Source organism: Micromonospora sp. IBHARD003, from assembly GCF_056106285.1.
Genome location: NZ_JBWBBX010000001.1, coordinates 4,644,927 through 4,702,597 on the forward strand (window position 1 = coordinate 4,644,927; position 57,671 = coordinate 4,702,597).

The following is a 57,671-nucleotide window of genomic DNA, read 5'->3' on the forward strand; positions in this document are numbered from 1 at the left end:
GGGTGAGAGCGGTGCGGGTCAGTCTCGGCATTCGTGGGATTCCTCCCGAATTGTCCTGATCCACTGTCCTCTTGACCCTAGTGGTCAACTGGCTTGACCCACAAGCGAGTTGCGGTCGGATTGCGGAGGCCTGCGGCAAACGGAAGAGGGGGGTGGGAGATCACTCCCACCCCCCTCTCACCGGGGCTGTCCAGGACTGGGCCTAGTTGCGGCCGCCGGGGCCGTTGGCCGGCCCGCCGGTGCTGCGTCCACCGGTACGGCCGCCGTCGAAGCCCCCTACGACGCCGGGCGGGAGGGAGATGCCCGGCAGGGGCTGGCCCTGGTCACCGCCGCCGTCGTCCCGGCGGTCGCGCTTGCGCCGCTTGCGGTCGTCGTCCGAATCGCCCTCGCGCTCACCGCGCGGAATCGAGACGGCGGAGAAGGAGGGCGTTTCCGAGGCCTCGAGCGCGCCGGTCATCGCGATCTTCCATATCGGGCCGGGCAGACAGCCACCGCACACCTTGTCGTAGTACTCGCCACCGATGCGGATGTTGTACATGGGCGTCTTCTCGCCGACGTCGTCTCCGACCCACACGGCCGTGGACAGGTTCGGGGTGTAGCCGACGAACCACGCGTCCTTGCGATCGTTGGTCGTACCGGTCTTGCCCGCGTTGTCCCGGTCGCTGAGCCCGGCCCGGCTGCCGGTGCCGTCCTCGACCACGCCCTTGAGCATCTGGTTGATCGAGTCCGCGGTGTGCTGGCTCATCGCCTGCGAGCACTTGGACTTCGGCACCTTGAGGCGCTTGCCCTCCGCCGTGGTCACGGACTCTATGGCGATCGGCGAGCAGTACGTGCCGCGGTTGGCGAACGTGGCGTAGACGGCCGCCATGCCCAGCGGAGTGCTCTCCTCGGCGCCCAGGGTGATCGACGGGTCCTCGCCGATCTTCTTGCCGTCACCGGTCTGGTAGCCGACCTTCTTCGCCATCTCGACCGTCTCGCACAGCCCGGTCATCTGCTCCAGCATGGCGAAGTACGTGTTGATGGACTTGCCGAGCGCGCCCGTCATGTCCCAGGAGCCGGTCTCCTCCTTGGTCTCGTTCTGCAGGTCCCAGTTGCCGTCGCCGGCCGGGCTGCCCGAGCAGTTGGTGAAGGACCTCATGGGGAGCGAGAGCTTCCAGTCGCTGGAGAACGACTGGGCGGGACTGAGTCCCTTCTCCAGGGCCGCCGCGGCGGTGATCGGCTTGAAGGTCGAGCCGACCTGGAAGCCGTACGTGGTGCCGCCCATCTTGCTGTCGACGGACAGGTTGAGCACCGTCTCGTGGCGCTTCTGGTCGAGGCCGTACGGGCGCGACTGCCCCATCGAAAGGATCTTGCCGCTGCCCGGCTGGAGCTGCACCACGGCCGCCGCGACCTTGTCGTCCTTGTTGACCTTCGCGGTGGCGGCTTCGTTGGCGGCTTCCTGGGCCCGCGGGTCGAGCGTGGTCCGGATCGTCAGACCGCCGAGGTTCCACAGCTTCTGCCGTTCCTCGGTCGTCTTGCCGAACGCCGGGTCGGACAGAACCGTCTTGCGTACGTAGTCGCAGAAGAAGCCCGCGCCGTCGACGGCCGTGATGCAGCCGTTCTTCGGCCGGCTGACGTTGAGCTTGATCGGCTTGGCCTTGGCCGCGTCGGCCTCTTGCTGCGAGATGTTGTGGACGTCGGCCATCCGCTGCAGCACCGTGTTGCGCCGCTTGGTGGCCTCCTCCCGGTCGTTGACCGGGTCGTAGCGGCTCGGCGACTGCACGAGGCCGGCCAGCAGGGCCGCTTCCTCCAGGTTCAGGTTCTTGGCGGACTTGGAGAAGTAGCGCTTGGCAGCCGCCTCGACGCCGTACGCCTGCTGCCCGAAGAAGGTGATGTTGAGGTAGTTCTCGAGGATCTTCTTCTTCCCGAGCTCCTCTTCGACCTGGATCGCGTACTTGAGCTCGCGGACCTTGCGGCCGATGGTCTGCTTGGTGGCCTGGGCGACCTTGTTGGGGTCGTCGCCGGCCTCCTCGACGAAGACGTTCTTGACGTACTGCTGGGTGAGGGTCGAGGCGCCCTGGGTGACACCGCCCTCCCGGGCGTTGCGGTTGGCCGCGCGCAGGACGCCCTTGAGGTCGACCGCCCCGTGCTCGTAGAAGCGCGCGTCCTCGATCGCGACGATCGCCCGCTGTATATGGGGGGAAATGTCCTTGAGCGGGACGACCGTGCGGTCACGGGAGTAGACGGTGGCGATCTGGCCGCCCTTGGCGTCCAGGATCGTGGTGCGCTGGCTCAGCGGGGGCGTTCTGAGGTTCGCGGGAATCTCGTCGAATCCCTCGACCGTGCCCTTGGCCGCAAGTCCCAGTGCGCCGGCCGCCGGCAGGGCGAGGCCTGCCAGCACTGCTCCGGCCAGCACACTCACACCGATGAACTTGGCGGCCTGCTGGGTCCCTGTCAGACCTCCGCCCGCGCGCTTGTTTGCCATGGGGGCAGCCTAATCCGTAGCGAAGGGCCTTCGGAGGGAGCGGGTGGTCCGCGGGATGTTCGATTGCCGATCGTGACATCCGGGGACGGCCGGCCGGGCGATGCCTCGACCGGGACCGGACGGCGTCCCGGAGGGGAGCCGTGCAGCTATCGACACCTCGGTTGCCGCAATCGCCTCGGTTGCCTCGACGAGGAGGGCAAGGAGGGGTGGCGGGCGGCGGGGCAGCCGGGGTGTCGAGTTCTCATTTGCCGGACACACGGACAGGCCTTGGCCTAAGCTGCTCCCAGCTGTCACAACAGTGCAGTTGTGTACCACTACCCACGCTGCACCTCGCGACATCCTCGAGACATTCCCATGCGGCGTGCTCCCTCATGCCGCCGAATGCGGCTGCTCTGCGATATGCGGAGTGAATTCCGGGCTGAAATGTCGGGATGGTTCCGTATGCCCTCACCTCACTCCCCTGGGTGATCTGCCGCGTACCCATAGTCCGTTCGGGCCATTCAAGATTGGGCCCGAAGGGGGTGTTGCGCTGTGCCCGCCTTCCGTAACGTCCTCAACTGGCAGCGGTGAATATGCCGCTGCCGCCGTGGGGGAGCCTCGATTCGGGAGAGGACGGCGCCGGCATGGGCTGGGTAACCGACTGGAGTGCGCAGGCAGCCTGCCGCACTACCGATCCGGATGAACTGTTCGTTCAAGGAGCGGCGCAGAACAGGGCCAAGGCGGTGTGCACCGGTTGTCCGGTGCGGACCGAGTGCCTGGCCGATGCGCTCGACAATCGCGTCGAATTCGGCGTATGGGGCGGGATGACCGAGCGGGAACGGCGGGCGTTGCTGCGCAGGCGCCCCACAGTCACCTCCTGGCGCAGGCTCCTGGAGACCGCGCGTACCGAATACGAGCGGAGCGCGGGCATCCTGCCCGTGGGCCTGGAGGACGACGAGACGTACGAGACGTACGCCGCGGTGGGTTAGGCCAGGGTTGGGCCCTTCGAGGCCGGACGGCAGGAAGTCGGCCGGATGCCGACCGGAAGTTGGCTGGAATCCGGTGGGCGAAGGCCGGTCGGGCCAGGTCGGGAGCCCCGGCAGTCGAAGACGCCCTTGGTCCCGCCGCCGCGGGACGCGACTGCCCTGCATCACACCCACATGGGAGCCGGGCCCGGCAGCCTGCCCGCCATCGAGCGCTGCGATGCGCCCCTGCCCCGCGAGATGCCGGGCGTTCCGTAGTGGTGCCGCGCCCTGCCACAAGGGTGCGTGAGCCCATGAGTACGGCCGCAGCCCCGGTATGAGCCACCGTGCCCAGGTGCTCGCGTTCATGCGGACCTGCGCGCCCGGAGTGTCGCCGTACGGCGGACACCTCCAGGGCATCCGTCACACGGGTCAGGCGGCTCCGGCCGGAGAACCCCCGGCCGCGAGCCGTTCACCGATGGCGCGGAGGCCCGCCAGATCGTGGACATCGCCCGGCAGGGCCGCCACTTGGGCCACGGCGACCTCCGGATGGAGTGCTGTGAAACGGTCGCGCGTCCGCTGCTCACGTGCGAGCACCTGCATGCGTTCGGCATGCAGGCGCAGCAGACCGGCGGTCAGTTGTGCAGTGGGAGGGGGCGCTGAGTCGTCGGGCTCGGACTCCACGGCGGGAGAGGTGGGAGAGGTGCCCGCGGAGTCACGAACACCAGCCTTCCCGGCCTCCTGATCCACAATGCCGCTCTCGTCAAGATTTTCTGCGGCGGCGAGCGCCCGCTCGGCCGACAGCCTTGCGGCGTCGCTCCCATGGACCCGGTTGAGGACCAGACCCGCCAGTGGCATCTCCTCCGCCGCCAGCCGCTCCACGAAGTACGCCGCCTCCCGCAGAGCGTCCCGTTCCGGGGCCGCCACGACCAGGAACGCGGTGCCGGGCGCCTGCAGCAGGCGGTATGTGGCGTCCGCCCGGGTGCGGAAGCCGCCGAACATCGTGTCCATGGCGGCGACGAACGTCTGGACGTCCCGCAGCAGTTGACCGCCCAGCAGCTTCCCGAGCGTGCCGGTCATCAACGACATGCCGACGTTGAGGAACTTCATCCCGGCCCGGCCGCCCATCTTCGCCGGAGCCATCAGCACCCTGATGAACTTGCCGTCCAGGAACGACCCGAGACGTTTCGGTGCCTCCAGGAAATCCAGTGCCGAGCGCGACGGTGGAGTGTCGACGACGATCAGGTCCCACTCATCGCGGGCCCGCAGCTGCCCCAGCTTCTCCATCGCCATGTACTCCTGCGTGCCCGCGAAGCCGGCCGACAGCGACTGGTAGAAGGGGTTCTCCAGGATGGCGCGCGCCCGCGCCGGATCCGCGTGCGCCTCGACGATCTCGTCGAAGGTCCGCTTCATGTCCAGCATCATGGCGTACAGCTCACCGTCGCCCTTGATGCCGTCCACCCGGCGCGGGGTGTTGTCGAGCAGGTCGATGCCCATCGACTGGGCCAGCCGGCGGGCGGGGTCGATCGTCAGGACGACCGCCTTGCGGCCGCGCTCCGCCGCCCGCACCCCGAGCGCCGCCGCCGTCGTCGTCTTGCCGACGCCGCCGGACCCGCAGCACACGATGATGCGGGTGCCCGGGTCGTCGAGCAGCGGATCGATGTCGAGCAGCGGTGTGTCCTGCTGGGCGATGCCGTGCGTCATGGGCGGCGTCATCCGTTCTCCCCGTTCACGCCGAGCTTTCGCAGTTCCGTCGCCAGCTGGTACAGCCCGGCGATGTCGACTCCTTCACTCAGCAGCGGAAGCTCGTACGTGGGCAGGCCCAGCGAACGGAGCACGGCGCGCTGCTCGCGCTCCAACTCGACGCGCTGCGCATGCTCTGCGGCCTGCCCGAGCAGCGGACCGACCAGCTTGGCCGCGCCGCTCACCCCTGCCGCGGTGAGCGACTTGGCGATGTCCTTGCGACGGCCCGCGGTCGCGGCGGTCCGCACCGCTTCCTCGTCGAGGATGTGCGGCCGCACCATGTTGACGATCACCTTCCCGGTGGGAAGGTCGGCGTCACGCAGCTCGGCGACTCCGTCCGCGGTCTCCTGGACGGGCATCTCCTCGAGGAGGGTCACCAAATGGACGGCGGTCTCCGGGGACTTGAGGACCCGCATGACGGCCTGGGCCTGATTGTGTATCGGGCCCATCCGCGCCAGCCCTGCCACCTCGTCGTTGACGTTCAGGAAGCGGGTGATCCGCCCGGTGGGCGGGGCGTCCATGACGACGTGGTCGTAGGCGTACCGGCCCGGGCCGTTCTTGGTGTCGGAAATGCGGCGCCGCACGGCCTCGCAGGCCTTGCCGGTCAGCAACACGTCCCGGACGCCGGGCGCGACGGTGGTCGCGAAGTCGATCGCGCCGAGCTTCTTCAGCGCCCGTCCCGCGGTACCCAGTTTGTAGAACATCTGGAGGTAGTCGAGAAGCGCCAGCTCGGCGTCGATGGCCAGCGCGAAGACCTCGCCGCCGCCCGGGGCGACGGCGATCTTGCGTTCCTCGTACGGCAGCGCCTCCGTCTCGAAGAGCTGCGCGATGCCCTGTCTGCCCTCGACCTCGATGAGGAGCGTGCGCTTTCCCTCGGTCGCGAGGGCGAGCGCAAGGGCCGCGGCGACCGTCGTCTTACCGGTACCGCCTTTGCCGCTGACGACCTGAAGCCTGCTCACGTCTTCGAGCCTAACCAGTCGGCCCGGGCAGTACGCACGAGGCTGCCTGCGGGCTGCGTCACGCCGCGGGACCGGCATGGCGGTCCCGCGTCACGAGACCCCATGCCCGGGCGGCTACAGTCGGCTCCATGACCAAGTGGGAATACGCGACCGTGCCCCTTCTCGTGCACGCGACCAAGCAGATCCTGGACACCTGGGGCGAGGACGGCTGGGAGCTCGTCCAGGTCGTCCCCGGGCCGAACAACCCCGAGCAGCTCGTGGCCTACCTGAAGCGGGAGAAGGTCTGATGGCCGGGGGCGGCGCCGTAGAGGCGAAGCTCGCCGACCTCGGCCTCACGCTCCCGGAGGTCGTCCCGCCGCTGGCCGCCTACCAGCCGGCGGTGCAATCGGGTCCGTACGTCTACACCTCGGGGCAGCTCCCCATGGTGGAAGGCAAGCTTCCGGTCATCGGCAAGGTCGGCGCCGAAGTGACCGCGGAGGAGGCCAAGGAACTCGCCGCCACCTGTGCGCTCAACGCGCTCGCGGCCGTGAAGTCCGTCGCCGGCAGCCTCGACCGCATCGCGCGGGTCGTGAAGGTCGTCGGTTTTGTCGCTTCCGCGTCCGACTTCACCGGCCAGCCGGGTGTCATCAACGGTGCCAGCGAGCTGCTGGGCGCTGTGCTCGGGGACAAGGGCGTGCACGCGCGCAGCGCGGTGGGCGTGGCGGTACTTCCGCTGGACGCTCCGGTCGAGGTCGAGATCCAGGTCGAACTCGTCCAGGACTGACGGCGCGCTCGTCCGGGAGACCGGCGGCGTGTTCGCCGGACCGGCGCCGTGTTCGTCCGGGACCTACGGTGCGACGGGAGCCGTGCCTCACGGCTCCCGCCGGCGCCTCGCGCGGATCGGCCACCCCTCGAACATCCAGGCGTGAACGCATAACATCCGCCCATGTCCAATGGTCAGTGGTACCCACCGGAATGGCCGGAGCGGATCAGGGCGCTCGCCGCAGGCGAACTCACCGCCGTGCTCCCCAAGCGCGCGGCGACCGTCATGCTGCTCAAGGACACCCCCGACGGCGTGCACGTCCACATGCTGCGCCGCCGCGCCTCCATGGCCTTCGCCGGAGGCGCCTATGTCTACCCCGGCGGAGGAGTGGACGAGCGCGACGCCCGGCCGGTCCGCTGGGCCGGGCCGTCCCTGGGCGCATGGGCAGCCCGGCTCGGTGTCGAGGACGAGGCGACGGCGCAGTCCATCGTCTGTGCGGCGGTACGGGAGACCTACGAGGAGGCCGGCGTCCTGCTCGCCGGCGAGACCGCGGACTCGGTCGTCGGAGACACGACCGGCGACGACTGGGAGGCGGACCGCGCGGCGCTGGTCGACCGCGAGCTGGGCTTCGCCGAGTTCCTGGCCCGCAGGGGCCTCGTGCTGCGCTCCGATCTGCTGGGCGCGTGGGCTCGCTGGATCACACCGGAGTTCGAACCGCGCCGCTTCGACACCTGGTTCTTCGCCGCCGCCCTGCCGCAGGGCCAGCGCACCCGGAACGCCTCGACGGAGGCCGACCGCTCGGTGTGGATCAGGCCGGCGGAGGCCGCTGCCGGGTACGACAAGGGCGAGCTGCTCATGATGCCGCCGACGATCTCCACGCTGCGGGCGCTCTCGCGGTACGCCGCCGCCGCGGACGCCGTCACGGCGGCGGGGGACCAGGACCTCGCACCCGTTCTCGCCAAGGCGCGCCTGGAGCAGGGCGAACTGGTGCTGAGCTGGCCCGGCCATGATGAGTTCACCAAGCACATTCCGACCGGACCGACGGGACCGACCGGATCCGCCGGAGGCTCCCGATGAGCGACGCCGCAGCCCTCCCGGGCCAGCCGCGCGGCGCAGTCGTGTCCGGCCCGGCGACCGCACGGGCGGTCAACGTGCTGGCTCCCAATCCGTCGGCGATGACGCTCGACGGCACCAACACCTGGATCGTCGCGGAGCCGGACTCCGAACTCGCGGTCGTCATCGACCCCGGTCCGCTCGACGACGCACACCTCCGCAACGTCATCGCGACCGCCGAGAAGGCCGGCAAGCGCGTCGCGCTGACGCTGCTCACGCACGGGCATCCGGATCACGCGGAGGGAGCGGGCCGGTTCGCCGAGCTGACCGGCACGAAGGTGCGCGCCCTCGATCCGGCCCTGCGCCTTGGTGACGAGGGACTTTCCGCAGGTCAGGCGATCCGTACCGGGGGCCTGGAACTGAGAGTCGTCTCCACGCCCGGCCATACCGCCGACTCACTCTGCTTCCATCTGCCCGCCGATCGTGCGGTCCTGACCGGCGACACGATCCTGGGCCGCGGTACGACGGTCGTCGCACACCCGGACGGCCGCCTCGGCGACTATCTCGACTCGCTGCGCCGTCTGCGCTCGTTGACCGTCGACGACGGGGTGCACACGGTGCTCCCGGGGCACGGTCCGGTCCTGGAGGACGCGCAGGGCGCCGTGGAGTTCTATCTCGCCCATCGCGCGCATCGCCTGGCCCAGGTCGAGACGGCCGTCGAGGACGGCTACCGCACGGCGACCGAGGTGGTGGCGCATGTGTACGCGGACGTGGACAGGTCGCTGTGGCCCGCCGCGGAACTCTCGGTCCGTGCCCAGCTGGAGTATCTGCAGGAGCACGGCCTGATCCAGGGCTGACCCCTGGTCCAGGGCCGGGAGCGGTCCTGTCCAGGGTCCCCTGACCGGACCGAGGCAGCCAATGCCCCCTGCCATGGGCAGCGTCGGCCCCGTGCCCTACGCTCCGCTTGCCCCGTACTCGCTACGTCCGGGGCTTGCTTCGGCATTTCATCCTTGGGGGGATCCCGGTGTTCGTCCTGTCCATCCTTCTCGTCGTCGCCGCAGCGGTGATGTACGCCGTCTCCCGCCGCGGGGACCGTCGTGGTCTCAAGATCGGCGCTGCCGGTGCGCTGATCGCCGGTCTGTTCGCGGGAATCACCAGCTGCGTGTACGTCGTCAGCGCCTACGAGGTCGGTGTGCCCGTGACCTTCGGCAAGGTCGGCACACCCCTGATGTCGGGCATGCATCTGAGGTCGCCCTTCACCAACGTCACCACCTTCTCCACCCGCCCGGTCGACCTGAACCTCTCCGACAAGGAGGTGGTCGAGGTGCGTTCGAGCCAGGGCGGCGTGATGTACGTGGAGGTAACCGTGAAGTGGGCGGTGACCCCGGGCAAGGCCGTGGAGCTCTACCGGCTGGCCGGCAGCGAGGACGCCATCCAGCAGCGACTGGTGTATCCGGACAGCCGGGAGATCATCCGCAATGTGTTCGCCCGCTACACCAGCGAGCAGGGCTACGCCTCGGCCCGGGAGAAGATCAACACCGAGATCGGTGACCTGGTCAAGGAGCGGCTGGCGCCGCGCGGTATCGACGTGACCACCGTGAACCTTCGCAATGTGAAGCCGTCGGACCGTCTCCAGGACCAGATCGACCGCAAGATCCAGCAGCAGCAGGCCACGGAGCGGGCGACCGAGGCGACGCTTACGGCCAAGGCAGAGGCCGAGCGGCGCCGTATCGAGGCGGAGGGCATCGCCAGGGCGAACAAGATCCTCAACGAGTCGCTGTCGGACAAGGTGCTCATGAACCAGTGCATCGACGCCTACCGTGAGGCGTCGGCGAAGAACCCCGTCTATGCGGTCCCGTGCGGCGGTGGAAGCGGAAACCCGCTGATCGTCGACGGTACGAAGCGCTGAGCCGCAGATCCTGTCCGGGCGGCGGCCGGGGCGTCCATGCGGGCGCCCCCGGCCGCCGCTGCGGCCCGGGTTCGGACTAGCGCGAGCGCTTCGCCAGGCGCTCCACGTCCAGCAGGATCACCGCACGCGCCTCGAGGCGCAGCCAGCCACGCTGGGCGAAGTCGGCGAGGGCCTTGTTGACGGTCTCGCGGGAGGCGCCCACGAGCTGCGCCAGCTCTTCCTGCGTCAGGTCGTGGACGACATGGATGCCTTCCTCCGACTGCACGCCGAAGCGGCGCGACAGGTCGAGGAGGGCACGGGCGACGCGGCCCGGGACATCGGAGAAGACCAGGTCGGACATCTGGTCGTTGGTCTTGCGGAGGCGGCGGGCGACGGCACGCAGCAGGGCCGTGGCGACCTCGGGGCGGGCGTTGAGCCAGGGCTGGAGGTCGCCGTGGCCCAGCCCGAGCAGCTTGACCTCGGTCAGCGCGGTCGCCGTGGCCGTACGCGGGCCCGGGTCGAACAGCGAGAGCTCGCCGATCAGCTCGCCGGGACCGAGCACCGCCAGCATGTTCTCCCGGCCGTCGGGCGAGGTGCGGTGCAGTTTGACCTTGCCCTCGGTGACCACGTAGAGGCGGTCTCCGGGGTCGCCCTCGTGGAAGAGCGCGTCGCCGCGGGCGAGTGTCACTTCACTCATCGAGGCGCGGAGCTCCGCGGCCTGCTCGTCATCGAGCGCCGCGAAGAGCGGGGCGCGCCGCAGAACGTCGTCCACGAGTTCTCTCCTTGTCGACCTGCTCAGGGGACGGTGGTCCCCATGATGCCGCACGGTAAAACGGTGCGATCGATCACAAGGGCCCAAGACAAGTCTGACGCACCGGCGTGTCCCGTTGTGCTTCAGGGGCCGATTCGGGTGGCGTTCGGCCGGGCCCGGGGCGGATGTCAGTGAGGGCCCTTAGGCTGGCCGGGTGTCCAATTCGCCGGTGAGAGTGCAGGCCAAGGGGGCCGTAAGGGTGCCAGGGGAGCAGAATTCCGCTGTGGGCGAACACGGTTCACCCGTGTCGGCAAAAGCGACAAAAGGGGCAAAGGGGAAGTCTTCCCGCTCTTCGTCGGGATCCGCGGCGAGGCCATCGTCCAGATCCGGAACGTCTGGATCCGCGACGCCGGGGGCCTCCGCGACGCCCGCGACCTCCGCAGCCTCCGCGTCCGCCGGGACCTCCGGCGCCTCCGGCTCCGGGGCGTCGAAGAAGCCGGGCTCCCCGCCGAAGGTCGCGGCCAAGCCGGAGTCACGGCTCGCGATGGTGCGGCGCGCCCGCCGGATCAACCGCGAGCTGGCCGATGTGTTTCCGTACGCCCACCCCGAGCTGGACTTCCGGAACCCCTTCGAGCTGCTCGTGGCGACGGTGCTGTCCGCCCAGACGACCGACCTGCGCGTCAACCAGACGACCCCGGCGCTCTTCGACCGGTATCCCACGCCTGAGGACATGGCCGCGGCCGTTCCCGAGGAGCTGGAGGAGATCATCCGGCCCACCGGCTTCTTCCGTGCCAAGGCGAAGTCCCTGATCGGCCTCTCCACGGCACTGCGCGACGATTTCGGCGGGGAGGTGCCTGGCCGGCTGAAGGACCTGGTCACGCTGCCGGGAGTGGGCCGCAAGACGGCGTTCGTGGTGCTGGGCAATGCCTTCGGTGTCCCGGGGATCACCGTCGACACCCATTTCATGCGGCTTGCCCGTCGCTGGAAGTGGACCGAGCAGGAGGATCCGGTCAAGATCGAGGCCGAGATCGCCGCGATCTTCCCCAAGAGCGAGTGGACGATGCTGTCCCACCGGGTGATCTTCCACGGCCGCCGTATCTGCCACGCCCGCAAGCCCGCCTGCGGTGCCTGTCCGATCACTCATCTGTGTCCGTCGTACGGCGAGGGCGAGACAGACCCGGACAAGGCGAGGAAGCTGCTCAAGTACGAGATGGGCGGCTACCCCGGCCAGCGGCTGAATCCGCCGCCGGACTACCCGGGCAGGCCGGCGCCTGCGCTGGGGGCTTCATGACAGGGCCGCGATCGTCTCCGTCCCGTCTCTCCGGGTCAGGAACGTTCCCGGGCGCCGTAGGCGTTGCACACCACGGGGGTGCTCATGACACGCGCGGATGAGATGCACGACGGAGGGCAGGCCGTGACGAGCGAGGGCCTGCCCGACTGGCTCCTTCCGGTGGCCGAGACCGCCAGGACGGTCGCGCCCGAGCAGCTCAGCCGGTTTCTGCCGCCCGACGGCGGCGGTCGGCAGTCCGCGGTGCTGATCCTCTTCGGCGAGGGTCCCGGGGGCCCCGAGCTGCTGCTGATGGAGCGCGCGGGCAGCCTGCGCTCGCATGCCGGTCAGCCCTCCTTCCCCGGCGGCGCCCTCGACCCCGTGGACGGTGATCCCGCCGGTTCCGGCCCGCTGCGCGCCGCACTGCGCGAGGCCGAGGAGGAAACCGGTCTCGACCCCTCCGGCGTCCAGGTCTTCGGGGTGCTGCCCCGCCTCTACATCCCCGTGAGCGGCTTCGTCGTCACCCCGGTCCTCGGCTGGTGGCGCGACCGCAGCCCGGTCGCCGCCGTCGATCCCGCGGAGACCGCCCGGGTCTTCACGGTTCCCGTGGCAGATCTCACGAATCCGGCAAATCGCGTGACAGTCGTCCATCCCAGCGGCCACCGCGGTCCGGCGTTTCTCGTCGCATCTGCTCTGGTCTGGGGTTTTACCGCGGGAGTGATCGACCGGATCCTGCACTTCGCCGGCTGGGAGCTCCCATGGGACCGCGGGAAGCAGGTCCCACTCGATTGGCGGTCATGAGACCGTTGCTGACGTGTCATTCCGGGGACGACGACACGCGCGGCCATGCCGCGAGCGCCCCGGGACCCAGGCTCCGGGGGACCGACCCCGGCCGGACGGAGTGCCGGACGACGAATCTGCGAGGCAAACGACGGTGAACGTGCTGGACATCCTGCTGCTGGTAGCCGCCGCGTGGTTTGCGATCGTCGGGTACCGCCAGGGCTTCGTCGTCGGCATCCTGTCGGTGATCGGCTTCCTCGGCGGCGGACTGATCGCCGTCTATCTGCTTCCGGTCGTCTGGGGCCAGCTCACCGACGAGGCCGACGTCTCCACGACAGCCGCTATCGTCGCCATCGTGATCGTGATCGTCTTCGCCTCGGTCGGCCAGGCCTTCACCACCCACCTCGGCAACAAGCTCCGCCGCTACATCACGTGGTCTCCCGCGCGAGCGCTGGACGCCACGGGCGGCGCACTGGTGAACGTCGTCGCGATGCTCCTCGTCGCCTGGCTCATCGGCTCGGCACTCGCGGGCACCTCACTGCCGACGCTCGGCAAGGAAGTGCGCAGCTCGAAGGTCCTGCTGGGCGTCTCGCGGGTGATGCCCACCGAGGCGGCCACCTGGACCACCGACTTCTCCTCGGCACTCGCACAGAACGGCTTCCCGCAGGTCTTCAGCCCGTTCGCCAACGAACCCATCACCGAGGTCCGCGCGCCCGACCCGGCGCTCGTCAAGAGCCCGGTGGCCGCGCGCGCCCAGCGTTCCATCGTCAAGGTCGTCGGTACGGCCCAGAGCTGCAACAAGGTCCTGGAGGGCACCGGCTTCGTGTTCGCCGAGCGTCGTGTCATGACCAATGCGCATGTCGTCGGCGGCGTCGACGAGCCGACCGTCCAGATAGGGGGCAAGGGCCGGCTCTACGACGCGAAGGTCGTCCTCTACGACTGGCAGCGCGACATCGCCGTACTCGACGTCCCGGACCTCAAGGCGCCGGTGCTGCCGTTCACCGGAACGGACGCCCGTACGGGCGACAGCGCGATCGTCGCCGGCTTCCCCGAGAACGGCGCGTACGACGTGCGCTCGGCCCGTGTCCGCGGCCGTATCGACGCGAACGGTCCCGACATCTACCGCCGTGGCGAGGTGCGCCGTGACGTCTACTCGCTGTTCGCGACCGTACGCCAGGGCAACTCGGGCGGACCGCTGCTCACCCCGGACGGCGAGGTGTACGGAGTGATCTTCGCCCGGTCGCTCGACGACGCCGACACCGGCTATGCGCTGACAGCCGATGAGATTCGCGACGACATCACCCGCGGAGCCAGGGCCAATCAGCAGGTCGACAGCGAGGGCTGCGCACTGTGACGGTGACTCCACCGGGGCGTCGTGGCACCGACGCCCCGTCAGCCGCGGGGATGGCGCAACCGCGCTGAGACCCAGCGCGCCCTGCGCCGGAGGATACGGGGGATCCCCAGCCGGGGATCGTGGCCCTGCGCCTGCGGACCGCCCCTTTCGTGGTCGATCGGCACGGAGGCCGATCGGGAGTTGCGTGCTGTGTCACCGTAGTCGTGCGTCCAGCCCATACCCCGACGTGTGCCCGTGCCCCAAGGTCGGTAACCGCATTCGGGACCGCCAATTGGCCTATGCGCGAGGCAATGCCGGTTCGTCGCACGCCCGTTCGGGCATGGTCGATCGGCGGCCCGGTCAGCGGTCGGGCTCGGGGTCCCTGAGCCAGCCGATGAGCTCCTTGGAGAAGGCCACGGGATCCTCCTCATGGGGGAAGTGCCCGAGACCGTCGAAGAGGCGCCAGCGGTACGGCGCTTCGACGTACTGGCCCGAGCCCGCAGCGCTGCGGGTACGCATCGCCGGGTCGAGGGAGCCGTGCAGATGGAGCGTCGGCACCCTGACCGGACGCTTCATCCGGCGGTTGAACTGAATGCCGTCAGGGCGCGCCAGTGACCGCACCATCCAGCGGTAGGGCTCGATCGAACAGTGCGCCGTCGAGGGAATGCACATCGCCCGCCGGTACACCTCGATCGCCTCGTCCTCCGGCGTCCGCGGTCCGGACCACTCCCGGATCAGACGGCCCACCAGGGCCGCGTCGTCCGCCACGAGTTGACGCTCCGGCAGCCACGGCCGCTGGAAGCCCCAGATGTACGAACCGGCGCGGCTCTGCGCGAAGTCGCCGAGCATCGACGTACGCCAGCGGCGCGGGTGGGGCATCGACGAGACCGCGAGCCTGCGTACCAGCTTGGGCCGCATCACCGCCGCGGTCCAGGCCAGATAGCCGCCCAGGTCGTGGCCGACGAGGGCGGCGTCCGGCTCGCCCAGCGAACGCACGACGCCGGTGATGTCGAGCGCCAGGTTCGCGGGGTCGTAGCCCCTCGGCGTACGGTCGCTGCCGCCCACGCCGCGCAGATCCATGGCCACGGCCCGGAAACCGGCGTCGGCGAGCGCCGTCAGCTGATGCCGCCACGTCCACCAGAACTGCGGGAAGCCGTGCAGGAGCAGCACCAGCGGTCCATCGCCCATCTCGGCGATGTGGAAGCGCGCACCATTGGCCGCCACGTCTCGATGGGTCCAGGGACCATCGATGCGGACGGGGCCGCCCTGGCTCGCGCCATGGCCGTTTCCGTTGCCGCCGGGGCTCGTATCGGGGAGCGTCATGCAGACGAGCGTGCCACAGCGGCGGACGAGTCCTGGCCCTGACGGGGGTGCGGCTTGACGTTGCCCAGGACGGCAGCCGTCTGCTTCGCCGAGGCGATCGACCTCTCCGGCGGCTTGACCTTCTTGAACTTGGCCACGGCGAGCAGCGCAAGCAGGCCCGCGAGCACCAGGAACGCCGCGCCCACGATCAGGAACGACCACGCGAGACCGAGGCCAAGATTGTGGATTCCGTAGGCCGCGGCGAAGCTGAGCACCGGCAGCGAGAACAGCGCGAGCACGCCGGCGACGGAGAGCGCCGCACCGCCGGTCACACCGCGCTTGACGTCCTGCCGGATCTCGGCCTTGGCCAGGGCGATCTCGTCGTGCACCAGAGCCGACATCTCGGCGGTCGCCGTGGCGATCAGCTGACCGATGGTCCGGTCGGGGCCGATCAGCCGGACCGGTCCGACCGTGTCGCCTGTGGGTTCGACGGCGCCGGCGGTCTTCGGCGCGCCGCTGCCCGGGTCGCTCATCGCTGACTCCCTCATCGTCATCGTCTCTGCTTCGGTTTCGGACTGCTCTGCTGCGGATTCGTTGCTGTCGGATTCGTTGTCAGATCATGCCGGACTGTCGCCGTCACTGCGCGACGCCCCCGCGACTTGTGCCCTGCGGCGGTGCTCCGCGGCCTTCTCCTCGTAGATCGCGGCCATCCGCAGGTGGTACTCCGGGTTGTCCTGTTCGTAGATGTCCGGGATGCCGTCGAGGTCCTCGTCGCGCTCTTCCTCCTCGCACAGCGCTTGGTATTTCCGTACCCGCAGCTTCAGCAGTACACAGGCGGAGACCGCGGCGATCAGCGAGCCGACCAGGACCGCCGCCTTGATCTCGTCCATCAGCGTGGGGTCGGTGGCGAAGGCAAGCTCGCCGATGAGGAGGGAGACGGTGAAGCCGATGCCGGCCAGCGAGGCCACGGCGAAGACATCGGGCCAGGCCAGGTCGTCGTTGAGCTCGGCCCTGGTGAAGCGAGCGGCGAGCCAGGTGCCGCCGAAGATGCCGACGGCTTTGCCGACCACGAGCCCGAGGAGCACACCAAGGGTCTCCGGCCGGGTGAAGACATCGCGGAGTGCGCCGCCCGAGATACTCACGCCGGCGGAGAACAGGGCGAAGAGGGGTACGGCGAGTCCCGCCGAGATCGGACGCACGAGATGCTCGATGTGCTCACCGGGGGAGTGGACCTCGCCGTCGCGCCTGGTGCAGCGCAGCATGAGGCCCATGGCCACACCGGCGATCGTGGCGTGGACGCCGCTGCTGTACATCAGGCCCCAGATCACCAGGGCCAGGGGTACGTACACGTACCAGCCGCGAATGCCCTGGCGCAGCAGCACCCAGAACACACCGAGCCCGACGACCGCCCCGCCCAGCGCCGCGAAGTTCAGGTCCTCGGTGAAGAAGATCGCGATGATCAGGATCGCGAAGAGGTCGTCGACGACGGCGAGGGTGAGCAGGAAGGCACGGACGGCGGACGGCAGTGAGGTGCCGATGACCGCCAGGACGGCGAGGGCGAAGGCGATGTCGGTGGCGGTGGGCACCGCCCAGCCGGCCATGGAGCCGCCGCCCGCCACGTTCACCAGGGCGTAGATGAGCGCGGGTACGGCCATGCCGCTGACCGCGGCGACGACGGGGAGCGCGGCCGCCTTGGGGTCGCGCAGTTCGCCCGCGACCAGCTCTCGCTTGAGCTCGATGCCGGCGACGAAGAAGAAGATGGCGAGCAGCCCGTCGGCCGCCCAGTGCTCCACGGAGAGGTCGAGACCGAGGGAGGCGGGGCCGATGTGGAAGTCGCTCACCGTCTCGTAGCTGGCGCCCAGTGTGTTCGCCCAGATGAGGGCGGCGACCGCGGCGACCAGGAGAAGGATGCCGCCGACGGTCTCGGCGCGCAGCGCTTCCGCCACGAAATTCCGCTCGGGGAGGGAGAGCTGGGCGAGGAACTTACGCGGCGCCGACGGTGGGGTGGGCGTGGGGGTGGGCACGGCCACGAGTGGAAACCTCCGGTCGGGTAGGCAGCACAGAGCACATGCCGACCAGACTTCCCGGCACACCTGAGTTTTCCTGTCGCGTTCTTGATGCGGTCATTACTTTACCTAAGAATTTGTCAGGGTGCACATGGGTGAATCCGGCGATCTTCCACCTTAGGTGCACATGGGGCACCCGGCCTGTTGCTCCGGGTGCCCCACGGGGTGTGCCAGGCGGACCGGGTGGTCCCGCCACTGTGGCCTCGGCAGCCCCTGCCTGCGTCAGCCCTTTATGTGTGCCGGTCCGCGTCAGTCCTCGGACGCCGCCGTCGGGAGTTTGCTCTGGATGAGGTCCATGACGGTGGAGTCGGTGAGGGTGGTGACATCACCGAGCTGGCGGTTCTCGGCGACGTCGCGCAGGAGACGGCGCATGATCTTGCCGCTGCGGGTCTTCGGCAGTTCGGCGACGGGCAGGATGCGCTTGGGCTTGGCGATGGGGCCCAGGGTCGCGGCGACGTGGTTGCGCAGGTCCGCGGTGAGTGTGTCGTCCTCCTGGGCGGTGCCGCGGAGGATGACGAAGGCGACGATGGACTGGCCGGTGGTCTCGTCGGTGGCGCCGACGACGGCGGCTTCGGCGACCTTGGGGTGGGAGACGAGGGCGGACTCGACTTCGGTGGTGGAGATGTTGTGGCCGGAGACGAGCATGACGTCGTCGACACGGCCGAGGAGCCAGATGTCGCCGTCGTCGTCCTTCTTGGCGCCGTCGCCGGCGAAGTACATGCCTTCGAAGCGGGACCAGTAGGTGTCGATGAAGCGCTGGTCGTCGCCCCAGATGGTGCGGAGCATGGAGGGCCAGGGCTCGGTGAGGACGAGGTAGCCGCCATGGCCGTCGGGGACTTCGCGGCCGTTGTCGTCCACGACGGTCGCGCCGATGCCGGGCAGGGGGCGCTGGGCGCTGCCGGGCTTGGCGTGGGTGACGCCGGGGAGCGGGGAGACCATCATCGCGCCGGTCTCGGTCTGCCACCAGGTGTCGACCACGGGGGTGGTACCGGCGCCGATGTGCTCGCGGTACCAGATCCAGGCTTCGGGGTTGATGGGTTCGCCGACCGAGCCGAGGATGCGCAGGCTGGACAGGTCGAACTTGGCCGGGATGTCGTCGCCCCACTTCATGAAGGTCCGGATGGCGGTGGGGGCGGTGTAGAGGAGGGTGACCTTGTACTTCTGGATGATCTCCCAGAAGCGGCCCTGGTGGGGGGTGTCGGGGGTGCCCTCGTAGATGACCTGGGTGGCGCCGTTGGCGAGCGGACCGTAGACGATGTACGAGTGTCCGGTCACCCAGCCGATGTCGGCGGTGCACCAGTACACGTCGCTGTCCGGCTTGAGGTCGAAGACGGCGTGGTGGGTGTAGGCCGTCTGAGTGAGGTAGCCGCCGCTGGTGTGCAGGATGCCCTTGGGCTTTCCGGTGGTGCCGGACGTGTAGAGGATGAACAGCGGGTGCTCGGCGTCGAACGGCTGAGGGGTGTGGCCGGTGGGCTGGCGGTCGACGACGTCGTGCCACCACAGATCCCGGTCCTGGGTCATGGCGGTGTCCTGCCCGGTGCGGCGTACCACCAGCACATGTTCGACCTGCGGGCAGGAGGCCAGGGCCTGGTCGATGGCGGGCTTGAGCGCGCTGGGCTTGCCGCGACGGAAGCCGCCGTCGGCGGTGATGACGATCTTGGCGTCCGCGTCCTGGATCCGTGAGGCGACCGCGTCGGCCGAGAAGCCGCCGAAGACCACCGAGTGCGCGGCCCCGATCCGGGCGCAGGCCAGCATCGCCACCACGGCTTCGGGGATCATCGGCATATAGACCGCGACCCGGTCCCCCGCTCCCACCCCAAGCTCCGTCAGCGCGTTCGCCGCCTGCGAGACCAGGTCCTTCAGCTGCGCGTAGGTGATCGCACGGCTGTCGCCGGGCTCGCCCTCGAAATGGATCGCCACGCGGTCGCCCAGACCCGCTTCGACATGCCGGTCCACGCAGTTGTACGCCACATTCAGCGTGCCGTCCGCGAACCACTTCGCAAACGGCGGCTTCGACCAGTCCAGCACTTGCGACGGCTCACGCATCCAACTCAGCCGTCGTGCCTGCTCAGCCCAGAAGCCAAGCCGATCCGCCGCGGCTTGCTCATACGCCTCGGCCGTCACATTCGCATCTGCTGCCAACCGAGCCGGCGGTGCGAACCGCCGCTCCTCCTTGAGCAGATTGGCCAGGCTCTCGTTGCTCACGACATCTCCCTTTCCCAGGGCGTCCTATGTCCTATGTGTCCCAGGCCATAGCTCATCAGCCGGATGCCCGGGTGACAAGGGTCATCCGCAGGTTGGTGTAGACCTATGAGTCTGACCTGGTCCCGTCTGTGCTTGTGGACGGGAGGCCCTCTCCGCTCCGGGCGGAGGAACGGAGAGGCCACACCTTGACACGGACGGCAGGCCGCAGGGGTTCAGCGCCCCCGGCCACCCAGCGCGTGTCGCCTGATGTCGTGTATCCGACTTACCGGGAGCGACCGTGCAGGTGAGCACGGCACCGGCCCGGTTGGGGGCGTGTGCTGCTCATGCGTGCGCGCGCTCCACGAGGGACGGTTCGGAGGTGACTCGGTCGAACACCTCCTCCACGATGTCGTCTCCGCGCTCCTGGGTGCCCCCCAGCAGATAGGCCTGCGCCTCGCCCACGTGGAAGTACATCCCGTGCAGTTGGATGGTGCCGTCGGCCAGCCTGCGGGCCACGGACTCGTGCGCCCGCAGATGCTTCAACTGCTGGACCACATTGGTGAGACACAGTTGCTCCACCGCGTCGACCGGGAGCCTCCCGGAGATCCTGGCCCAGGAGTGGTGCGGCGAGTTCATCCGGTCCAGGCTGGGCTGCCCGTGCCGCAGCCAGCGCCGCAGTGGCGTCTCGGGTCCCTCGTCGTCCGGCGGGCCGTTCAGCAGGGCCTGCATCGCCCCGCAGCCGGAGTGCCCGCAGACCGTGATCGAGTCCACCTCCAGTACATCCACCGCGTACTCGATCGCCGCCGCGACCGAGTCGTCCCCGCCCTCATCCCCGGCCCTGGGCACGAGGTTGCCCACATTGCGCACGGTGAACAGGTCGCCCGGGCCACTGGCCGTGATCATGCTGGTGACCAGCCTGGAGTCGGCACAGGTCAGAAAGAGCTGCGAAGGGCGCTGGCCCTCACGGGCAAGCCGGGCAAGCTCGTCGCGCACCAGGGGCGCCGTGTTGCGCTGGAAAGAGCTCAGACCGCTGGCCAGTTGCCGCTGTCCTGCCATCCGCTGCTCGGGCGGATCGGATTCCGGATGCTCCCCGCAGTGGTGGTTCCGCCAGGGTGTCCAGGGTCGGCAGCAGGCGTGCTGCTCGGACGCGGGCTCGGCGATCCTGCCCCCGCTGCGGCCCGTGAACTCGACGGTGCCGCCATGTGCCTCATGGGCCGTCTGCCAGTCGTGCAGGGCCTCGTAGGCCGCGTGGTCCATAAACGAACCGTCCAGCTCCACGACGGTCTCGGCTTCGTGCGGCACCGAGGCCAGCATGCGGCTCAGCCTCGGTACGGCCAGGAACGTCAGCTGGCCGCGCACCCGCACCCGGTGGATCCCGTCCCCTTCTTCCACGGTGATCCCGGTCCGCGTCAGCCGGTACAGCGCCATGGCCACCGCCACGGCGATACCGAGGGCCACGCCCTCCAGTACGCCGGTGAACACGACACCGGCCATCGTGGCCACGTACACCAGCAATTCGCGGTTGCGCTTCACGTTGCGCATATGGGTGCTGTTGACCATCTGGATGCCGACGACCATGACGAGCGCCGCGAGAGCCGCCAGCGGGATCAGATCGAGGGCGGGCACCAGCAGCAGTGTCGCGATCGCGATCCACAGCCCGTGCAGCATGGCCGAGTGGCGACTGACGGCGCCCGCCGAGACATTGGCGGTGCTGCGCACGGCGACACCGGTGATGGGGAGGCCGCCGAGCGCTCCGGACACCACGTTCGCCGCGCCCTGTCCGCGCAGTTCCCGGTCGAGGTCGGCGCGTGGGATGCGGATGTCGGGGTGTTTGCGGGCCGCGGTCAGTCTGTCGATGGCGACCGCGGAGAGGAGCGACTCGACGCTGCCGACGAGAGTGATCGTCAGGACGGCGGCCATGAGCCCGAGCACCGGGCCTTCGGGGAGCCCGGGCAGGGCGTGGCTGCTCCAGGAGGGCAGGTCGACCCGTGGCAGATCGAGCCCGGCGAAGAAGGCCACTGCCGTTGCGGCGAGGACCGCGGCGAGCGCTGCGGGCACCTTGCGTACGGCTCGGCCCGTGGCTCCCGGGACGCGTGGCCAGGTGAGCAGCACCGTAATGGTCAGGATGCTGACCGAGAGCGCGGCGGGCTGGAGGACAGCCAACTGGCCGGGCAGACCGAGGACGTTGTCGACAGCGGAGCTCTGCGGGGTGCCGCCGAGCACGATGTGGAGCTGGGCCAGGGCGATGGTGACGCCGATGCCGGCCAGCATGCCGTGCACGATCGCCGGACTGACGGCCAGTGCGGATCTGGCCACGCGCAGGGCGGACAGTGCGAGTTGGGTGAGCCCGGCGAGGACGGTGATGGCGCATGTGGTGCGCCATCCATAGCGCTGGATGAGGTCGGCCGTGATCACGGTGAGCCCGGCTGCCGGGCCGCTGACCTGGAGCGGTGCCCCGCCGAACAGCCCCGCTACGAGACCGCCGACCGCAGCCGCCACGAGGCCCGCCTGGAGAGGCGCTCCCGTGGCCAGCGCGATACCGAGGGAGAGCGGCAGGGCGATCAGGAAGACGCTGATCGAGGCGGAGACGTCCGCGCCCGCGATACGGAAGCCGTCGCCGGGTCCGCGATCACGGCCGCGGGACCGTCGGTCTCCTTTGCCCCGGCCTGGTGGGCTGTGCGGGCGCTGGAGGCCTGTGGGGTCGCACGAACGGTGTCCGGTCCCCGAGGGGCTCGTGCCGTGGTCGACGGTCTCGTCGTGATCTTTGTCGTGAGTGCGTGAGGGAAAAGGTGCAGACATGGGTCCCGTCTCCTCCGGGGCGGCGCGGTCGCGGTGTGTGGGGGCTCGCGGCCGTGGGGCACGGCGTGCAGTGGCGGGATGCTCGGACCCGGAGCATCGACCCCGCCCGAGATCAGGCGCAATCTCAACTCTGAGTAAATTGATCGTAATGCAGAGTAAAGAGTGTGGCAGGATGTTCGGGGCAAATGGGGCATTGGTTCGCCTGATGGAGTGAATCGCCGGATGGATTCACTGGCGGCGTGCTCATGCCGAAGGGGCCTGTGCGCATGTCGCAGTGACTCGTGCTCATGCTGGAGTGCCATGTGTGCGTGCCAGGGAGGGGTGAGGTGCGGTGTGCCCGGGCCCCGGCCGCAGCCGGTGTCGCCCGCTCCTCCGCTCGCTCGCCCCTGTGCCCACTCGCCGGACGGTCGGCGCCGTCAGAGCCGGCGGTGCCGGGAACGCGGAGGCCGATCGTCCGCGGCCCTTCGACAGACGGCCGGGCGGTCGTTCGGCCGGCTCGCGGCGGGTCTGTGCTCGGCCCGTTTGGTGAAAGGAGCCGGCACGTGCCCGCCGCGGACGCGCCGGCTACGCCGGTTGCGGAGAGCCGAGCTGTGCCGCCCGATCTCCGAGAACGAACGAAGGGTCCACCTGTGCCGCGAGATCGGCCCCGGTCTTCGCGTTGCCCCAGCTCTCGGCGTTCCGCAGATGGAAGTGGACCATCTGGCGGGTGTAGCGCCCCCAGTCCCGGCGCCCGTACGACGCGTCGGCCGCGTCCTGGAGCATGCGCAACGCCTCGCGGCTCTGGTCCTCCAGCCGGTTGAAGAGGGGTGGGCGGCCCTTCTCCATGGCTCGCACCCATTCCGAATGTCCGACCGTGACCAGCAGGTCCTCACCCACCTGTTCCCTCAGGAAGTCGACGTCGTCGGGGGCCTGCACCTTGTTGCCGATCACTTTGAGCGCGACCCCGAAGTCCCGCGCGTACTCCTTGTACTGCCGGTAGACCGAGACGCCCTTGCGGGTCGGCTCGGCCACGAGGAACGTCATGTCGAAGCGGGTGAACAGTCCGGAGGCGAAGGAGTCCGAGCCGGCGGTCATGTCGACGACCACGTACTCGTCCGGCCCGTCGACGAGATGGTTGAGGCACAGCTCCACCGCCCCGACCTTGGAGTGGTAGCAGGCCACCCCGAGATCGGATTCGGTGAACGGACCCGTCGCCATCAGCCGGACGTCACCGCCGTCGAGCCGGACCGTCCGTGCACAGGCCGCGTAGACCGGATTGTCCTCGCGCACGCGGAGCAGACGCGATCCCTCCCCGGGCGGCGTCGTCTTGATCATCGTCTCGGCCGATGAGATCCGCGGGTTCGTGCCCCGCAGGTAATCCTTGATCATCGGAAGGTGTGCGCCCATGGCGGGCAGCGCCGCGGACTCGTCCTCGTCGAGACCGAGCGCAGCGCCCAGGTGCTGATTGATATCGGCATCCACGGCGATGACGTGGGCCTGCTGGTCGGCGAGGTGGCGGATGAAAAGCGAGGACAGCGTGGTCTTGCCACTGCCGCCCTTCCCGACGAAAGCGATCTTCATGTTCACCTAAGGTAGCGGCCCGACTGCGTTCGGTGGTCGGACTCCGTGAAGAAGACCACTCCAACGTGGGGGGAGCGGCTGGTGCGCGTAGCCTCCCTACTTATGAGTACGAACGCCTCTGACCCCTTGGCCGCACTCGGCTCCCTGCCCGGGGTCTCGGACGCTGTCGATTCCGTGCGCAAGGCCGTCGACCGCGTCTACGGTCATCGGGTCATGCGACGGCGCAGCAACGAGGTCGCATCCGAGGCGGCCCTGCGCGGGGCCCGTGCCTCTGCGGCGCTCTCGGATGCCGACTGGGCGCTGGAAGAGGTGCGCAGGCGGACCGACTTCGGTATCGAGGGCGACGCGCGCACCGTAGGGGCCGCTCTCAGGCTGACCGCCGAGGCCGGTCAGCTGCTGTCGATCTGGCGGCAGTCGCCGCTGCGGGTGCTGGCGCGGCTGCATCTGGTCGCCGCGGGCGGCGCCGCGCCGGACGACTCGGTGGGTCGCCCGAGGCTTGCGGGCGAGAAGGTCGACGAGCCGCTGATCACCGCGCCGCTCCCGGACGCCGACGAAGTGGCGGGGCGGCTCGAGGGCCTCTCCGGTCTGATCATCGCGGGGAGTTCGGCCCCGGCGCTGGTGATGGCCTCGGTCGTGCACGGCGAACTCCTCGCCCTGCGGCCCTTCTCGTCGTTCAACGGGCTGGTCGCGCGGACCGCCGAACGGATCGCCCTCGTCGGCAGCGGCCTCGACCCCAAGTCGATCTGCCCTGCGGAGGTCGGCCACGCGGAACTCGGCCGCGAGGCCTATCTGGCAGCCTTTGACGGCTACCTGTCAGGGACTTCGGAAGGAATGGCGACCTGGATCGCGCACTGCGGCCGGGCCGTCGAACTAGGCGTGCGTGAGTCGACGGCGGTCTGCGAGGCGCTGCAGCGCGGCGCGGCCTGACGCCGGCGCCGGATCCCGATTCGCCAACTGCTACGCGTGGCCCGATCCGGCTGCGTCAAGCACATCGGCATGCGTAAGGCTTTCGCGCCTGCGCTCAGAGCCTTCTTCCCCACCTCAAAGGGATGCGGCGGTACCGGAATTGGTACCGCCGCTGGCATGTCCGCCCAGTTACCAAGCGTCCTCGATATGTTGCCCATCAGGTCGGAAACTCTGTCCGTCACCTGGTGCGGCTGGCCCGTAATCGACGGGTCGACGTCGCGTGGGTGCTGTACGTCCATGCTCGGTCCGTGGGGCCTTTGTTGCGTAGAAGGTGATCCTCTCGGATGTCCCAGGTCTCGCGGGCCGTTGAGTCCTTTGTACTCCAGCGGCCCGGCAAGCGGAACCCCTCGCTGCACTTCTTTACTTTTAGGTTCAAATACGGGTAATGGAGCCGTTGCGTCGCCGGCTCGCGTACCAGACAAGACCGGCAGTGGCCGCCGCGGCGCCGATTGCGGCGACGGCGAGCAGGGCGGGCCGAGGTGGCATCGAGAAGGCGGGGAGCCGCTGCTTCAACCGCACAGGGCGGTTGAAGACGAGCACCGGCCAGCCGCGTGCCACCGCTTCGCGGCGCAGCGCCCGATCGGGATTGACGACATGGGGGTGGCCGACGGACTGCAGCATGGGGATGTCGGTGACGGAGTCGCTGTACGCGTAGCAGCGCGACAGGTCGTACCCCTCGGACTCGGCGAGTTCCTTGACCGCTTCGGCCTTGGTGGGTCCGTAGGCGTAGTAGTCGATCTCGCCCGTGTAGCAACCGTCGTCGCCGACGACCATCCGGGTCGCGACCACGCGGTCGGCGCCGAGGAGCTCACCGATCGGCTCGACCACCTCGGCTCCGGAGGTGGAGACGATCACGACGTCCCGCCCGGCCGAGTGGTGCTCCTCGATGAGGGACGCGGCCTCGTCGTAAATGATCGGGTCGATCAGATCGTGGAGGGTCTCGGCGACGAGCTCTTTCACCTGGCTGACGTTCCAGCCTTTGCAGAGCGCCGACAGATACTGGCGCATCCGCTCCATCTGGTCGTGGTCCGCGCCGCCGGCCAGGAAGACGAACTGCGTGTAGGCAGTGCGCAGTACGGCACGCCGGTTGATCAGCCCTCCTTGGTAGAAGGACTTGCTGAAGGTCAGCGTCGACGACTTCGCAATGACCGTCTTGTCCAGGTCAAAGAAGGCTGCTGTGCGTGGCAAGGATCGGTTTTCCACGACGCCGAGCATAGGCGCCCACCATTCGGCGTAAGCTGGGGCGCGTGGGTTTGCCTGAGAAGGCTCTCGGGTACACCATGGAAGTCACGGATCGTTCGCGACCGTGCTAACCCGGTCCGACTCCTCCCCCCCCGAGTCGGCCGTGGGGACGACCCCCGCTCTCCCCCCCGGCGGGGGTCGTCGCATGTCCGGACGCATTTTCGTCCTCGTCGCCCGATTGTTCGGCACTCTTCCCAGCCTGTGCAGGCCCCCTCGGCGTCGTTTGACCGAACCCTCGATCGGTCACGCTCCGTAGCTGTCGGGCTGCGCTCAGGAAGTCATACCGGAAGTCACCGGTATGGGCGAGCGCGATATTCACAGGCGGGGAGTTGTCCACAGTTTTTCAGCAAGATCCACATCATTTTCCGGCGCGCTGCACGGTGATTCCGGCCCCGAAGTTCGCGGGCCGAAGGAATCACTGATCCGGGCCGGTGCGCCGGCCCCGTGAGATCCACCGCGGCAGCGCGGTGAGAGGGGCAGAAATGATGGTGGGATCTCTCACATCCAGGCCCGGCACATCCGCGACCTCCACGGTGCCTACCGCGTCCGGGCCGCCCCGCGCGTCGGGAGCGTCGGATCCGCCCCGTGCATTCACCGCCGTGGGTGAGCATCGCGACGGGCCCCTGATCGTCACCGAGGATCCGCAGCTCCTCGACGATCTTCTACGGCTGTGCGCCGCGGCGGGCGCCGAGCCGCAGGTCCACCATGCGGTACCCGAGGGGCCGGGAGGCTGGGACAACGCACCGCTGGTGCTCGTCGGAGACGACGCGGCTGCCCGCTGCAGAGGCGCGGCCCGCAGACGCGGTGTGCTGCTCGTGGGCCGGGACCAGGACGATCCCCGGGTGTGGCGGCACGCCGTGGAGATCGGCGCCGACTGCGTCCTGCGACTTCCCGACGCCGAGGGCTGGCTCGTCGACCGCATCGCCGATGTGGCCGAGGGGGTCGGCAGACCCGCGCTCACGGTCGGAGTGATCGGGGGCAGGGGCGGCGCCGGAGCGTCCACGCTCGCGGGGGCTCTCGCTGTCACCGCGGCCAGGGCGGGCCGGCGGACGATGCTCGTGGACGGCGACCCGCTCGGCGGCGGGCTTGACGTTCTTCTCGGCGCAGAGCAGTCCGAAGGCAGGCGCTGGCCCGAGTTCGCGGCGTCGAAGGGGCGTGTGGCGGGCGGTGCGTTGGAGGAGTCCCTGCCCTCGCTCCACGGGCTGCGCGTGCTCAGCTGGGACAGGGGCGATTCGGTCACGGTGCCTCCGGAAGCGATGCGCTCGGTGCTGGCGGCGGCTCGCAGACGCGGCGGAGTCGTGGTCGTGGATCTACCGCGGCGGGTGGACGAAGGCGCTGCGGAAGCCCTGGCACAGCTGGACGTCGGTCTGCTGGTGGTGCCGGGCGAACTGCGGGCGGTGGCAGCGGCAAGGCGGGTCGCCTCTGCCGTCGGCATGGTGCTTTCCGATCTGCGGGTCGTCGCGCGCGGGCCGTACGCGGCAGGGCTGGACGAGCAATGGGTGGCCGAAGCGCTCGCCCTGCCATTGGTGGGCGAAGTGCCGCTGGACACCGGTCTGAGCGCCGACCTGGACGGGGGTGTACCGCCCGCTGCCGGGGCTCGGGGGCCGTTGGCCCGGTTCTGCTCGGCGTTCTGGGAGCGAGCGCTCGAGGGGGACGGTGTCCGATGACCACGACACTGCTCGAAGCGGTGCGGCAGCGGCTGGCCGAGAGCGGCGCGGAGCCGACACCGGCTCGGGTGGCGGCTGCGCTGCGGGCGCAGGGCCGGCTGCTCGGTGATGCGGAAGTGCTGGGCGCGGCAGAGGAGTTGCGGTGCGAACTGGTGGGGACCGGACCGCTGGAGCCGCTGCTCGCCGATCCGGCGGTGACGGACGTTCTGGTGTCCGCCCCGGACCGGGTCTGGGTGGACCGCGGCGGTGGACTCCAGCTCACCGGCATCACGTTCACAGACGCGGCGGCGGTGCGCAGGCTTGCGCAGCGGCTCGCGGCGGTCGCAGGGCGGCGGTTGGACGACGCACGCCCGTGGGTGGATGCCAGGCTCCCCGACGGCACCCGGATGCATGCGGTGCTGCCGCCGGTGGCAGTCGGTTCGGCCTGTCTGTCCCTGCGTGTCGTGCGGCCCCGCGCCTTCTCGCTGAGTGAGCTCGTCGCTGCGGGGACGGTCCCACCGGGCGGCGACCGGCTCCTCGAAGCTCTGATCGAGGCGAGGGTCTCCTATCTGATCAGCGGAGGCACCGGCACGGGCAAGACGACGCTCCTCTCGACGCTGTTGGGGCTCGTGGGCGAGCCTGAGCGGATCGTGCTGGCCGAGGACTCGGCCGAGTTGCGGCCCGACCACCCGCATGTGGTCAGGCTGGAGTCACGCCCTGCGAACCAGGAGGGGGCGGGTCAGGTCACGCTGCGGGATCTCGTGCGTCAGGCCCTTCGGATGAGACCGGACTGGCTGGTGGTGGGCGAGGTCCGCGGCGCCGAAGTCATGGATCTGCTCGCCGCGTTGAACACGGGGCACAGCGGGTGCGGCACGGTGCACGCCAACACGGCCGCCGACGTTCCGGCCCGGCTGGAGGCCCTGGGCACTGCGGCGGGGCTCGGCCGGGCGGCGCTGCACAGCCAGCTGGCCGCCGCCTTGTCGGTGGTGGTCCATCTCGTCAGGGACAGGGACGGGCGCCGCCGGGTCGCCGAAGTGCATGTGCTGGAACGGGATCCGGCGGGGTTGGTGGTCACGACTCCGGCGCTGCGCTGGGGTGCGACGGGATTCACACAGGAGCGGGGCTGGGAGCGGCTGCGGGCGTTGACGGGGGCGGCGTGGTGACGGCCGCGGCGATGTGCGCCGCGGCATGTGCGGGGGTGGCGGTGTGGGTGACGGTCGGCGGTAGCCGGCCAGGGCGGCGAGCGGGGCTGGTGCTCTCGGGCAGCGGGTCCGTCCCACCGGCCCCCGGATGGGGTGCGGAGTCCTTGTGGCGTGCGGCGCGGTCGTTCCGGCGGGAGTGGTGGTGCCTTCCCGCGGCGCTGCTGCTGTCGGTGCTGGGCGAATCCCCTCTGCCGTTGGTTGCCGGCGTCCTCGCGGTCCCTGTGGTGCGACGGCAGTTGCGTGCCGCCGAGCGCAGACGGACCGAGGCACGCAGGGCCGATGCGGTGATCGCGCTCTGTGGCGGGATCGCCGGTGAGTTGAGGGCCGGGGCTCAGCCCGGCCAGGCGCTGCTGGCCGTCGGCCGGGACGCGGGCGCTTTCGGAGTGGCCGAAGCCGCCGTGCTGGCTGCTGCGCGATTCGGCGGCGATGTGCCCGCGGAGCTCCGACGGGCCTCACACGAACCGGGCGCGGGAGGGCTTGCCGGGCTTGCCGCTTGCTGGCTGGTGGCGGTGGACGGAGGAGCGGGGCTTGCCTCCGGCCTTGACCGGCTGGAGGCCGCACTTCGCGGCGACAGGGATCAACGGGATGCACTGCGCGCTCAGTTGGCCGGAGCTTGGTCGACGGTCGTCGTGCTGGCGCTGCTTCCGGTGGTGGGACTGGCCTTGGGTTCGGCCCTGGGAGCCCGGCCCCTGCGAGTGCTGCTGCACACTCCGGCCGGCTTGGGCTGCCTGGTGGTGGGTGGGCTGCTGGAAGCCGCCGGGCTGTGCTGGGCGGTACGCATCGTGCGGGCGGGGGCGGGGCCATGAGCGGTGAGTTCGTCCACGGCTTGCGGACGCAGCCGCTTGGGACACGCGCGCTGATGGCGGCGGGCGTGGTCTGGCTGGGCTGTCTGGCGGTCGGATGGTGGTGTGAGCGTGGACGGCGCCGGCATATCGACAGGCTCGTGCCACCGGGGCGAAAGCGGCGACGGAGGCGGACGCTCCGCTGTGGAGCGTGGCTGCGTCCCTGGGCCCTGCCGGCTGCAGCGGCGGTCATCTGCCTGGCCCTGGCCGGCGGTGTGACCGGCTGTCTGCTGGGCGCCGCCGGAGCTTACGGCCTCCGGAGGTGGCAGCAGAGGCGGATACGGGACAGGACTGGGGTCCAGGACCGTTCGCCGGAGCAACTTCCTCTTGCCGCCGATCTGCTGGCTGCCTGTGTCTCGGCCGGGGCAGGACCGCGTGAAGCGGCGGAAGCCGTGGGGCAGTCCCTCGGCGGGCCGGTCGGTGAGCGGCTGGCGACGGTGGCCGCAGAGCTGCGGCTCGGCTGTGAACCGGCGCGGGCGTGGGGACGGTTCGGCGAGATACCGGGTGCGTTCGGACTGGCCCGCTGCCTGGAGCGGGCCGGTACATCAGGTGCGCCGGCGGCGGAGCCCGTCGCACGGCTGGCCGCAGGCCTCAGGGCGGAGCGGGCCAGGTCCGCTGCGGCACGGGCTCAGCGTGCCCAGGTCCTGATCACAGCGCCGGTGGGGCTCTGCTTCCTGCCCGCGTTTCTGGCGATCGGGGTGGCCCCCGTGGTGATCGGCCTGGCGAGCGGGCTCTTGAGCACCCGCTGAGACGAACAGCGGCCCAGGCAGGGACCTCACGGCCGCACGGCTGTGCCCGACCGCTTGGGCGAACCGAACCACAGGCGCCCCGGCCGGGCGGCGGGCGCTTCGAAGGTCAAGTGACAACCGCGCAGTGAACTGCGATGAACCAAGGAGAGATCGGCATGAAGCTCATGGCAAGGATGAAGGACTGGGCGAAAGGCGTAACCAAGGCGGGCGCCACGGCACGGGCCCGGCTCGGCAGGCGATGGATGCGCGCCGATGCCGGGATGACCACGTCGGAGTACGCGATGGGAACGATCGCGGCGTGTGCCTTCGCAGCGGTGCTCTACAAAGTGGTGACGAGTGGGTCCGTCTCCTCGGCGCTCGAATCGGTGATCGGGAAGGCACTCGATGCCCAGTTCTGACGCCGGTGCGGGTCTCGCGGCCGGGACCGGGACCCGGCCCCGCCGCGCCGCCGGGGCGGTGGCCTCTCGCACCGGGAGGACCGGCCAGCCGTGGCGGTTCCCGGGAGACCGGGGTTCCGTGACCGCGGAGGCGGCCGTCGCCGTTCCGGCACTGGTGGTGTTCGCGATGGCGCTCGTCTGGGGGCTGGTGGCGGCGTCGGCCCAGATCCAGTGCGTGGACGCGGCCAGAGCGGGAGCGCGGGCGGCTGCGCGATCGGAGCCGCGGGAGGCCGCGCTGTCCGCTGCCCGGTCGGCTGCCCCGTCCGCCGCCCGGGTCTCTCTCGGGCGCGAAGGCGACCTCTGGAGGGTGCGGGTGGAGGCTCCGACGCCGGGCCCGGGAGCACTGGCGCTCACTCTCGCCGCGGAGGCCACCGCGCTCGCGGAGGACAGCGTGGGCGACGAGGACAGCGTGGGCGACGAGGACAGTGCTGGCGAGGAGGCGTCATGAGACCTGGGCACGACCGGGGTTCGGCGACCGTGTGGGTCGCGATGGCGGCGTGCGCCATATGCGCGGTCTTCGCCGTGGTGCTGGCTCTGGGGCAGGCCGTTGTCGCTCGTCACCGGGCCGGCGCTGCGGCCGACCTGGCGGCGCTCGCCGCGGCGGACCGAGCTCTTGATGGCACAGGGGCGGCATGCGACGCCGCGGCACGGGTGGCGGAAACCCAGGGCGCCGCTCTGCTCCGGTGCACGCTGGCGGGTGAGATCGCCGATGTGACCGCCGGCGCCTCGCTCGGTCCCTACACCCCGGAGGTGAGGTCCCGTGCGGGGCCGCCACAGAGCCCGACGCACGGGGACCGGTGAGGCCCGCGAAACTGCGAGCCCGCCAAGGGAAGCCGGTGGGCCCTGCGACTCCCATGTCCCGCTGAGCTCGCCGGGCTCGTGCTCGCACCCGGGCTCGTGGCCGTGCCACCGGGTCCCGGGCGGAGGGCCCGTGCCACCCAAGGGCGCCCGGACGACCCCGCGTCACCCATGTGGCCCAGGGCCTCCGGAATTCCGGAATTTCCGTGGCGGCGAAGTCCGGATGAGGGAGCACACCCGGGGAACGTCGAGGGAGGCCCCTGGGAGCGAGGAAGGAGGAGGAAGGGGCCGAGGTCGCGGTTAATCGCCCGCAGCGGGCTCAGGAGCGCCCCGTGGGAGCCTCCGGGCCTGCCGGTGGGCCTTCGGCCGGGGCGTCCCTCAGAAGGACCGTCAGCAGGCGTACGGCGGCGCGCTTGTGCAGCGGCTCGTTGCCATTGCCGCACTTGGGGGACTGGATGCAGGACGGGCAGCCCGACTCGCACTCGCAGGAGGCAATGGCCTCACGGGTCGCGTCCAGCCACTCACGGGCGGTGTGGAAGGCCCGCTCGGCGAAGCCGGCGCCACCCGGATGGCCGTCGTAGACGAAGACCGTCGGCAGCAGCGTGTCCGGGTGGAGTGGGACGGAGACCCCGCCGATGTCCCAGCGGTCGCAGGTGGCAAAGAGCGGCAGCAGTCCGATGGAGGCGTGCTCGGCGGCATGCAGGGCGCCGCCCAGCTGCTCGGGATTCACCCGTGCGGCATCCAGCTGGTCCTCGGTGACCGTCCACCACACGGCCCTGGTGCGAAGGGTGCGCGGGGGCAGATCGAGCTTGGTCTCGCCGAGCACTTCCCCGGTGATCAGCTTGCGGCGGAGGAAGGAGACGACCTGGTTGGTGACCTCGACGGAGCCGTAGCACAGCCGTCCGGCTCCCCAGGGGATCTCGGTGTCGGTGTCCAGGATGGAGATGGAGGTGGTGTCACGGGCGGTGGTGGAGTACGGCGGGTTCGCCTCCTCGACGAGGGCGACCGAGTCCTCCAGGTCCAGCCGCTTCACCAGGTACGTACGGCCCTGGTGGAGGTGGACGGCGCCTTCGTGGACGGCCGTGTGCGAGGCGGGCTCGTCGACGGTGCCGAGTAGCCGTCCGGTCGCCGCCTCGACGATCTGGACCGGCCTTCCGCCCTCGCCCCGGATGTCCGTGAGGTCGGCGGCGCGCTCCCGGCGCGTCCAGTACCAGCCCGTGGTGCGCCTGCGCAGCAGCCCGGCGCTCTCCAGCTGGGGCAGCAGCTCCGTCGCGGCAGGGCCGAACAGAGCAAGGTCGTCCTCCGTCAGGGGTGTTTCCGAGGCTGCCGCGCAGAGGTGCGGGGCGAGGACGTACGGGTTGTCGGGGTCGAGGACGGTGGACTCGACCGGCTGCCGGAACAGCGCTTCGGGGTGGTGGACGAGGAAGGTGTCCAGCGGGTCGTCACGGGCGACCAGCACGGCGAGGGCACCCTGCCCGGAACGGCCGGCGCGCCCTGCCTGCTGCCAGAGCGAGGCCCGGGTGCCCGGATACCCCGCGATCACCACCGCGTCCAGCCCTGACACGTCCACGCCGAGTTCCAGGGCCGTGGTCGCCGCCAGCCCGAGCAGCTCACCCGAGTGGAGGGCCCGCTCGAGGGCGCGGCGCTCCTCCGGCAGATAGCCGCCGCGGTAGGCGGCGACCCTGCGGGCGAGCGAGCGGTCGACCTCGGCCAGGCGTTCCTGGGCGATGACGGAGATCAGTTCGGCCCCGCGCCGGGAGCGCACGAACGCGACCGTACGCACGCCCTGGACGGTCAGATCGGTGAGGAGGTCGGCGGTTTCGGCGGTGGCGGTACGGCGGACAGGGGCGCCCTTTTCGCCCCGCAACTCGGTGAGAGGGGGCTCCCACAGAGCGAAGACGAGCTCACCGCGGGGCGAGGCGTCGTCGGAGACTTCGGTGACGGTCACACCGGTGAGGCGCTGCGCCGCCACGGCCGGTTCCGCGGCGGTGGCGGAGGCGAGGAGGAACACCGGGTCGGCGCCGTACCGGGCGCATATCCGGCGCAGCCGCCGCAGCACCTGCGCCACGTGGGAGCCGAAGACGCCCCGGTAGGTGTGGCACTCGTCGATCACCACGTAGCGCAGCGAGCGCAGGAAGGACGACCAGCGGGGGTGCGACGGGAGGATCCCGCGATGCAGCATGTCCGGATTGGTGAGCACGTAGTTCGCGTACTGGCGTACCCACTCGCGTTCCTCGACGGGCGTGTCCCCGTCGTACACGGCTGGTCGCACCCGGTTGCCGAGCGGCGCGGCGAGTTCTTTCACGGCGCGCTGCTGGTCGGCGGCGAGGGCCTTGGTCGGGGCGAGGTAGAGGGCCGTGGTGCCGCGTCCGTTGGGGGCTTCGGCGCCGTCGAGCAGGGTGCTGAGCACCGGGGCGAGATAGGCCAGCGACTTGCCGGAGGCAGTGCCGGTGGCGATCACGACCGACTCGCCGTCCAGCGCGTGTTCGGCGGCGGCGGCCTGGTGGGCCCAGGGGTGTTCGATCCCTGCCTTCTCGATCGCGGCCACCACTTCCGCACGGATGCGATGGGGCCAGACTGCATGGCGACCCGGCCTGGGGGGCAAGTGCTCCGTATGAGTGATGCGCGCAGCCCGGCCCGCCCCCATGGCGAGCCGGTCGAGGACCGTACCGGGGGAGGGGCGGGTCTCCCCGCTCTCGGCGGGTCGTCTGGAACGGTGATTCTTGGCCATCGGCACCGAGTGTGTCACCGGCGTGACGGACAATGGTCCCAAGGCGTCGTGCATGGCTGCTGGTAAGTGATTGAATGCCATCGCGGCTGGCGATGCGCCCCCTGGCTCCGTCGGGGAGACCCGAGGGGCGACCGCTCGATAGCAAGGTGCTGGAGGATCCGTGGACCTGTCCCTGTCGACTCGCAATGTGTCCGGCCCCGGTGGCGACCGTACGGTCGTCGAGGTCGGTGGCGAGATTGATGTGTATACCGCGCCCAAGCTGCGCGAGCAGTTGGTCGAGTTGGTGAACGACGGCAGCTACCACCTGGTTGTCGACATGGAGGGTGTGGACTTCCTCGACTCGACCGGCCTCGGCGTGCTGGTGGGCGGTCTCAAGCGTGTGCGTGCACACGAAGGCTCTCTGCGCCTGGTCTGCAACCAGGAGCGCATTCTCAAGATCTTCCGGATCACTGGTCTGACCAAGGTGTTCCCCATCCACACGACGGTCGACGAGGCCGTCGCCGCGACCGACTGAGTCGGACGAGAGGCAGCGGAGACCTCCGGACCGTTCCTCAGGGTCCGGAGGCTTCCGGGAAGCCTCGGTGACTCCGGGCAGATCCGGAGACTTCCTGAGGAGAGCAGGGGTACCCGGGCGCAAGCCCGGGCCCCCGAGAAGCACGCTCGCACGCTCGTACGTCCAAGGGGGACCGCATGGCCACCGTCGAACTGCGCTTCAGCGCTCAGCCCGAGCACGTCAGGACGGCCCGTCTGGTCGCCGCTGCCGTGGCACGCCGGGCCGGGGTCGACGAGGCCGTCTTGGACGAGGTCAGGCTCGCCGTCGGCGAGGCGTGCAGCAGGGCTGTGGGGCTGCACCGCATCAACGGCCTCACCGCTCCCGTGCGCGTTCTGCTGACCGAGGAGGAGAAGACGTTCTCGATCCAGGTCGTGGACGAGGTGCCGGTCGCGGGCGCAGACGGCGAGAACGAGGCCGCTTCCGGTTCCGCGAATGGGGCCGAGGACGGCACGGACGGCGACGGCGAGGACCAGATGGGCCTCGCGGTCATCAGCGGGCTCGTCGACGATGTCGAGGTGACCTCCGGATCGGACGGTGGCGTCATCCGGATGAGCTGGCCGATCAATCCGGCCACGATCGCTTCGTGACCATCCTGACCCGGCAGGCGCGTCCGCCTGCCTCCGCGTTCCTGCCGCGCTGACGCGGCGCCGTGTGATCGTTCATCCGACAGGCCCTGCTGAGCAGGGCCTTTTTTCATTTATCTAGATCATGGATCAAGAGTCAATGCTCTTGCACCATTACTGCTTTCGGTGGGAATCTCGGAACGCGATCTTTTGCTGAGGAGCAGACAAAGGTCAATTCCATTTGCCGCGCCCTGTTTTGATCAGGTTCCGCTCCCTACAATCCGTCCACATCTTGAGCTCTGACGTCAAGGAGGACGAATGGCGGGGCTCCTCAACCCACACCCGACCGACCACCCCCTTTCTCTTGCTGCCGCGGTACTCACCGACGAAAACCGGATGATCGTCATTGTGATCGCGGCAGTTGCGCTGGCGGCGCTGGTCGTCGCGCAGTTGCTGGTACGCCAGGTCCTGGCGGCCGGCGAAGGCACCGATTCCATGAAGAAGATCGCGGCTGCCGTCCAGGAAGGCGCGAATGCCTATCTGGCACGGCAGTTGCGCACCCTTGGGATCTTCGCCGTCGTGGTGTTCTTCCTGCTGTTGCTGTTGCCGGCCGACAACTGGTCCCAGCGTGCGGGACGTTCGGTGTTCTTCCTGGTGGGTGCGCTGTTCTCGGCGGCCACCGGATACATCGGCATGCGACTTGCCGTGCGCAGCAATGTGCGCGTCGCCGCCGCCGCGCGTGAGGCGACCCCGGCCGAAGGCGAGCCGGAAAAGGATCTGACAGCAGTCGCACACAAGGCCATGAAGATCGCCTTTCGTACGGGCGGTGTGGTCGGCATGTTCACGGTGGGCCTCGGCCTGCTCGGCGCGTCCTGTGTGGTTCTCGTCTACGCGGCCGACGCACCGAAGGTTCTGGAGGGCTTCGGTCTCGGCGCCGCCCTCATCGCGATGTTCATGCGTGTCGGCGGCGGCATCTTCACCAAGGCCGCCGACGTCGGCGCCGACCTCGTCGGCAAGGTCGAACAGGGCATCCCCGAGGACGACCCGCGCAACGCGGCCACCATCGCCGACAACGTCGGCGACAACGTCGGAGACTGCGCGGGCATGGCGGCCGACCTCTTCGAGTCCTACGCCGTCACGCTCGTCGCCGCCCTCATCCTGGGCAAGGCCGCCTTCGGTGATCTGGGTCTGGCCTTCCCGCTGATCGTTCCGGCGATCGGCGTGGTCACCGCGATGATCGGTATCTTCGCGGTCGCCCCGCGGCGCGCCGATCGCAGCGGGATGACCGCCATCAACCGGGGCTTCTTCATCTCCGCGGTGATCTCTCTGGTGCTGGTGGCCGTCGCCGTGTACGTGTACCTGCCGTCGTCGTACGCGGACCTGGACGGTGTCACCGATGCCGCGATCCTCACGCACGAGGGCGATCCGCGTGTCCTCGCGCTCGTGGCGGTGGCGATCGGCATCGTGCTGGCCGCCCTGATCCAGCAGTTGACCGGGTACTTCACCGAGACCACCCGCCGTCCCGTCCGCGACATCGGCAAGTCGTCTCTCACCGGCCCGGCCACCGTCGTGCTCACCGGTATCGCCATCGGCCTGGAATCGGCCGTGTACACCGCGCTGTTGATCGGCCTCGGGGTGTACGGCGCGTTCCTGCTCGGCGGTACCTCGATCATGCTCGCGCTGTTCGCCGTGGCCCTCGCCGGCACCGGTCTGCTGACCACCGTCGGCGTCATCGTCGCCATGGACACCTTCGGCCCGGTCTCCGACAACGCCCAGGGCATCGCCGAGATGTCGGGCGACGTCGAGGGTGCGGGCGCGCAGGTGCTTACCGACCTCGACGCCGTGGGCAACACCACGAAGGCGATCACCAAGGGCATCGCCATCGCGACCGCCGTGCTCGCCGCGGCCGCGCTCTTCGGCTCGTACCGCGACGCGATCGCCTCCGCGGTCAACGATGTCGGCGCCAGGGCCGGCGAGATGGGCCTGAGCCTCGATATCTCCCAGCCCAACAACCTGGTGGGGCTGGTCCTCGGAGCGGCCGTCGTCTTCCTCTTCTCGGGGCTGGCGATCAACGCGGTCTCCCGGTCCGCCGGTGCGGTGGTCTACGAGGTGCGCCGGCAGTTCCGCGAGCACCCCGGGATCATGGACTACAGCGAGAAGCCCGAGTACGGACGCGTCGTCGACATCTGTACCAAGGACGCGCTGCGTGAACTCGCCACCCCGGGCCTGCTCGCGGTGATGGCGCCGATCGCGGTCGGCTTCGCCTTCGGCGTCGGATCGCTCGGCGCCTATCTCGCGGGCGCCATCGGCACCGGCACCCTCATGGCCGTCTTCCTCGCCAACTCCGGTGGTGCCTGGGACAACGCCAAGAAGCTGGTCGAGGACGGTCACCACGGCGGCAAGGGCAGCGAGGCGCACGCCGCGACGGTCATCGGCGACACCGTCGGCGACCCGTTCAAGGACACCGCGGGCCCCGCGATCAACCCGCTGCTCAAGGTGATGAACCTGGTGGCGCTGCTGATCGCTCCCGCGGTGGTCCAGTTCACCTACGGCGACGACGCCAACGCGGGCGTACGGGCGGTGGTGGCCGCGATCGCCCTGCTGGTCATCTTCGGCGCCGTGTTCGTGTCGAAGCGGCGTTCCGTGGCCGTGGGTGACGAGGACAACACGGCCGAGCGTTCGGCCAAGTCGCCGGATCCGGCGGTCGTTTCGTAGGCGGACATCACGCCCGCACGAAGCAAGGCTCAAGGCACGGGCGGACGGCGCGCATTGACGCGTCGTCCGCCCGTTCCTGTCTCAGTGCACCGAATCGGCATGTGAAAGACCACAACGTGATGAGAGCCTCGTATCTCTTGGTGCAAATGGTTACAAAGTCCCCCATACGGAACGGCTCCCGTGCGATTGTCGTCCTCTTGGCGTGTATGTTCCGGGGCCGAGAGCCTTGGAAGGGACCGATCCGGTGAAGGTGAACAAGAAGCTCGCGGCATCGCTGTCCGGCTGCGCGGCACTCGTGCTCGCAGTGTCCGGCTGCAGCAGCGAGGACGACGACGGCAAAGTGACCGCCTGGGCCAAGACGGTCTGCGACCAGGCGCAGCCGCAGATCCAGAAGAGGGCCGACGCCCAGCAGACGATCATCTCGACCGCTGCCGACGGCAAGCCGGCCGACATCCAGGCCTCCGACTCGAAGGCTTTCCAGGACATCGCCGCCGCCAACAAGTCCCTGGCCGCGGCGGTGGAGGCGGCCGGTACTCCGCCCGTCGAGAACGGCGCGACGCTTCAGCAGGACGCGGTGAAGGAACTCAACGCCACGGCCACCGCCTATCTGAACCTGAAGAAGCAGGTCGACGCGCTCAACCCGAAGGACCAGCAGAAGTTCGCCGACGGGCTGCAGAGCGTCGCGGACGGGCTGGCGAAGATCGAGAAGATGGACCAGGACGCGCTGGGGAAGCTGCAGTCCGGCCAGCTGGGGCAGGCGATGGCCAAGCAGCCCGGCTGCCAGAGGGTCAAGCCGTCGGTGACGGCGTCCGGCAATCCGGGCGCGGGTGCCTCCAAGCCTGCGGCCAAGCCGTCGAACGCCACCGGGCCGTCCAAGTCCCCCGCTTCGCCGAAGTCCTCGGGCGGGTAGCGTCCGCTCCCGTCGGCCGGGACACCGGGACGCCGGGCCGTCGGGACCGACGGGCGACCGGACACCGGGCCGTCCGGGCCACCGCACGGCAGCCGTGCCCGGTCCCTGCTCGGCCGCTCGCCGCCGCTTGTCCGTCACCCGGGTACCGCACGGCCCGGGTGGCGTGATGCATACGCCTGCCACGGCCGGGTGCGCGGGACAGGAGTGGCAGCCGGGCCCGCGGGCGAGAATGGGCGCGTGAGTACGACCAGCATCCCCGCAGGCCTCCCCGTGCCCGACCAGTCCGCCCGGCTCCGCGCAGCCCTGCTCGCCGCCGATTTCACCGCCGACGGGCTGCTCGAACTTCTCGGCGCGCCCGCCTACGCCGCGCTCGCCCGCAGCGAGACCGTGCCCGCGGTGCGCGCCACCCGCGGGGACTCCCCGCTGGAGACGCTCGTGCGGCTGTTCCTGCTGCAGCAGACCGTCCCCTACGACCGTGCGCGCGCCGCGCTGCCCTGGGACGAGGCGCTCGCCGACGGCTGGGTGACCAAAGACGGCGACGGCGTCCGGGCGGCGGTGGACGTCCGTCCGTACGGCGGTCCCGAGGGCCAGGACTGGTTCATCGTCTCCGACCTGGGCTGTGCGGTCGGCGGAGCCGGAGGCGCGAGCGGCCGGGACGAGGCGATGGTGCTCGGCGTCGGCGGTGCCTCCACCACGCTGGCCGGGATCACCGTCCGTACGCCGGTGGCATCCGCTCTCGACCTGGGCACCGGGTCCGGGATCCAGGCACTGCACGCCACCCGGCACGCGACCCGTGTCACGGCCACCGATCTGAACCCGCGGGCACTGGCCTTCACGCGCCTCACCCTCGCCCTGTCCGGCGCGCCCGAGGCCGATCTCCGCGAGGGCTCGCTCTTCGAGCCGGTCGCCTCCGGCACGTACGACCTGATCGTGTCCAATCCCCCCTTCGTCATCTCTCCGGGCGCCCGGTTGACCTACCGGGACGGCGGGATGGGCGGGGACGATCTGTGCCGCACGCTCGTCCAGCAGGCGGGGGAGCGGCTGAACGACGGGGGCTTCGCCCAGTTCCTCGCCAACTGGCAGCACGTGGAGGGGGAGGAGTGGCAGGAGCGCGTGCGTTCCTGGGTGCCGCGTGGCTGCGACGCCTGGATCGTGCAGCGCGAGGTGCAGGACGTGACGCAGTACGCGGAGCTGTGGCTGCGCGACAGCGGCGACCACCGCACCGCTCCCGAGGTGTACGAGGCGCGGTACGAGGCGTGGCTGGACGAGTTCGAGGCGCGCGGGACCAAGGCGGTCGGTTTCGGCTGGATCACCCTCCGCAAGACGGCGGCGCAGCGTCCTTCGATCGTCGTGGAGGAGTGGCCGCATCCTGTCGAGCAGCCCCTCGGCGAGACCGTGAGGGCCCATTTCGAGCGGCAGGACTATCTGCGGACGCACGACGACGCGGCGTTGCTCGCCGACGCCTTCGTCCTCGCCCCGGAGGTGGTGCAGGAGCAGGTGGGCCTGCCCGGCGCGGAGGACCCCGAGCACGTCGTGCTGCGGCAGAACCGGGGCATGCGCCGGGCCACCAGGGTCGACCACGTCGGTGCGGGCTTCGCCGGGGTCTGTGACGGGACGCTCGACGCCGGGCGGATCCTCGATGCCATCGCCCAGCTGCTCGGTGAGGACCCGGTGCTGCTGCGTGACCGGACGCCCCAGGCGATCAGGCTCCTTGTGGGGGAGGGTTTCCTGGACCCGGTCCCGGTCATGGAGTAAGTAATCGGTCACCTTGTATCGCCCCCGGTCAGGCCCGGTCGTTCCAACGCCTCTTCCGATCACCGGCTCCGTCCCCGGTCTCGTCCCAGGCTTCGTCCCGGGCGTCCTGTCGAGCTCCGTGTGCCGACGCGGCCGCCCGTGTGAATTCGGCCATTGTTCGAACGCCGGTCCACGGTGGGCAGACATGCGTGCGGCCGCATCGAGGCGCCGTCGCCGCGTTCGGGGAAGCCCGACCGAGCTGCGGCGAAGGCCGACACGGGCGTGACGGAGGACGACGGAGATCCGCCGGAAGAGGTCCCTCCTCTTCCGGTGACCCCGGCGCGATCCCGGCGCGACCCCGATGCGATCCGGACACGAGCCTCGGGGCGGCTCACTGCTGCGCCGCCCGGGCGGCGGAGCAGTGACCCTCGCCACCCCGGCGCGCCCTGGCGCCGCCCGGGTGAACCCTCACCGCGTTCACCGGAGATTCGTGCCGGTGCCACCCCGAAGTACCGGCCCCGGCTCTCCGGGGTTCCTCCGAGACCCCCCGGGTGCGGCCCCGGGGCCGCACCGAGAAGATCGAGGAGCGCGGGGAAGACAGCCCGGCGATCTTCCCGGCAGGAACATTCGCGCTGCTCGGAGCCATACTGCCGACGCGGACCGGAGCGTGGCCCCTGCATCGCGCCCCGGTCGTGCACGGCGCGGTCCCGGCCACTGCCGCACCTTCGCCGACGTCTTCGGTGCCGCCTTCCCCACGGCCGGTATCCGGCGTTCCGGGCGGCCCCGAATCGGACCCGAGGCATCGTGCTTCCGGTTCGTCCTGACATCCGACGTGACGGTCCGGGCGGCAGGAATGCCTGGACTCGGGTTACCGTTCGAGTGGCCGTTGCGAGCTTTTGCCGTTTGACACGGGGGCGGGTTGTACCGTCACACTCCGCAGCGACAGCAGTGGCGGTACGGCCCGTACGCCGTATGCCGCGCCCGTACGTGCCCACCGAGCGTCGACCGGAGAGAAGAGCGAAGTTGTCCCCGACCAGCGAGACCGCACAGGGCGGCCGCCGACTCGTCATCGTCGAGTCGCCTGCCAAGGCGAAGACGATCAAGAGCTACCTCGGCCCCGGCTTTGTCGTCGAGGCGAGCGTCGGGCACATCCGCGACCTTCCCAACGGGGCCGCAGAGGTCCCCGACAAGTACACCGGCGAGGTCCGGCGTCTCGGCGTGGACGTCGAGCATGACTTCCAGCCCATCTATGTCGTCAACGCCGACAAGAAGGCGCAGGTCAGAAAGCTCAAGGAGCAGCTGGCCGCATCCGACGAGCTCTACCTCGCCACCGATGAGGACCGCGAGGGCGAGGCGATCGCCTGGCACCTCCTCGAGGTCCTCAAGCCCAAGGTCCCCGTCCACCGGATGGTCTTCCACGAGATCACCAAGGACGCGATCCGCGAGGCCGTCGCCAACCCGCGTGAGCTCAACAAGCGCATGGTCGACGCCCAGGAGACCCGCCGCATCCTCGACCGTCTCTACGGCTACGAGGTCTCCCCGGTCCTGTGGAAGAAGGTCATGCCGCGGCTGTCGGCGGGCCGGGTCCAGTCCGTGGCCACCCGCCTCGTCGTCGAGCGCGAGCGCGAGCGCATCGCCTTCCGCTCCGCCGAGTACTGGGATCTGACCGGCACGTTCGCCACCGGCCGGGCCGGTGACGCCTCCGATCCGGCCGCGTTCACGGCCCGGCTGACCTCGGTCGACGGGCAGCGTGTCGCCCAGGGCCGCGACTTCGGCCCGGACGGACGGCTCAAGAGCGGCCAGGTCCTCCATCTCGACGAGGCGAACGCGCGTGCCCTCAAGGCCGCGCTCGAGAACGCCGCGTTCTCGGTCCGCTCCGTCGAGTCGAAGCCGTACCGCCGCTCGCCCGCCGCGCCGTTCCGCACGACCACGCTCCAGCAGGAGGCCTCGCGCAAGCTCGGCTTCGGGGCGAAGGCCACGATGCAGGTCGCGCAGAAGCTGTACGAGAACGGCTTCATCACCTATATGCGTACGGACTCGACCACGCTCTCCGACACCGCCGTCACGGCGGCACGGGCGCAGGTCACCCAGCTGTACGGCGCCGACTACCTGCCCGAGAAGCCGCGTACGTACGCCGGCAAGGTGAAGAACGCGCAGGAGGCGCACGAGGCCATCCGCCCCTCGGGCGACCGCTTCCGCACCCCGGCCGAGACCGGGCTGACCGGCGAGCAGTTCCGCCTCTACGAACTGATCTGGAAGCGGACCGTCGCCTCCCAGATGAAGGATGCGGTCGGCAACTCCGTCACCGTCAGGATCGGCGGCACTGCCTCCGACGGCCGGAACGCGGAGTTCTCGGCATCGGGCAAGACGATCACGTTCCACGGCTTCATGAAGGCGTACGTCGAAGGCGCGGACGACCCGAACGCCGAGCTCGACGACCGCGAGCGCCGCCTCCCGCAGGTCGCGGAGGGCGACCGGCTCACGGCCGAGGAGATCACCGCGGACGGCCACGCCACCAAGCCGCCCGCCCGCTACACCGAGGCCACCCTGGTCAAGGAGCTCGAAGAGCGCGAGATCGGCCGCCCGTCGACCTATGCGTCGATCATCGGCACGATCCTCGACCGCGGCTACGTCTTCAAGAAGGGCACGGCGCTGGTGCCGTCCTTCCTGAGCTTCGCCGTGGTCAACCTGCTGGAGACGCACTTCGGCCGGCTCGTCGACTACGACTTCACCGCCAAGATGGAGGACGACCTCGACCGCATCGCGCGCGGGGAGGCGCAGGCGGTGCCGTGGCTGAAGCGTTTCTACTTCGGCGAGGGCACCGGCGGCCCCGGCGAGGGCGCGGCCAAAGCCCGCAACGGCGACGGCGACCACCTCGGCGGCCTCAAGGAGCTCGTCACCGACCTCGGCGCCATCGACGCCCGTGAGATCTCCTCCTTCCCGGTGGGCAACGACATCGTGCTGCGGGTCGGCCGCTACGGCCCGTACGTCGAGCGCGGCGAGAAGGAGACGGAAGGCCACCAGCGCGCCGACGTCCCCGCCGACCTCGCCCCGGACGAGCTGACGATCGAGCTCGCGGAAGAACTGCTCGCCAAGCCGAGCGGCGACTTCGAGCTGGGCAAGGACCCCCAGACGGGCCACGAGATCATCGCCAAGGACGGGCGCTACGGGCCGTACGTCACCGAGGTGCTGCCCGAGGGCACGCCCAAGACCGGCAAGAACGCGGTGAAGCCGCGCACGGCCTCCCTCTTCAAGTCGATGTCGCTCGACACGGTGACCCTGGAGGACGCACTGCGGCTGATGTCGCTGCCGCGCGTCGTCGGCAAGGACGCCGAGGGTGTCGAGATCACTGCCCAGAACGGCCGCTATGGCCCGTATCTGAAGAAGGGCACGGACTCGCGTTCCCTGGAGTCCGAGGACCAGCTCTTCACCATCACGCTGGACGAGGCGCTGGCGATCTACGCCCAGCCGAAGCAGCGCGGCCGGGCCGCGGCCAAGCCGCCGCTGAAGGAGCTCGGCACGGACCCGGTCAGCGAGCGTCCGGTCGTGGTGAAGGACGGCCGCTTCGGGCCCTACGTCACCGACGGCGAGACCAACGCGACCCTGCGGACCGACGACAGCGTCGAGACCATCACGCCCGAGCGCGGCTATGAGCTGCTTGCCGAGAAGCGGGCGAAGGGACCGGCGAAGAAGGCCGCGAAGAAGGCCCCCGCCAAGAAGACGGCGGCGAAGAAGACCGCCGCGAAGAAGACGACGGCCGCAGCGAAGAAGACCGCGGCCAAGAAGACGACGGCGAAGAAGACGACGGCGACGGCCGCGAAGAAGACCACGGCCGGCAAGGCGGCGTCCGCCGGGGACGAGTAGCGGCGCATCGTCGCAGGCACAGGGGCCATCGACGAGGGGCCCCTGTGCGGTGTCCGGCCTGCCCCCGGCGTGCCCGTTCCACGCCCTCCCGGCGGTGCTTTCGCGGCCCTTCACATCCGCGCCGTTCACTCGGCACGGATACGCCGCCCGTTTGTTCGGACGGGGTCTCCGGGGAGTCAGCCGCTCCGGATAGGCTGGGCGGATGACGCGAGCCGAGCAGCCAACGGCACAGAACGCCACCCCCGACCCCGGAGCAGCCACGGCAGACGCCCAGCGATCATCCGGTACGGACGCCCTTGCCGCGGATTCACGCGAACGCGCCGTCCGGGCGCTCCTGCGGATCCCCGCACTGCGCCGGCTGTGGGGCGCGCAGCTCGTCGGCGGTATCGGCGACGCTCTCGCGCTCCTGGTGCTGGTCCTGCTGGCACTGCAGGCCGCCGTCGTGGAGGGCGCCTTCGGCGGTGGTTACCGCGGCGCGGCCTTCGCCGTCTCGGCCGTCTTCGGCGCACGCATCCTCGCCACGCTGCTCTTCGGCGCGGTGCTTCTCGGGCCGCTGACCGCGCTCACCGCACCCAGCGGCCCCCTGGACCGGCGCTGGACGATGATCGGCGCCGACGGTGTCCGGATCGCCCTGCTCGTCATCGCCCCGCTGTGGATCGACTGGATGCCCGACAGCGCCCTGGCGTACGTACTCGCCACGGTCTTCGTCGCCGGGGTCGCCGAGCGCCTGTGGACGGTCGCCCGGGAGAGCGCCGCTCCCGCCCTGCTGCCGGCCCCGCCGCCGGAAGGCGCGGCGGTACGTCCGCTGCCGGACCGGCAGGACGCGCTGCGCAGGCTCTCCCTGCGCACCTCGTTCGCGGTGATCCCCGCCGGTGCCGCCGTCCTGCTGGCCGCCACGCTGATCGGCAATCTGCTCGGCTCGGGCATCGAGTGGTTCTCGCTGCACCAGGCGGCCCTGGGGTCGTACGTCGCGGCCGGACTCTTCGCCGCGTCGATGTCCGTCCTGTACGCCGTCGAACTGCCCGATGCGCCGACCCCGCGCCCGCGCTCCCCGCTCGAGGGTCTGCGCCGCCCGTCCACCGGAAACGGCCTCGACAAGGGGCGTACCGGCGCGGTGCCGCTGCTCGTCCTCGCCTGCGCCTCGGTCGCCGGAGCGATCGCCGCCGCCGCGGCCGTCGCCGTACTGCACGCCCGGGACCTCGGGGGCGGCCCCGTCACCTTCGCCCTGCTCGTACTGGCCCTGACCGGAGGCACCGGACTGGGCATCCGCCGGGCCCAGTCCGTGCTGCCCGCGCTGTCGCGCCGCCGGCTGCTCGCCCTGGCGATCGCCGTCACCGGAATCGCCCTGCTGGCGCTCGGACTCGTACCGGACACGGCGACCGTGCTCTTCATCGCGGTGCTCGCGGGCTTCGCGGCCGGCGTCGCCGCGCACCTCGGGCACGCCCTCCTCGATCTGGAGACCGAGGAGTACCGCCGACCGCGGGTCACCGAGCATCTGCAGGCCGTCGTCCGGGTCTCGATCGGATTCGCCGCGGTCGCGGCTCCCCTGCTCGCCGCGGCCATCGGCCCGCACCGCCTCGCCAGCGGCGACTTCGTCTTCGCGCACCGCGGTGCCGCGTTCACCCTGATGCTGGCCGGCGCGCTGCTGCTGCCCGTCGCCGCGATCGTCCTCGCCAAGACGGACGACCGCTCCGGTGTGCCGCTGCGCCGCGACCTGGCCGATGCCGTGCGGCGCGGAGCCGACCCGTTGCAGGCGCCGTCGGCGACCGGTTTCTTCATCGCCATAGAGGGCGGCGACGGCGCGGGCAAGTCCACCCAGGTGGAGGCGCTCGCCGACTGGATCAGGGCCAAGGGCCACGAGGTCGTGGTCACGCGAGAGCCCGGCGCGACGCCGATCGGCAAGCGGCTCCGGTCGATCCTGCTCGACGTGTCGTCGGCCGGCCTGTCGAACCGCGCCGAGGCCCTGCTCTACGCGGCGGACCGCGCCGAGCACGTCGACACGGTGGTCCGCCCGGCACTGGAGCGGGGCGCGATCGTCATCTCCGACCGCTACATCGATTCGTCCGTCGCCTACCAGGGCGCGGGGCGCGACCTGTCGCCGACGGAGATCGCCCGTATCTCGCGCTGGGCCACGGACGGTCTCGTACCGCATCTGACGGTGCTGCTGGACGTGTCCCCGGAGACCGCCCGCGAGCGCTTCACCGAGGCGCCGGACCGGCTGGAGTCGGAACCGGCGGAGTTCCACCAGCGGGTGCGGGCCGGGTTCCTCACGCTGGCCGCGGCCGACCCCGGCCGCTATCTGGTGGTGGACGCGGGCCAGGAACCGGAGGCCGTGACCACGGTCGTACGGCACCGGCTCGACCAGATGCTTCCGCTCTCCGAGGCCGAGGTGAGGGCCCAGGAGGAGGCGCGGAAGGCCGCCGAGGAGGAGGCCCGCCGCAAGGCCGAGGAAGAGGCGGCCCGGAAGGCGGAAGAGGAGCGCCTGGCGCGTGAGCGCGAGGAGCAGCTGGCCAGGCTGCGCGCCGAGGAAGAGGAACGCAAGCGCCGCGAGCTCGAGGAGGCCCGCCAGCGCGAGGCCGAGCGGCAGGCGGAGGAAGCCCGGCAGCGCGCCGAGGAAGCACGGCGCCTGGCCGAAGAGGAGCGCCGCCGGCGGGAGGCCGAGGAGAAGGCCCAGCGCGAGGAGGCCGAGCGCCGGCGTCGGCAGGCCGAGGAAGAGACCCGGCTGCGCGTGGAGGCCGACGAGCGCCGCCGCGAGCGGCAGCGCAAGGCGGAGGAAGCCCTGCTGCGGGCGGAGGAGGCGCGCAGGGCGGCGGAGGCGGCATCGGCCGCGGCCGCCGCGGCTGCTGCCCCGGAAGTGCCGGAAGCGCCGGAAGCGCCCGAAACCTCGAAAGCCTCGGCGACCGAGACGACGGTGCCGACGCCCACGGTGTCGCCCGGTGCCGGCGACATGACGCAGACGGTGGAGACGCCGCGCCCGCGCATCGACATGAAGAAGCAGGACGACGCCGCGACCACCGTGCTGCCCGCGGTGCCGGACGCGGCCGCGGCCCCGTCGGCCGACGAGACCGCGGTGCTTCCTCCGGTGCGGGACGAGTCGGCCGGGGCCCCGGCCGACGAGACCGCTGTACTGCCTTCCGTCCGGCACTCCGATCCGGCGGACCGGGTGCCGCCGGGCATCTTCCGGGACGAGCAGCCGGATGCCGGCGCCGCCGACCGTACGCGCGAACTGCCGCAGGTCGACGAGCAGGGGCAGCCGCGGCGCCGCTCCGACTGGGCCGAGCAGACTCCGCTGGACGACCTGCCGACGCTCGCGGACGAGCTGCTCGGGCCGCGCGACGACGGTGACGACACCGAGGGTGGTGGCAGGCGGCGCGGCGGGCGCTGAGGGCAGGCGCTGAGGCGCGTGGCCGGGGTGCGGGCGCACCGGTCCGCGTGCGCGAGGGTGATCCGGTTGTCCACAAGCCCTGGTGATCCGGGGGTGTGATCCGGGAGTTGTCCACAGGCCGCCGGAGCTGTCCGACCCCTGCACCACAATGGGAATCCGCGGAAAACCGCGGCAGGACCTCGTACGACGCCGGAAGGGCGGTGACGGCTTCATGGCCGTTTGGGACGACCTGGTCGGGCAGGAGCGCGTCCAGGAGCAGCTCGCCGCCGCTGCCCGGGACGCCGACGCGCTCGTCACGGCGGACGCAGCGGGCGAGCAGCCGCCCGAGGCGTCCAAGATGACCCACGCCTGGCTCTTCACCGGCCCGCCCGGCTCCGGCCGCGCCACCGCGGCACGAGCCTTCGCCGCCGCGCTCCAGTGCACCAGTCCGGACCGTGCGCTGGGCGGGGCGCCGGGATGCGGCTTCTGCGACGGCTGCCACACCAGCCTGGTCGGTACGCACGCGGACGTCGAGGTGGTGCGCACCGATCTGCTCTCCATCGGTGTGAAGGAGACCAGGGCCCTGGTGCGCCGCGCCCAGCTGTCGCCCGCCGTCGGCCGCTGGCAGGTCATCGTCCTGGAGGACGCCGACCGTCTCACCGAGGGCGCGGGCAACGTCCTGCTGAAGGCCGTCGAGGAGCCCGCGCCGCGCACGGTCTGGCTGCTCTGTGCACCGTCGCTGGAGGACGTGCTGCCCACGATCCGCTCCCGCTGCCGCCACCTCACGCTGCGCACCCCGGCCGTCGCGGCCGTGGCGGACGTCCTCATGCGACGCGACGGCATCGAGCCCGAGGTGGCGACGGCTGCCGCACGGGCCACACAGGGCCACATCGACCGGGCCCGCCGGCTCGCCACGGACGAGCGCGCCCGGGCCCGCCGCGCCACCGTCCTCAAGCTCCCGCTGCGCGTCGAGGACATCGGTGGCTGCCTCAAGGCCGCACAGGAGCTGGTCGACTCGGCGACGGAGGACGCCAAGCAGGTCTCCGATGAGATCGACGCCAAGGAGACCGAGGACCTCAAGACGGCACTGGGTGCGGTGGCGGGCGGACGTATGCCGCGCGGCACCGCGGGGGCGATCAAGGAGCTCGAGGACCGGCAGAAGCGCCGCAGGACCCGCACCCAGCGGGACAGCCTCGATCTCGCCCTCACCGACCTGACCGGCTTCTACCGCGATGTGCTCGCACTGCAGCTGGGTTCCCGGCTGGCCGTCGCGAACGAGGACGTGAAAGACGCGCTCGACAGAGTCGCCCGGAGTTCGAGCCCGGAGCGGACCCTGCGGCGGATAGAAGCGGTCCTTGCCTGCCGTGAGGCACTCGACGCCAACGTGGCTCCGCTGCTCGCCGTGGAGGCGATGACGATGGCGCTGCGCGCGGGCTGACCAGCACGGGCTGCCGCTGCAATCACTCAAACAGGCCTGAACGGGCGTGAACGGGTACGAACCCCCGATCGGCGGCTAGGCTCCCAGAATGGACATCAGGCACCGCCTTCCTTTCCGGTCCTCCGTCATCGCGTACGCCGCAGCAGCCGGATTGTTCCTCTCGGGCTGCAGCGGCAGCGTTCTCCCTCTGGGGGCGTCCGAGAGGTCCGGGACGCCGGCGGCGGCGGCCCCGGCAGCCGATCTGAAGCCGTACTACTCACAGCGGCTCAGCTGGCGGGACTGCGGTGTCCCCCGTTTCGAGTGCGCCACGCTCAAGGCCCCCCTGGACTACTCGAAGCCGAACGGGGCCTCGGTCAAGCTCGCCGTGGCCCGGGTGAAGGCGACGGGACCGGGCAAGCGGATCGGTTCGCTGCTGGTCAACCCGGGCGGGCCGGGCGGCTCGGCCGTCGACTACCTCCAGGGGTACGCCGGCATCGGTTACCCGGCCCCGGTGCGCGCCCGGTACGACATGGTCGCCATCGACCCGCGCGGCGTGGCACGCAGCGAGCCCGTCGAGTGCCTCGACGACAAGCAGATGGACACCTACACGCAGACCGACCAGACCCCCGACGACCAGACCGAGATCGCCAGGCTGCGTACGCAGTACCAGCGCTTCGCCGCCGGCTGCGAGAAGCGGTCCGCCTCGGTCCTGCCCCATGTCTCGACCGTGGAAGCGGCTCGTGACATGGACATCCTGCGAGCCGTGCTGGGCGACGAGAAGCTGTCGTACGTCGGCGCCTCCTACGGGACCTTCCTGGGCGCGACGTACGCCGAGCTTTTCCCCAACCGGGTCGGGCGGCTCGTCCTGGACGGGGCCATGGATCCCTCGATCTCCGCCCGCGAGCTCAACCGCGACCAGACGGCGGGCTTCGAAACCGCGTTCCAGTCGTTCGCGGCGGACTGCGTCAAGCACACGGACTGCCCGCTGGGCACCACGACCGCCGCGGACGCGGCGACACGGCTGAAGGCCTTCTTCGGCACCGTCGACGCCAAGCCCGTCCCGACCGGTGAGGGCCGCAAGCTCACGGAGTCCCTGGCCACGACCGGGGTGATCGCCGCGATGTACGACGAGTCCGCGTGGCCCCAGCTGCGTGCGGGCCTGCGCCAGGCGATGGACGGTAACGGCTCGGGGCTGCTGGCGCTGGCCGACTCCTACTACGAGCGGGAGCCCAACGGGAACTACGCGAACCTGATGTACGCCAACGCGGCGGTGAACTGCCTCGACGCACCCCCCGCCTTCGCTTCCCCCTCCGAGGTCTCGGACTCGGTCGCCGACTTCGAGAAGGCATCCCCGGTCTTCGGCGAGGGTTTCGCCTGGGCGTCCCTGAACTGCGCCTACTGGCCCACCCACGCAACCGGCACCCCCCACCGCATCGAGGCCCGAGGAGCCGCACCGATCCTGGTCGTGGGCACGACCCGCGACCCGGCCACCCCGTACAAGTGGGCCGAGGCCCTCTCCGGCCAGCTCTCCTCAGGAAGGCTCCTCACCTACGACGGCGACGGTCACACGGCGTACGGCCGTGGCAGCGACTGCGTCGACACGGCGGTCAACACCTACCTCCTGGAGGGCACCCCGCCCCCGCCGAACAAGCGCTGCCGGTGATCACCGGGGCCTGGTCGGGACACCCGGATTAACCCTGTAGACTTGGCGCCGCTGCTGATGCGAGCCTGATCCCTGCCGGGACGGTGATGTCGGCAGCTTGCCGCCTTAGCTCAGATGGCCAGAGCAACGCACTCGTAATGCGTAGGTCTCGGGTTCGAATCCCGAAGGCGGCTCACCTTGTGACCAGCGGTTTCCCTTGGGAAGCCGCTGGTTCGTTTTGGGGCCCGTTGCAGTTCCCGTTGCGATAGAACGGATGCTCACCCCCATAGGGCATCCCCCATCCGCTTCGCTGCATCGTTCGCGAGTACCGACCCAACGTGTGTGTACCGCTGCGTCATTCGCATCGACGAGTGCCCGAGGATCTCCATGACCACGCGCGGGCTCACTCCGGACTCGATCAGCAGGGTGCCCGCGGTGTGCCGGCCATCGTGCACCCGAGCGTCCCGGATCCCGGCCGCTTCGAGGATGTCCTTCCACTCCTCCCAATCCATCCGCGGATCGATCGGGCGGCCGTTCTCCTGGCAGAACACAAGGTCGTGCTCCTCCCAGAGCTGGCCGGCCGCGAGGCGCTCCTGCAACTGCGCCTTGCGGTGAGCCCTCAGGATCGGCACGAGCGGCGGTGGGATGGGCGCCAGGGGGCCTTGACCCAGAATCTTGGACACGGGCTATGCGGCTTGGGCCAGGGTAGTTGATGTTGTGTCGAGTGCTGTCTCGTAGGCGATGGGACTCCGTTGTCCGAGGTGGGAATGACGGCGTCGGGTGTTGTAGCGGTTGAGCCAGCGGAACGCGTCGAGACGGGCTTCGCGTTCGCTGGACCAGTGCTTTCGGCCCTGAAGAGCCTCGCGTTTGAACGTCGCGTTGAAGGACTCGGCGAGCGCGTTGTCCGCCGAGCTGCCGATCGCGCTCATGGACTGGCGGACGCCGGCTTGGCGGCAGGCGTCGGCGAAGGCCCGGCTGGTGTACTGGGCGCCGTGATCGGTGTGCATGACCGCCCCGGAGAGGCTGCCGCGGGTGCGTTCGGCGGCGGCCAGGGCGTCGATGACGAGGCCGGTGCGCATGTGGTCCGCGATCGCCCAGCCGGCCAGGCGGCGTGAGGCGAGGTCGATGACGGTGGCCAGGTAGAGGAACTTCCCGCCTTCCAGCGGGAGATAGGTGATGTCGCCGACGTACTTCGTGTTCGGCTCGCTTGCTGTGAAGTCGCGGCCGATGAGATCCGGGGCCTTCGCCGCGGCCGGGTCCGCGACCGTGGTGCGGTGCCTGCGGCGCAAGCGCACGCCCGCCAGACCGGCGGCCCGCATCAGCCGCGCGATCCGCTTGTGGTTGACGCGCTCGCCCGCCTCGCGGAGCTCGGCCGTGATCCTGGGAACGCCATAGGTGCCATCCGACTCGCGGTACACGGCCCGTATCCGGGCGGCGAGGCGGGCGTCGGCTGCCTGCCGGGCGGCCCGATCCGCGGCGGTGCGGCGCCAGTAGTAGAAGCTGGAGCGGGCGATGCCCAGGATGGTGCACAGCCGCTTCACGCCGTAACGGCGCTGATGGTCGGCGACGAACTGGAAGCGGTTCACCAGCGCGTCTCCCCGGCGAAATACTTCGCCGCCTTCCGCAGGATCTCGCGCTCTTCCTCCAGCTCACGGACCTTCTTGCGCAGAGCGGCGTTCTCCGCCTCCAGCGGTGTGGGCGGCTCGGCGGGCGCCTCCGCCCGCCGCCCCCGGGGCCGGCTCGCACCGGCCGCTCGGACCCAGTTCCGCAGGGTCTCGGGGCTGATCCCCAAATCGGCGGCGACCTGCCTGATCGTCGCCTCGGGCCGCGACTCGTACAGCGCGACCGCGTCCGCCTTGAACTGCGGCGGATAGTTCTTCATGACCACGAGATGTCCGTTCTCAGATCCTCAGGATCCAGTGTCTCGTGTGTCCAGGATCAAGGGTCAAGGCCCGTAGGCACCGGTCCGCTCGCCCGCTCTGATGACTGCGGCGGGCGACACGTACGTCCAGTCGAGGTCGTGCACGCCGCGGTAGAGGTCGAGCGCTTCGGACTGGGCCTCGGCGTTGGCCTTCCACAGCGCGGGGAAGTCCGGGTCGTCCATGACCCGGGCGCCGGTCGGCGTGCGTAGGCTACCGGCACCGCCGATGGTGACCAGGCGGGTGACACCGGCTCGGCGGAGTCCGTCGATCAGCGCACGGGCGGCACCGAGGATCGTGGCGCGGGTCTACATCGCGCTCACCAACAACACCGATCGCGGCAAGCCGGGCAAGGCGGGCGCGGACGAGGCGAACCCGCGCAACCTCAACAAGCACGGTCAGATCCTGGAGCTCGCCGAGCACTGGGACGACCCGGCGGGCGACGGTTTCGCCTGGCGCCTGTTCCTGGTCGCCGGTGACCCCGACGACCCGGCCACCTACTTCGCGGGCTACCCGAAGGACCAGGTCAGCCCGATCTCGTGCCCCGACAACGTGGCCTTCGACCCGCACGGCAACCTGTGGATCTCCACCGACGGCAACCAGCTCGGCTCGCACGACGGCCTGTTCGGCGTGGCCACCCGGGGCGAGCGCCGCGGTGAGCTGAAGCAGTTCCTCACCGTGCCGAAGGGCGCCGAGACCTGTGGTCCGATCGTCCAGGACCGCCGTGTCATCGTCGCCGTTCAGCACCCGGGCGAGGTCGACGGCGCGAGCGTCGAGAAGCCCGCGTCGGTGTGGCCGGACGGATCGGGCAAGATCGTGCGCCCGGCGGTCGTCGCCGTGTACCGCAAGGACGGGTGCGACATCGGCGTCTGATCCGCCGACCGGTGGTTCCGCCCGACCGGCGAAGACCACTGTGAACCCCCACGGGCCCCAGGCGCCCCCGCCGGGCCCGTGGGGGAGCTGTCGGCCCCTCAAGCGCGGACCTGGTCTCCGCCTTCTACGCGAAGGTCTCCTGGGTGTCCTCGCCGTCGGTCCACCAGACGCCGAGCTTGTGGCGGACCAGCTGCCGGCCGTCCTCCCCCCGGCCAAACTCCCATTCGTAGGGGCCGCCCATGGCGTAGGGGGAGGACGTGCTCCCGGGTGCGGTGACGGCGACGAACCACATGTAGCCGATGCCGGTCGCCCGGTCGCCCTCCACGTCGAAGTGCATGTTGATCCTGGCCGATCCGGGGGCCGACGGCCGACAGTACGGCGTCGTGGGAGGCGGCGAGGCCGGCGACCGCGGCGGCGTCTGTGACGTCACCGGTGGTCACGGTCAGGGCCTTGTGCTCGAGTCCGTCGATGTGGCCGGCTCGGGTGACCGCGGTGACGGTGTGGCCGCGACGCAGTAGTTCCTCGGTGGCGGGCCGGCCGATGTTGCCGCTGGCACCGAACAGGACGATCTTCATGTGTTGCTGCTTGTTTCTGATGGTCAGAGGACGGGCTGGCCGTCGGCGATGATGGCCGCGGTGATGCCGCGCTCGTCGGCGGCGTGCTGGAAGCGCTGCTCGATGTCGGGTTGTTCGGTGTAGAACGGCGGGTTGTGGAACAGGCCGTAGTGCATGGCGCAGACGGTGCCGGCGCCGAGTGCGACGGCGGCCTCGACGCCCTGCTCGGGGGTCATGGTCGCCGGGACGTTGGCCGCGTAGCCCTCGAAGTGGGCGATGACACCGTTGACCGGGACGAACGCGACGTCGAACGGGCCGTGGTCGCGGGCGATCTGCCACCAGCTGCCGTGCCACTGGGTGTCGCCGCAGTGGATGACCCGCCGGCCGGCGCCTTCGACGACCCAGGCGACCTGGTCACAGTCGTTGCCGCGCCAGTCCAGCGAGGTCACCGGGGTGACGGTCAGCTCTCCGATGCGGCGTGACTGGCCCAGGTCCTGGGCGACGGGGGTGATGCCCACCTCGTGCAGCGCCGCCGCGCTCGGGGTGTGGCAGCCGATCGTGCCGGTGGCCGCGATCCGGGCGATCAGGTCGTGGTCGTAGTGGTCGGGGTGCAGGTGGGTGATGAGGGCGTGGGTGCCGGGCGGGGTATCGACCGGGTCGACCGGCCGGTGCGGCGGCCCCATCACCGGCGCCAGCGGAGCGACGTTCTCGAGCGGGTCGATCAGCAGGCGGGTGTCGCCGAGACGGATCTCGACGCCGGCCCAGGCCAGCCGACGCACGGAAAGGGTGGGGGTCATGGGCAGCGACGCTAGACCGACGTTGTTGAGAAAGTCAACAAGAGAGTTTTGAATCTCAACCCACGATGTAGGGTGGTGGCATGCGCACCTACGGGCAGTACTGCGGCATCGCGAAAGCACTGGACACCATCGGCGACCGATGGACCCTGCTGATCGTCCGCGAACTGCTCGCCCTGGGTCCTTGCCGACACACCGACCTGCGCAACGGGCTGCCCGGGATCGCCAGCAACCTGCTGGTCGACCGGCTCCGCGAACTCGAGGAAGCCGGCCTGATCCACCGCGAGGCCGCCCCGCCGCCGGTGGCCACCACCCTGTTCTCCCTCACCGAGCGTGGCCGCGCGCTGGAGCCGGTGCTGCAGGAACTGAGCCGGTGGGGCGTGCCGCTGTTGCGTGAGCCGGGCGGCAACGACACCTTCCGCACCCACTGGCTGGACATGCCCGCCCGGGCACTGACCGACCACCGCCCCGACCAGCCGGCAATCGCCCTGCAACTGCACGCCGACGGCAACGAAGACCTGGTCATCGAAGTCAAGGACGGCTCGGTGCACACACACGCCGGCCGGGTCGACCACCCCACCGCGTCACTGACCGGACCGCCGCACCTGCTGGCTGCGACCCTGCTCGGCGACCTCGATCTGAGCGCCGCAGCACAGCAAGGCCTGCGGCTCAGCGGCGAACACGAGGCAGTAATGCGCATCCTGCCCCGCTGAACGACCGACCGCTCGCGGGCCTGCGACCTCAAGCTCTACCGAGTCTGCGCCGGTCTCAAAAACGGTCCATTAATTGAGCGCTTTCCAACTGGCTTTGGGCAGCTGAGGGCGCGTATCGGGGTAGAGCGCGGGGTCGGGTGAGGCTCCCGGTAAGACAAGAGCACCAGCACCACCCCGGGGGCGATCTGCTCCCGACGCCCGCGCAACACCTCACCCAGCGGCGGCCATTCGTCCTCACGCAGCCGTCGCCACAGCGGTGTGTACGGCCGCGGCGGCTCGCCCGCGGGCCGCGGCCCGCCGTACGGCGACCGCCCGGCCGGGCGGGGTGCGTTGATGCTCATGGCGTCCCTTCCACGGGTCCCGGTAAGGGACGCGCCCCGGCTCGGCCACGGTTCCCGACGGGACGCCCCGTGCTGCCGGGGCGCCCCGCGCCAGAGCGGGCGATAACGCGCACATGGCCGTCGAGGTCGAGCGTCTCCTGTGGAGCAATTCCCGCTCGAGGCCTTGGAGGAACGATTCGGGAGGGCATTGACGCCCCTACGGATGTCAAGCAGAGGCTAGATGTCGAGCAGCGGCCCCGGCAGTATCGGCTGCGGGGTACGGAGTGGCGATGAGTCGGTAGCTCTCTCGCCGGACCTCGCCCCGTCACCTGCCCCAGTATTTCCTCAGCTGACCTTCCATGAACGGATTCGGAGTCGCACTCACTTCGCCGGCGAAGGGGTGGTCGAGGACGAGGACGAGGGTGAGGCTCAGGGCCTACCAGCAACGCGATCGACCCTACGAAAAGTAGCTGCACCTTGAGGTTCTGCACCCCGTAGAGCAGGGTGACCAGTATTACGACCACCGCTCCCCCGTAGGTGAGGACCTGCAGGAGATTGGGCAATTGTTGCGTCGCGGCCAGGATGCGGGTTCTGCTCTGTGCGGTCACATCGTTCAGTCGCTCCACCGACGCGCTGTAGAAGGCCTGTTCGGAAGTGCTTTTAGGGTCGTACCCCTGGAAGACTCCATACAATGTCTCAAGCTTGCCCGATGTCGCGCTGCGCCGGCACAACTGCAGCTGGAGTCCATTCCGGACCACGGGCCGGTTTCCTGGGCCTCTCAGCCGGAGGGGCTCCCTGCTCCGCACTCCAGTACGTCGAATCACGAGAAGGAGATGCCGCCAGCCTCTCGATCCTCTCGATCCTCTGGGTTCAGACGCGTTATTGATCACGGACACTTGGGGCCCGCCGGTTGCGGGGCCCCAAGTGGGTGGTGCGCCGGAACGCCGGCTCGCCACCCGTGCGTTTCGGGCGCACCTCGGTGTGCGCGGTGCGGTCCCGGTCGTCACACTGCGCGGCCTCTGTGTGGCCCCTGGGGCGCTCCGGGTGCACGATGGTCGTGAGGGAGGACGCGATGTCCCGTGAGCCGACGGCATCGTCATCGTCGGGCTGATCATCGCCGGGCTGATCATCGTCGCCGGCTTTCCCGTCCTGTCCGTGCTCCGCTTTCCCGTCCTGCCCGTACTCCCCCCGCATGGTCACCCCGGTGATCGCGTTCTCGGGACTCGTCATCCGGGATCTGTGCGTGGTGTGGCCCGGAGGCGTCGACGCCCCGGGAACGCCGCGCCTCTCT

General features: G+C 70.2%; 46 protein-coding genes, 1 tRNA gene and 2 pseudogenes. 29 read left to right on the top strand and 20 right to left on the bottom strand.

Going from position 1 to position 57,671, the window contains the following annotated elements; genetic code table 11:
- Positions 1-202: 202 nt before the first annotated feature.
- On the bottom strand, positions 203-2,464 hold the full coding sequence (locus tag ACTWOL_RS20725) for a transglycosylase domain-containing protein (protein WP_474298261.1): 2,262 nt from the start codon (positions 2,462-2,464) through the stop codon (positions 203-205).
- Positions 2,465-3,087: 623 nt separating this feature from the next.
- On the opposite strand from ACTWOL_RS20725, the gene ACTWOL_RS20730 reads away from it, so the two are divergent.
- Positions 3,088-3,432: a WhiB family transcriptional regulator gene (locus tag ACTWOL_RS20730; protein ID WP_266381103.1), complete on the top strand. Its 345-nt coding sequence runs from the start codon at positions 3,088-3,090 to the stop codon at positions 3,430-3,432.
- Between the two features lie 405 nt (positions 3,433-3,837).
- Here ACTWOL_RS20730 and bagB read toward each other — a convergent pair whose 3' ends face one another.
- Together bagB and bagA are read right to left on the bottom strand one after the other, a co-directional pair.
- Positions 3,838-5,121, bottom strand: a complete 1,284-nt coding sequence (gene bagB / locus ACTWOL_RS20735; protein ID WP_474298262.1) for an ATPase BagB — start codon at positions 5,119-5,121, stop codon at positions 3,838-3,840.
- Positions 5,118-6,185, bottom strand: coding sequence for an ATPase BagA (gene bagA / locus ACTWOL_RS20740; protein WP_474298263.1), 1,068 nt, complete (start codon positions 6,183-6,185; stop codon positions 5,118-5,120). Before bagA ends, bagB begins: the two co-directional genes overlap by 4 nt.
- Before the next feature lie 50 nt (positions 6,186-6,235).
- Here bagA and ACTWOL_RS20745 point away from each other — a divergent pair, with 50 nt between their 5' ends.
- The 5 genes from ACTWOL_RS20745 to ACTWOL_RS20765 all read left to right on the top strand — a co-directional run bounded on the left by ACTWOL_RS20745 (position 6,236) and on the right by ACTWOL_RS20765 (position 9,811).
- Positions 6,236-6,394, top strand: a complete 159-nt coding sequence (locus ACTWOL_RS20745) for a DUF4177 domain-containing protein (RefSeq protein WP_266672772.1) — start codon at positions 6,236-6,238, stop codon at positions 6,392-6,394.
- The gene (locus ACTWOL_RS20750) at positions 6,394-6,870 is read left to right on the top strand and encodes a RidA family protein (protein ID WP_474298264.1); all 477 of its coding nucleotides are present in this window, start codon (positions 6,394-6,396) and stop codon (positions 6,868-6,870) included. Before ACTWOL_RS20745 ends, ACTWOL_RS20750 begins: the two co-directional genes overlap by 1 nt.
- A 162-nt stretch (positions 6,871-7,032) precedes the next feature.
- Positions 7,033-7,926 carry an NUDIX hydrolase gene (locus ACTWOL_RS20755; protein WP_474298265.1) on the top strand — a complete coding sequence of 298 codons (894 nt, stop codon included), beginning with the start codon at positions 7,033-7,035 and terminating at the stop codon, positions 7,924-7,926.
- Entirely contained in the window at positions 7,923-8,759 is an 837-nt protein-coding gene (locus ACTWOL_RS20760) for an MBL fold metallo-hydrolase (protein WP_474298266.1), read from the top strand. Before ACTWOL_RS20755 ends, ACTWOL_RS20760 begins: the two co-directional genes overlap by 4 nt.
- A 167-nt stretch (positions 8,760-8,926) precedes the next feature.
- Entirely contained in the window at positions 8,927-9,811 is an 885-nt protein-coding gene (locus tag ACTWOL_RS20765) for a prohibitin family protein (RefSeq protein ID WP_474298267.1), read from the top strand.
- A 76-nt stretch (positions 9,812-9,887) separates the two neighbouring features.
- Here ACTWOL_RS20765 and ACTWOL_RS20770 read toward each other — a convergent pair whose 3' ends face one another.
- Entirely contained in the window at positions 9,888-10,562 is a 675-nt protein-coding gene (locus tag ACTWOL_RS20770; RefSeq protein ID WP_017947815.1) for a Crp/Fnr family transcriptional regulator, read from the bottom strand.
- 523 nt (positions 10,563-11,085) lie between these two features.
- Between ACTWOL_RS20770 and nth the strand changes: the two genes are divergently transcribed.
- From nth to ACTWOL_RS20785, 3 genes are all read left to right on the top strand, one after another.
- Positions 11,086-11,832, top strand: coding sequence for an endonuclease III (gene nth, locus ACTWOL_RS20775; RefSeq protein ID WP_474298268.1), 747 nt, complete (start codon positions 11,086-11,088; stop codon positions 11,830-11,832).
- 84 nt (positions 11,833-11,916) lie between these two features.
- On the top strand, positions 11,917-12,609 hold the full coding sequence (locus tag ACTWOL_RS20780; RefSeq protein ID WP_474298269.1) for an NUDIX hydrolase: 693 nt from the start codon (positions 11,917-11,919) through the stop codon (positions 12,607-12,609).
- 133 nt (positions 12,610-12,742) lie between these two features.
- Positions 12,743-13,942, top strand: coding sequence for a MarP family serine protease (locus tag ACTWOL_RS20785; protein WP_474298270.1), 1,200 nt, complete (start codon positions 12,743-12,745; stop codon positions 13,940-13,942).
- A gap of 339 nt (positions 13,943-14,281) precedes the next feature.
- Here the strand turns inward: ACTWOL_RS20785 and ACTWOL_RS20790 are convergent, their stop codons facing one another.
- From ACTWOL_RS20790 to ACTWOL_RS20815, 6 genes are all read right to left on the bottom strand, one after another.
- The gene (locus ACTWOL_RS20790) at positions 14,282-15,244 is read right to left on the bottom strand and encodes an alpha/beta fold hydrolase (RefSeq protein WP_474298271.1); all 963 of its coding nucleotides are present in this window, start codon (positions 15,242-15,244) and stop codon (positions 14,282-14,284) included.
- Positions 15,241-15,756 carry a phage holin family protein gene (locus tag ACTWOL_RS20795; protein ID WP_474298272.1) on the bottom strand — a complete coding sequence of 172 codons (516 nt, stop codon included), beginning with the start codon at positions 15,754-15,756 and terminating at the stop codon, positions 15,241-15,243. Before ACTWOL_RS20795 ends, ACTWOL_RS20790 begins: the two co-directional genes overlap by 4 nt.
- 84 nt (positions 15,757-15,840) lie before the next feature.
- On the bottom strand, positions 15,841-17,247 hold the full coding sequence (gene nhaA / locus ACTWOL_RS20800) for a Na+/H+ antiporter NhaA (RefSeq protein ID WP_474298273.1): 1,407 nt from the start codon (positions 17,245-17,247) through the stop codon (positions 15,841-15,843).
- A 291-nt stretch (positions 17,248-17,538) separates the two neighbouring features.
- Positions 17,539-19,494 carry an acetate--CoA ligase gene (gene acs, locus ACTWOL_RS20805; RefSeq protein WP_474298274.1) on the bottom strand — a complete coding sequence of 652 codons (1,956 nt, stop codon included), beginning with the start codon at positions 19,492-19,494 and terminating at the stop codon, positions 17,539-17,541.
- Positions 19,495-19,815: 321 nt separating this feature from the next.
- Positions 19,816-22,272 carry a SulP family inorganic anion transporter gene (locus ACTWOL_RS20810; protein WP_474298275.1) on the bottom strand — a complete coding sequence of 819 codons (2,457 nt, stop codon included), beginning with the start codon at positions 22,270-22,272 and terminating at the stop codon, positions 19,816-19,818.
- A gap of 564 nt (positions 22,273-22,836) precedes the next feature.
- Positions 22,837-23,832, bottom strand: coding sequence for an ATP-binding protein (locus ACTWOL_RS20815; protein ID WP_474298276.1), 996 nt, complete (start codon positions 23,830-23,832; stop codon positions 22,837-22,839).
- A gap of 102 nt (positions 23,833-23,934) precedes the next feature.
- On the opposite strand from ACTWOL_RS20815, the gene ACTWOL_RS20820 reads away from it, so the two are divergent.
- Positions 23,935-24,759, top strand: coding sequence for a Fic family protein (locus tag ACTWOL_RS20820; protein WP_474298277.1), 825 nt, complete (start codon positions 23,935-23,937; stop codon positions 24,757-24,759).
- A gap of 411 nt (positions 24,760-25,170) precedes the next feature.
- Here ACTWOL_RS20820 and ACTWOL_RS20825 read toward each other — a convergent pair whose 3' ends face one another.
- Positions 25,171-25,986: an HAD family hydrolase gene (locus tag ACTWOL_RS20825; protein WP_474301211.1), complete on the bottom strand. Its 816-nt coding sequence runs from the start codon at positions 25,984-25,986 to the stop codon at positions 25,171-25,173.
- Between the two features lie 653 nt (positions 25,987-26,639).
- On the opposite strand from ACTWOL_RS20825, the gene ssd reads away from it, so the two are divergent.
- The 7 genes from ssd (at position 26,640) to ACTWOL_RS20860 (ending at position 31,717) form a co-directional block, all read left to right on the top strand.
- The gene (ssd, locus tag ACTWOL_RS20830; protein WP_474298278.1) at positions 26,640-27,707 is read left to right on the top strand and encodes a septum site-determining protein Ssd; all 1,068 of its coding nucleotides are present in this window, start codon (positions 26,640-26,642) and stop codon (positions 27,705-27,707) included.
- Positions 27,704-28,849, top strand: coding sequence for a TadA family conjugal transfer-associated ATPase (locus tag ACTWOL_RS20835; RefSeq protein ID WP_474298279.1), 1,146 nt, complete (start codon positions 27,704-27,706; stop codon positions 28,847-28,849). Before ssd ends, ACTWOL_RS20835 begins: the two co-directional genes overlap by 4 nt.
- On the top strand, positions 28,843-29,694 hold the full coding sequence (locus tag ACTWOL_RS20840) for a type II secretion system F family protein (RefSeq protein WP_474298280.1): 852 nt from the start codon (positions 28,843-28,845) through the stop codon (positions 29,692-29,694). The genes ACTWOL_RS20835 and ACTWOL_RS20840 overlap by 7 nt, the downstream gene beginning before the upstream one ends.
- A gap of 53 nt (positions 29,695-29,747) precedes the next feature.
- Positions 29,748-30,479 carry a type II secretion system F family protein gene (locus tag ACTWOL_RS20845; RefSeq protein ID WP_474301212.1) on the top strand — a complete coding sequence of 244 codons (732 nt, stop codon included), beginning with the start codon at positions 29,748-29,750 and terminating at the stop codon, positions 30,477-30,479.
- Positions 30,480-30,634: 155 nt separating this feature from the next.
- Complete coding sequence (locus tag ACTWOL_RS20850) at positions 30,635-30,877, top strand: DUF4244 domain-containing protein (RefSeq protein ID WP_474298281.1); 243 nt, start codon at positions 30,635-30,637, stop codon at positions 30,875-30,877.
- Between the two features lie 118 nt (positions 30,878-30,995).
- A complete protein-coding gene (locus tag ACTWOL_RS20855) occupies positions 30,996-31,364 on the top strand; it encodes a TadE family type IV pilus minor pilin (RefSeq protein ID WP_474298282.1) in 369 nt (122 codons plus the stop codon).
- Complete coding sequence (locus ACTWOL_RS20860) at positions 31,361-31,717, top strand: Rv3654c family TadE-like protein (protein ID WP_474298283.1); 357 nt, start codon at positions 31,361-31,363, stop codon at positions 31,715-31,717. The genes ACTWOL_RS20855 and ACTWOL_RS20860 overlap by 4 nt, the downstream gene beginning before the upstream one ends.
- Before the next feature lie 316 nt (positions 31,718-32,033).
- On the opposite strand, the gene ACTWOL_RS20865 is transcribed toward ACTWOL_RS20860, so the two are convergent.
- Positions 32,034-34,463, bottom strand: coding sequence for a DEAD/DEAH box helicase (locus ACTWOL_RS20865; RefSeq protein ID WP_474301213.1), 2,430 nt, complete (start codon positions 34,461-34,463; stop codon positions 32,034-32,036).
- A gap of 142 nt (positions 34,464-34,605) precedes the next feature.
- Between ACTWOL_RS20865 and ACTWOL_RS20870 the strand changes: the two genes are divergently transcribed.
- The 10 genes from ACTWOL_RS20870 (at position 34,606) to ACTWOL_RS20915 (ending at position 51,401) form a co-directional block, all read left to right on the top strand.
- Entirely contained in the window at positions 34,606-34,959 is a 354-nt protein-coding gene (locus ACTWOL_RS20870; protein WP_003967428.1) for an STAS domain-containing protein, read from the top strand.
- A gap of 176 nt (positions 34,960-35,135) precedes the next feature.
- Complete coding sequence (locus ACTWOL_RS20875) at positions 35,136-35,585, top strand: ATP-binding protein (RefSeq protein WP_474298284.1); 450 nt, start codon at positions 35,136-35,138, stop codon at positions 35,583-35,585.
- A 294-nt stretch (positions 35,586-35,879) separates the two neighbouring features.
- Complete coding sequence (locus tag ACTWOL_RS20880) at positions 35,880-38,276, top strand: sodium-translocating pyrophosphatase (protein WP_474298285.1); 2,397 nt, start codon at positions 35,880-35,882, stop codon at positions 38,274-38,276.
- Positions 38,277-38,520: 244 nt separating this feature from the next.
- The gene (locus ACTWOL_RS20885) at positions 38,521-39,186 is read left to right on the top strand and encodes a hypothetical protein (RefSeq protein ID WP_474298286.1); all 666 of its coding nucleotides are present in this window, start codon (positions 38,521-38,523) and stop codon (positions 39,184-39,186) included.
- A gap of 237 nt (positions 39,187-39,423) precedes the next feature.
- Positions 39,424-40,941 (top strand): DUF7059 domain-containing protein, encoded by a 1,518-nt coding sequence (locus tag ACTWOL_RS20890; RefSeq protein ID WP_474298287.1) that lies wholly within the window; start codon positions 39,424-39,426, stop codon positions 40,939-40,941.
- A gap of 1,002 nt (positions 40,942-41,943) precedes the next feature.
- Positions 41,944-44,784 (top strand): type I DNA topoisomerase, encoded by a 2,841-nt coding sequence (topA, locus tag ACTWOL_RS20895; protein ID WP_474298288.1) that lies wholly within the window; start codon positions 41,944-41,946, stop codon positions 44,782-44,784.
- A 202-nt stretch (positions 44,785-44,986) separates the two neighbouring features.
- Positions 44,987-48,169 carry a dTMP kinase gene (tmk, locus tag ACTWOL_RS20900; protein WP_474298289.1) on the top strand — a complete coding sequence of 1,061 codons (3,183 nt, stop codon included), beginning with the start codon at positions 44,987-44,989 and terminating at the stop codon, positions 48,167-48,169.
- 211 nt (positions 48,170-48,380) lie between these two features.
- Positions 48,381-49,586: a DNA polymerase III subunit delta' gene (locus tag ACTWOL_RS20905; protein WP_474298290.1), complete on the top strand. Its 1,206-nt coding sequence runs from the start codon at positions 48,381-48,383 to the stop codon at positions 49,584-49,586.
- 88 nt (positions 49,587-49,674) lie between these two features.
- Entirely contained in the window at positions 49,675-51,228 is a 1,554-nt protein-coding gene (locus tag ACTWOL_RS20910) for an alpha/beta hydrolase (protein WP_474298291.1), read from the top strand.
- A gap of 99 nt (positions 51,229-51,327) precedes the next feature.
- A tRNA-Thr gene (locus ACTWOL_RS20915) sits at positions 51,328-51,401 on the top strand.
- An 84-nt stretch (positions 51,402-51,485) separates the two neighbouring features.
- Here ACTWOL_RS20915 and ACTWOL_RS20920 read toward each other — a convergent pair.
- From ACTWOL_RS20920 to ACTWOL_RS20930, 3 genes are all read right to left on the bottom strand, one after another.
- Positions 51,486-51,890: a tyrosine-type recombinase/integrase gene (locus tag ACTWOL_RS20920; RefSeq protein WP_474298292.1), complete on the bottom strand. Its 405-nt coding sequence runs from the start codon at positions 51,888-51,890 to the stop codon at positions 51,486-51,488.
- A gap of 3 nt (positions 51,891-51,893) precedes the next feature.
- Positions 51,894-53,095 (bottom strand): IS3 family transposase gene (locus tag ACTWOL_RS20925; protein ID WP_474294256.1). Its coding sequence is split into 2 segments (ribosomal slippage): positions 51,894-52,804 and positions 52,804-53,095, totalling 1,203 coding nucleotides; the frame shifts between segments, so codons are not numbered across the junction.
- A gap of 57 nt (positions 53,096-53,152) precedes the next feature.
- Positions 53,153-53,422 carry an NAD(P)-dependent oxidoreductase gene (locus ACTWOL_RS20930; protein WP_474301214.1) on the bottom strand — a complete coding sequence of 90 codons (270 nt, stop codon included), beginning with the start codon at positions 53,420-53,422 and terminating at the stop codon, positions 53,153-53,155.
- 7 nt (positions 53,423-53,429) lie between these two features.
- Between ACTWOL_RS20930 and ACTWOL_RS20935 the strand changes: the two are divergent.
- Positions 53,430-53,999 (top strand): annotated as a pseudogene (locus ACTWOL_RS20935) (PhoX family protein); the annotation flags it as partial.
- Positions 54,000-54,123: 124 nt separating this feature from the next.
- Here the strand turns inward: ACTWOL_RS20935 and ACTWOL_RS20940 are convergent.
- The 3 genes and pseudogenes from ACTWOL_RS20940 to ACTWOL_RS20950 form a co-directional block, all read right to left on the bottom strand.
- Positions 54,124-54,336 (bottom strand): nuclear transport factor 2 family protein, encoded by a 213-nt coding sequence (locus ACTWOL_RS20940; protein WP_474301333.1) that lies wholly within the window; start codon positions 54,334-54,336, stop codon positions 54,124-54,126.
- A gap of 70 nt (positions 54,337-54,406) precedes the next feature.
- Positions 54,407-54,574: pseudogene (locus tag ACTWOL_RS20945) on the bottom strand (NAD(P)H-binding protein); the annotation flags it as partial.
- A 23-nt stretch (positions 54,575-54,597) separates the two neighbouring features.
- Positions 54,598-55,350, bottom strand: coding sequence for an MBL fold metallo-hydrolase (locus tag ACTWOL_RS20950; protein WP_327387315.1), 753 nt, complete (start codon positions 55,348-55,350; stop codon positions 54,598-54,600).
- Positions 55,351-55,430: 80 nt separating this feature from the next.
- Here ACTWOL_RS20950 and ACTWOL_RS20955 point away from each other — a divergent pair, with 80 nt between their 5' ends.
- Positions 55,431-56,060: a winged helix-turn-helix transcriptional regulator gene (locus ACTWOL_RS20955; protein WP_474293396.1), complete on the top strand. Its 630-nt coding sequence runs from the start codon at positions 55,431-55,433 to the stop codon at positions 56,058-56,060.
- Between the two features lie 337 nt (positions 56,061-56,397).
- On the opposite strand, the gene ACTWOL_RS20960 is transcribed toward ACTWOL_RS20955, so the two are convergent.
- Both ACTWOL_RS20960 and ACTWOL_RS20965 read right to left on the bottom strand, forming a co-directional pair.
- Positions 56,398-57,336, bottom strand: coding sequence for a bestrophin-like domain (locus ACTWOL_RS20960; RefSeq protein ID WP_474298293.1), 939 nt, complete (start codon positions 57,334-57,336; stop codon positions 56,398-56,400).
- Positions 57,260-57,610 carry a hypothetical protein gene (locus ACTWOL_RS20965; RefSeq protein ID WP_474301334.1) on the bottom strand — a complete coding sequence of 117 codons (351 nt, stop codon included), beginning with the start codon at positions 57,608-57,610 and terminating at the stop codon, positions 57,260-57,262. Before ACTWOL_RS20965 ends, ACTWOL_RS20960 begins: the two co-directional genes overlap by 77 nt.
- Between the last annotated feature and the right edge of the window lie 61 nt (positions 57,611-57,671).

What these genes read in the sequence shown, in the direction of transcription:
- ACTWOL_RS20725 (WP_474298261.1), bottom strand. Translation starts at nt 2,464, where the DNA reads ATGGCAAACAAGCGCGCGGGCGGAGGTCTGACAGGGACCCAGCAGGCC.
- ACTWOL_RS20730 (WP_266381103.1), top strand. Translation starts at nt 3,088, where the DNA reads ATGGGCTGGGTAACCGACTGGAGTGCGCAGGCAGCCTGCCGCACTACC.
- bagB (WP_474298262.1), bottom strand. Translation starts at nt 5,121, where the DNA reads ATGACGCCGCCCATGACGCACGGCATCGCCCAGCAGGACACACCGCTG.
- bagA (WP_474298263.1), bottom strand. Translation starts at nt 6,185, where the DNA reads ATGCCGGTCCCGCGGCGTGACGCAGCCCGCAGGCAGCCTCGTGCGTAC.
- ACTWOL_RS20745 (WP_266672772.1), top strand. Translation starts at nt 6,236, where the DNA reads ATGACCAAGTGGGAATACGCGACCGTGCCCCTTCTCGTGCACGCGACC.
- ACTWOL_RS20750 (WP_474298264.1), top strand. Translation starts at nt 6,394, where the DNA reads ATGGCCGGGGGCGGCGCCGTAGAGGCGAAGCTCGCCGACCTCGGCCTC.
- ACTWOL_RS20755 (WP_474298265.1), top strand. Translation starts at nt 7,033, where the DNA reads ATGTCCAATGGTCAGTGGTACCCACCGGAATGGCCGGAGCGGATCAGG.
- ACTWOL_RS20760 (WP_474298266.1), top strand. Translation starts at nt 7,923, where the DNA reads ATGAGCGACGCCGCAGCCCTCCCGGGCCAGCCGCGCGGCGCAGTCGTG.
- nth (WP_474298268.1), top strand. Translation starts at nt 11,086, where the DNA reads ATGGTGCGGCGCGCCCGCCGGATCAACCGCGAGCTGGCCGATGTGTTT.
- ACTWOL_RS20780 (WP_474298269.1), top strand. Translation starts at nt 11,917, where the DNA reads ATGACACGCGCGGATGAGATGCACGACGGAGGGCAGGCCGTGACGAGC.
- ACTWOL_RS20790 (WP_474298271.1), bottom strand. Translation starts at nt 15,244, where the DNA reads ATGACGCTCCCCGATACGAGCCCCGGCGGCAACGGAAACGGCCATGGC.
- ACTWOL_RS20795 (WP_474298272.1), bottom strand. Translation starts at nt 15,756, where the DNA reads ATGAGCGACCCGGGCAGCGGCGCGCCGAAGACCGCCGGCGCCGTCGAA.
- ACTWOL_RS20810 (WP_474298275.1), bottom strand. Translation starts at nt 22,272, where the DNA reads ATGTCTGCACCTTTTCCCTCACGCACTCACGACAAAGATCACGACGAG.
- ACTWOL_RS20815 (WP_474298276.1), bottom strand. Translation starts at nt 23,832, where the DNA reads ATGAAGATCGCTTTCGTCGGGAAGGGCGGCAGTGGCAAGACCACGCTG.
- ACTWOL_RS20820 (WP_474298277.1), top strand. Translation starts at nt 23,935, where the DNA reads ATGAGTACGAACGCCTCTGACCCCTTGGCCGCACTCGGCTCCCTGCCC.
- ACTWOL_RS20835 (WP_474298279.1), top strand. Translation starts at nt 27,704, where the DNA reads ATGACCACGACACTGCTCGAAGCGGTGCGGCAGCGGCTGGCCGAGAGC.
- ACTWOL_RS20845 (WP_474301212.1), top strand. Translation starts at nt 29,748, where the DNA reads ATGGCGGCGGGCGTGGTCTGGCTGGGCTGTCTGGCGGTCGGATGGTGG.
- ACTWOL_RS20850 (WP_474298281.1), top strand. Translation starts at nt 30,635, where the DNA reads ATGAAGCTCATGGCAAGGATGAAGGACTGGGCGAAAGGCGTAACCAAG.
- ACTWOL_RS20860 (WP_474298283.1), top strand. Translation starts at nt 31,361, where the DNA reads ATGAGACCTGGGCACGACCGGGGTTCGGCGACCGTGTGGGTCGCGATG.
- ACTWOL_RS20875 (WP_474298284.1), top strand. Translation starts at nt 35,136, where the DNA reads ATGGCCACCGTCGAACTGCGCTTCAGCGCTCAGCCCGAGCACGTCAGG.
- ACTWOL_RS20880 (WP_474298285.1), top strand. Translation starts at nt 35,880, where the DNA reads ATGGCGGGGCTCCTCAACCCACACCCGACCGACCACCCCCTTTCTCTT.
- tmk (WP_474298289.1), top strand. Translation starts at nt 44,987, where the DNA reads ATGACGCGAGCCGAGCAGCCAACGGCACAGAACGCCACCCCCGACCCC.
- ACTWOL_RS20905 (WP_474298290.1), top strand. Translation starts at nt 48,381, where the DNA reads ATGGCCGTTTGGGACGACCTGGTCGGGCAGGAGCGCGTCCAGGAGCAG.
- ACTWOL_RS20910 (WP_474298291.1), top strand. Translation starts at nt 49,675, where the DNA reads ATGGACATCAGGCACCGCCTTCCTTTCCGGTCCTCCGTCATCGCGTAC.
- ACTWOL_RS20940 (WP_474301333.1), bottom strand. Translation starts at nt 54,336, where the DNA reads ATGCACTTCGACGTGGAGGGCGACCGGGCGACCGGCATCGGCTACATG.
- ACTWOL_RS20950 (WP_327387315.1), bottom strand. Translation starts at nt 55,350, where the DNA reads ATGACCCCCACCCTTTCCGTGCGTCGGCTGGCCTGGGCCGGCGTCGAG.
- ACTWOL_RS20955 (WP_474293396.1), top strand. Translation starts at nt 55,431, where the DNA reads ATGCGCACCTACGGGCAGTACTGCGGCATCGCGAAAGCACTGGACACC.
- ACTWOL_RS20965 (WP_474301334.1), bottom strand. Translation starts at nt 57,610, where the DNA reads ATGACGAGTCCCGAGAACGCGATCACCGGGGTGACCATGCGGGGGGAG.